A 55,822-nucleotide genomic window follows, 5' to 3' on the forward strand; every position below is an offset into this window, starting at 1 on the left:
AGACAACCGTAACCAACCGTAGGAAACCCCAAGGTCGCGCAGAAGTTCGGGTGGCGCAAAACGCCAGGACCAGTAACCTTGCCATATGAGATCGATCTGGAAGGGCTCGATCGCATTCGGGCTGGTCAATGTCCCGGTCAAGGTCTACACCGCGACCGAGGACCACGATATTCGGTTCCATCAGGTCCACGCCAAGGACGGCGGCCGGATCAAATACGACCGTGTCTGCCAGGTGTGCGGCAATTCCGTCCAGTATTCCGACATCGACAAGGCCTACGTCTCCGCCGACGGCGACCAGGTCGTGCTCACCGACGCCGATTTCGCGAAACTCCCGGCGGCGGAGAAACACGAGATCCCGGTGCTGGAATTCGTGCCCTCCGAGCAGATCGATCCGGTGCTGTTCGACAAGAGTTACTACCTCGAACCGGATTCGGCCACGCCCAAGGCCTATCAGTTGCTGGCCGCCACGCTCGAACGCATCGACAAGACCGCGCTGGTGCACTTCACCCTGCGGCAGAAGACCAGGCTGGCGGCGCTGCGGGTGCGCGACGGCGTGCTCGTGCTGCAGACCCTGCTGTGGCCCGACGAGGTGCGCGCCGTCGACTTCCCCGCCCTCGACGACGCCCCCGCGCCGCGCCCGCAGGAATTGAAGATGGCCGAAACCCTGGTCGAGTCGATGTCGGGCGATTTCGATCCCACCGAATACACCGACGAATACCAGATCGAATTGCAGAAACTGCTCGACGAGGCGATCGCCAGCGGATCCGGCAAGGTCGAGACCGCCGCCTCGGCCGAACCCGCCGAACAACCCGATGCCGAGGTCGTCGATCTGGTCGCGGCGCTCCAGCGCAGCCTCGAGGCCAGCGGTCGCCGCGACGCCGACGCGGCGCCCGCGCCCGCGAAGAAGGCGGCGAAGAAAGCGCCGGCGAAGAAAGCGGCGCCGCGCAAAGCCGCGGCGAAGAAATCCACGGACAGCAAGACCGCGGCGCGCAAGGGCGCGTAGGGCAGACTGGCCCGCATGGACTCCTCGATCGCTGTCGTGCCGATGGGGCTGGGACATCTGCGGCAAGTCCTCGACCTCGGCCACCAGGTGTTCGACACGACCACCAAGCCCTACACCTCGTGGTCGCTCACGGCGGTCGCCGAGCATCTGGACGGCCCCGACAACGCCTGCTGGGTCGCCCTGGACTCCGATCGGGTCGTCGGCTTCGTGCTCGGCTCGATGGAATTCGAGCACCGCGACGACTGGGCGTATCTGGAATGGATCGCGGTCGCCCCCGACATGCAGGGGCACGGCATCGCGCGGCGGCTGGTGAACGTGTGCTCGGAGGCGCTGTTCGCGCGCGGCGCCCGCCATATCGTCACCGATGTCGAGGACCGCAACAGCGCCTCGGCCGCGCTGATGACCAGCACCGGCTTCGTGCCCGCCGCGACCGTCACCCTGCTCGTGCGCCCGAACCCCGACGAGGCGGGCGGCGAGCAGCCGCTGCCGCCGATGTCGGCCACCACCCGCCACGACCTCATCCGGCGCGGCCGCTTGTCGGTGGAGCACCCGCGTCGCTGAGCGGAGCGCCGTCGCTAGGACGGATCGGCGGGCACCACGCCCGCCGCGAGCGCGTCGCTGACCATCCGGGCGACGATGCGCGCGAGTTCGGGTGCGCGCGCGGGATCTTCGTCGAGCACGACGATCCAGGCGAACAGCGGACCGAGCAGTAGCGCCTGGGTGATCGCCGGATCGGGGCGCCGGGTCAGGTCACCGCGGGCGATCGCGCGGTCGAGCAGCTCGCCGATGACGGAGCGTTCCACCGCCAGGTAGGTGGTGGTGAAGCGCTCGGTCAGCGTGGCGTCGGCCCGGATATCGGCGAGCAGCCCCGTCATCACGTCGGAGCCGGAGCGACGGAGTTGCTCGCCGATCCGCTCGATCAGCGCGCCCAGGTCACCCTCGAGCGTGCCGGTGTCGGCGGGCGGGGCCTCGTCCAGGTCGTGCAACACGACCGCGAACGTCATCTCCTGCTTGGTGGCGAAGCGGCGGTAGATCGTCGCCTTGCTCACCCCGGCCCGCGCCGCCACCGCGTCGACGGTGAGCGCCGCGTACCCGGACTCCGCCAGTACCCCGGTCACCGCCGCCGCGATCGCGGTGTCGACCCGGCTCTCGCGGGGGCGTCCGCCCGCTGATTTCGACGTCCTCATGCTCGCAGCATACGAAACTCCGATTCTCGTATGCGGCGATCCCTCCTCGCGGAACCTCGCCGCCAGCTCACGCGGCATCGCCTGCGGATCGGCCGGGTCGTCGGTCTCGAGGATCCGGCCGCAGACGGCGCAGAACTCGCATCGTCCGCAAAGTAGTCGCACGTCCAGGAGTTGCCGAGGGTTTCGCTCGAGGCAACGCAAACCGTTGTTTCGGCGTACGAACGGCGGCTTGGATGACCGGGTTCATCCTCAGCGAGCAATTCGGGAGCATCAAGTGAAATTCCGGCGGGTACTGGCGATCCCGGTCCTGGTAGCAACCGCGGCCCTCACCCTCACGGCGTGCGGTTCGGACGACGCGGACTCCGGCACCGTGGTGCGCATCGGCACCACCGACAGGGACAAGGCCTGGGACGTCTTCGAGCAGAAGGCCAAGGAACAGGGCATCACCCTGAAGATCACCAGCTTCTCCGACTACAAGCAGCCCAATGCCGCGTTGTCGCAGAAGCAGATCGACGTCAACCTGTTCCAGCACCTGCAGTTCCTCGGGCAGTACAACGTCGCGAGTTCGGACACGCTGACCCCGATCGGCGCGACCTACATCGTGCCGCTGGGCCTGTACTCCAAGAAGCACAAGGCGCTGGCCGACATCCCGGCCGGCGGTCAGATCGCGATTCCCAACGATCCGACCAACCAGGCCCGCGCGCTGTTCGTGCTGCAGGCCGCCGGGCTGCTGAAGCTGACCGGCACCTCCGCGCAGCCGACCCCCGCCGACATCGACAAGGGTGCCTCCAAGGTCACGGTCACCCCGGTCGACGCCGCGCAGACGGCGCTGTCACTGGCCTCGGTCGACGGTTCGGTGATCAACAACACCTTCCTGGACCGCGCCGGGATCGATCCGCATTCGGCGCTCTACAAGGACGATCCGAAGAACCCGGCCGCCGAGCCGTACATCAACGTGATCGTGACGCGGGCCGAAGACAAGACCGACCCGACCTACCTGAAGCTGGTCGAGATCTGGAAGGACCCGGCCGTGGCCGCCGCGCACGCGGAGGTCACCAAGAACACCGCGGTCGCCGTGACCCGCCCGGGCCCCGAGCTCGAGCAGATCCTCGACCGGGTGCAGCAGGGCATCCGCGCGAACAAGTGAGCGCACCCGACGCCGCGGTCGAATTCCGTGCGGTCAGCAAGGTCTTCGGCAGCGGCGCCGAGCGGCACGTCGCGCTCGACGACATCGATCTGCGGATCGAAGCGGGCGAGATCTTCGGGGTGATCGGCTATTCCGGGGCGGGCAAGTCGACCCTGGTCCGGCTGATCAATGCCCTGGAGAAGCCCACCTCGGGCACGATCACCGTCTCCGGCGCCCCGATCACCGGGGTGCCGGAGTCGGCGGTGCGCATCCTGCGCCGCGATATCGGCATGGTGTTCCAGCAGTTCAATCTGTTCCGCTCGCGCACGGCCGCGGGCAATATCGAATATCCGCTCAAGGTGGCGGGCTGGAAGCGCGCCGAACGCAAGGCGCGCGTCGCCGAGCTGCTCGACTTCGTCGGTCTCACCGAGAAGGCGCGCGCCTACCCCGACCAGCTCTCCGGCGGGCAGAAGCAGCGCGTCGGCATCGCCAGGGCACTGGCGACCTCGCCGTCGCTGCTGCTCGCCGACGAGGCGACCTCGGCGCTGGACCCGGAGACCACCGCCGAGGTGCTGCGGCTGCTGAAGAAGATCAACGCCGAGCTCGGGGTGACCATCGTGGTGATCACCCACGAGATGGACGTGATCCGCGCGGTCGCCGACCGGGTGGCGGTGCTGGCCGAGGGCCGGATCGTCGAATTGTCGCCCACCTTCGACGTCTTCGCGGCGCCGCGGGCCGCGCCGACCCGGTCGTTCGTGGCCACCGTGCTGCACAACCGGCCCGACGCGGCCGAACTCGCGCGCCTGCGGGACCTGCACGGCGGCAGGCTGGTCACCGTCGACATCGACGACGACAGCGGGATCGGCGCCGCGCTGGCCGCCGCGACCGCCGCCGACGTGCGCTTCGAAATCGTCTACGGCGGGGTGAGCACGTTGCAGGACAAGACGTTCGGCAGCATCACGCTGGCGCTGCACGGCCCCGACGACGCGCTCGACCGCGTGGTCGCCGACCTGGAGCGGAAGGCGAGCTGATGGAGACCAACTGGGAGAAGCTGCGGCCCACGCTGTTCGAGGCGATCGGGACCACCGTCTATCTGGTCGGCGTGACCTTCGTCGTGGCCGGGGTGATCGGGCTGGCGCTCGGCACCGCGCTCTACACCACCCGCCGGGGCGGGCTGCTGGCGAACGCGCCGGTCTACCTGGTGCTCAATGTGCTGGTGAACGTGGTGCGCCCGATTCCGTTCATCATCCTGCTGGCGGCGCTGGGTCCGGTCACTCTCGAGGTCGTCGGCACCACGATCGGGACCGAGGCGGCGCTGTTCGTGATGATCGTCGCGGCGTCGTTCGGCATCGCCCGGATCGTGGAACAGAATCTGGTGACGGTCGATCCGGGCGTGCTCGAGGCGGCGCGCGCCGTCGGGGCCGGTCCGCTGCGGATCATTCTCACGCTGCTGATTCCGGAAGCGCTCGGGCCGCTGATCCTCGGCTATACCTTCGTGGTCATCTCGATCGTGGACATCTCCGCCATGGCGGGCACGGTCGGCGGCGGCGGACTCGGCGATTTCGCGCTGGTCTACGGCTATCAGCAATTCGATTGGGAAGTCACGATCGTGGCGACGCTGATCATCATCGCCGGCGTGCAGGGTGTGCAGTTCTTCGGCAATTGGCTGGCTCGGAAGGTATTGCGGCGCTGAGAATTCCCGATGGCGAAAAAGCGGGGTGCGGACCGGATCGGTCCGCACCCCGCTTGCTCTCGTTCGTCAGACGTTCGCCGTGCAGGCGGACAGGATGACGCTCGCCGCACGCGGCGAGGCCGAACCCGGGTCGGGGAACGGCGGCGCGCTGATTCCCAGCACGTCGACCGCCGAGCGCTCGGCCGCGGCCAGGGAGTGATCCCAGGACCAGCCGAAGCGGTAGTCGGCGCCCTGCGCGACGGCACCGCAGGCATTGCGGAACTCGACGACGATCTGGCAGTCCCAGACGCCGCACTCGGCCAGCGCGGCCTGGCTCGCGGCCGCCCAGCTGCCGTAGTTGACCGCCGAGGCGACCACGGCCTCCTTCGACGACAACGCCAGCGCGCCGTAGAGATCACCGGCGGCGGCCTGGAAGCCACCGTCGCGCGAGACGGCGGTGTAGCCGGGCGCCTCGGCGATCGCCACGCCGCTCTCGGCCGCGGCGGCCGAGCCGGCGTTCACGACGGTGAACGCGGCCACCGCGGACATGGCGGCCACACCCAGGGCATATTTGCCCACAACAGACATCAGTGAATCTCCCCATCGAAAAATCGGCTTCGCGGTCGAAGCCGAACCAATCATGAACCGCCACACGGGCCATCGAGAAATAGCTTTCCCGAATTGCCCGCCCGGCCGGGTTCCGCGAATTCCGCCGCGCGCCGGCATGAGCACGACGCCAACCGAATTCGCCTACCGTGACGCCCGAATCCTCCCGGTCCGTCCGTCCGCCACAGACTAACAACCCCCACCGACAACCGGGGATCGCCGGCGGCTAGGCCGCCGCGGCGAGCACCTCGCGAGCGCGCATCAGGGCGAAACCGAGCAGGTTCAGGCCGCGCCAGCGCGCCGGGTCGGTGGCGCGCGCGTCGTCGGCGGCCAGGCCGATCCCCCAGATCCGGTCCACCGGGCTGGCTTCGACGAGCACCCGCGCACCGGTGCCGAGCAGGTAGCCGCGCAGGGTGTCGTCCTGGCCGAACTTGGCCACGCTGCCCGCGACGACGATCTCGAATCGCGCACGCTCCCAGACGGTGTCGTCGAAGGCGCTGATCTGCCTGCCCAGCTTCTTGGCCACGCTCGGATGGTTCGCGTCGAGCACGCGAGCCGCCGTGCGCTCGTCGTCGAACAGCAGCGCCTTGCGCCACATCATGTAGTGCTCCGCGCTGCGGAACGCGGTGCCGTCGACGACGAATTCCGCGGGCCACCACTGGCTCAGGCAGCTCGCGCCGACAGCGCCGTCGGCGCGCGGGGTATGCCCCCAGAACGCCAGGTATTTCGGTGCCGCGCCCTGCTCGATCGCGTGACACAGCTGCTCGACGGTCTCGACGGTCATATCCCCTCCCAGGTTTTGGTCCACTGAACCATATACCGGGGAGGGGACACCGCGCCAACGGTTTCCGGATCAGGCCAGGCGGGCTTCCACGGTCGGCCCGGAGTGGAAGCTGCGGGCGATCATGGCTGAGCGCAGCTGCCACAGCCCCGAGCCCTGCGCCGGATCCAGACCGGTGAGCTGCGCGATGCGGCGCAGGCGGTAGTCGACGGTGTTGGTGTGGATGTGCAGCAGGCGGGCCGTGCGCCTGCGGTTCATATTGTTGGCGATGTGCACCCGCAGGGTCTCGAAGAGCTCGGGGTGGCTGTCCAGCGGTGCGAGCAGCTCGCCGAGGCGGGCGCGGCCGGGGCCGGGACGGGTGAGCTGGTACTCCAGGGCCAGATCGCCGAAGCGGTACAGGCCGGGCTCGCAGTCGAGCCGTTCGACCATGTCCAGCAGTTCGTGCGCGCGCTCGGCGGCCGAGGGGATCTCCGCGGTGGTCGCCGGGACCAGCGCGCCGGTCACGTCGACATCGGCCGCGCGCGACAGCGCCGCGATCAGGGCGTCCAGGGTGCTGGAGTCCATCAGCTCGGCCGGGATGAGCAGGGTTCCACCGTCCACCGACAGCAGCGACAGCACCTGGTCGCCGCCGTGGTGCGCGAGCGCGGCCTGCACCCGGCGCAGCGCGCGGCGAGCCACCACCGCCCGGTTCACCCGCGGATCGGCGGTCTCGGGGCGACGCCGGATCGACAGCGCCAGTACCGAATACGCCTCGGCGACGGCGATTCCGCACTCGCGCGCCATGGTGACCGTCGGCTGCCCGGCCAGCAGCGCCGAGGTGAGCGTGTGCACGGCCGTGTGATGCTCGCCCGCGACGTCGCGATGCTCCCGGATGTAGGCGCGGGTCACGGTGGTGCACAGCTGATCCGAGATCGCCACCGCCCGGCGGAAGCCGTCGAGCAGGCTCGCCCGGTCGTCGTCGGCGACCGCGTCGAAGACGGCGTCGAAGCTGATCCGCACACCCTCGTGGAAGGCGTGCAGGATGGCGTCGATCGGCACGCCCTCGCGCGCCCAGCCCGCCGCGGCGACCGAGAGCCGGTTCAGCCGCTCGGTCTCGTCGCGACCGTCGAGCATCCCGCCGACGATCTCCAGGCACAGGCGGGTGACCGCGGTGACGTCACCGGAGATCGCGTCGCCGGGTAGCGTCCGGCAGGTGGCCACGGTGTCGACGAAGTGGCTCACCAGCGTGCCCGTCAGCGTCCGGACATCGCGCAGCGGCTGCCACATCGGGGCTCCATCCACGGGGATCGTCATCATCGTCGACTCCTTCCACACCGCGTCGGCGCGGCCGGCGGTGGTTCAGCTGCCGTAGTGCCCGGCCCCGGTGATGGCCTACACTCCGGTTTCTCCATGATCATGACTCTAGGATGAGCAACTGCTCACCTTCTACTCCTCTTTCGACCGAGGTCTCCGAATGCCACCGCACGCCGACAAGCAGCGCAAACGCCCCAAGCAGGACCGGGCGAAGGAAACCCGCGCCCGCATTCTCGCGGTGTCCGCTCATCTTTTCGGCAGCCGCGGAATCGGCAACACCTCGACCAATCGGATCGCCGCCGAGGCGGGCATGAGCATCGGCACCCTGTACCGGTATTTCACCGACCGCGACGAGATCGTCAAGGAACTCACCGACAGCCTGTTCCTGCAGGTCGAGGACCGCTACAGCCGCCTGCTCACCGGCTCCGCCGACAAGACCCCGCGCGACGCCGTCGCCGAGGTGATCCGGATCGCGGTCGAGATCCTGATCGCCAACGGGCCGCTGGTGCGCGCCCTCGTCGCCGATCTGCACTTCTACGGCAGCGGCATCCCGGAATTCGAGCCGCGGCTGCGGATGATCATGAAGCTGTACCTGATCCAGATGCTCGGCCCGACCGAGAACCTCGACATCGACACCATGGCCTTCGTCGTCCTCAACGCCGGCTTCGCCACCGCGCTGCGCTCAGTCGAGATGGAGAACGACGGCCTCGATCGCGAGGTCGTCATCGACCACACCGCCGACATGATCGGCGCCTGGATCGCCTCGCTCACCCCGCCGGAGCCCGCCTAGGCCCACCCGACCCCGAAGGGCCCGGATCCGTGCGGATCCGGGCCCTTCGGCGTGCGGTGATCAGCGGGCGTTGGCCGTGCAGATCGTCTTGACCACGTGGGCCCCGCTGAGCGCGGCCGAACCCGTGTTCGCGAGCAGCGCCTTCGGCTCCAGCTCGCCCAGGCTGGCGTAGGCCTCGGTCTCCGCCTCACGGCTGGTGGCACCCGTGCCGATGCCGATCGCGCCCCCGTCACCCTCGACGATGACACCGCACCCGTTGGCCCAGGCGGCCCAGATGTGGCAGTCGGCGGCGTCGCAGGCGGCGAGCGCCTCGTCGGCGGCGGCCTCGGCGGTCGGCTTGTTCACGCTGTAGGCGAAGGCCCAGTCCGCGTCGCTGAACGAGATGGCGGCGTGCAGGCTCTCCGCGTTCGCCGCACCGGCGCCGAGGACCGAACCGGCCGCAAGGCCGAGCGCCGCGACGGCGAGACCGGCCTTACCCAAGAAACTCATCGAACAATTCTCCTCTGGAATCTGTCCCGGAAGTCCGGAACCTCCGGATTATTGCCGAACAACGGCGTACATCCAATAGCAGGGAGGAAAATCACAGCGCGACAAAGGAACACATCACCACGGCCCGACGAGGAATTCCAGCAGCGCCAGCCCGACGGCGCCCAGAAACGCGACGAACAATCCGGCCGCGCCGGCGATCAGATAATTGCGCCGGGTCGGTGCCGGATTCCCCCACGTCGTGAGCAGACCACCCAGCGCACCGGCCGGCGCGAGCACCACCGCACCGCCGAGCACCAGATAGAAGATGCTGCCGACCGCCGCCGTCGGGGCGCCGCCTATTCCGCTGGTATAGCCGACGAGCGGCACCGGAAATCGATAGACGGCGGCCGTCGTCGCGGCCGCCACCGGCGCGAGAACGACCGCGGCGAGACCGCCGACGAGCGCGTGCCTGCCGCGTTCGGCGGCACTGCTCCTGCTCGACTCGGCCATTCCTCCATAATCCTCGTCGCGGCCGCACCCGCAACCGGATATCGGCGCCCGGCGGCGAATCCAGCGGGCCTACGGGAACCGAAAAGGCCCGGATTCCCATGGAATCCGGGCCTTTTCGCGCAATTTCTAGACCGTGAAGCCGAGGGCGCGCAGCTGTTCGCGACCGTCCTCGGTGATCTTGTCCGGGCCCCACGGGGGCATCCAGACCCAGTTGATCTTCAGGTCCTCGACCAGGCCGCTGCGCACCAGGGCGTTGCGGGACTGGTCCTCGATGACGTCGGTCAGCGGACAGGCCGCCGAGGTCAGCGTCATGTCGAGGGTGGCGATATTGTCGTCGTCGACGGACATGCCGTAGACCAGGCCGAGGTCGACGACATTGATGCCGAGCTCGGGGTCGACCACGTCGCGCATGGCCTCCTCGAGATTCTCGAGGTGCTCGACCTGTTCGGGCGTCAGCTCCACCTCGGGAGCGGCGGCCTCGGTGGCTTCGACAGCCGGTGTCTCACTCATCACGCTTCCCCATTTCCCATGGCAGGCTTGACTTCTTCGGCCGAGGCGATCCGCACGACGGCGTCCTTGAACGCCATCCACCCCAGCAGTGCGCACTTCACCCGCGCCGGGTACTTGGCGACGCCGGCCAGGGCGATGCCGTCGCCGATCACGTCCTCGTCACCCTCGACGGTGCCGCGGCTGGAGATCATCTCGCTGTAGGACTCGACCACCTTCAGCGCCTGCTGCACCGGCAGCCCGATCACCTGATCGGTGAGGATCGAGGTGGCGGCCTGGCTGATCGAGCAGCCCTGCCCGTCGTAGGACACGTCGGCGACCTCGCCCGCGTCGTCGATGTGCACGCGCAGGGTTACCTCGTCACCACAGGTCGGGTTCACGTGGTGCACTTCGGCACCGAACGGTTCCCGCAGCCCGCGGTGGTGCGGGTGCTTGTAGTGGTCCAGGATCACTTCCTGGTACATCTGCTCCATGCGCATGACTTATGCAACTCCGAAGAAGCTCTGAGCCTTCCGCACGGCCTGCACCAGCGCGTCCACCTCGTCGAGGGTGTTGTACACGGCGAACGACGCGCGCGCCGTCGCCGCGACACCGAACTTGCGGTGCAGCGGCCAGGCGCAGTGGTGCCCGACCCGGATGGCGACACCCTGGTCGTCGAGGATCTGGCCCACGTCGTGGGCGTGGATGCCGTCGACCACGAACGCCACCGCGCCACCGCGGTCCACGTTCTCGGTCGGCCCGATGATCCGCACGCCCTCGATCCCGCGCAGGCCGTCGAGCGCGGCGCCGGTGAGCGCGTGCTCGTGGGCGGCGATCGCGTCCATGCCGAGGTCTTCCAGGTAGCGGACCGCGGCGGCCAGCCCGACGACCTGCGAGGTCATCGGCGTGCCCGCCTCGAAGCGCTGCGGCGGCGGCGCGTAGGTGGTCTGCTCCATGGTGACGGTCTCGATCATCGACCCGCCGGTGATGTACGGCGGGGTCTCCTCGAGCAGCGACCGTCGGCCGTACAGTCCGCCCACGCCCATCGGGCCGAGCATCTTGTGGCCGGAGAACGCGGCGAAGTCCACGCCGAGCTCCCGGAAGTTCACCGCCATGTGCGGCACCGACTGGCAGGCGTCGAGCACGACGAGCGCGCCGACTTCCTTCGCCCGGCGCACCAATTCAGCCACCGGGGCGACCGCGCCGGTCACATTGGACTGGTGGGTGAACGCGAGCACCTTGGTCGCGGGCGACAGTTCGAGCGAATCCAGGTCGATCCGGCCGTCGTCGGTGATGCCGTACCACTTGAGCGTGGCACCGGTGCGACGCGCGAGTTCCTGCCACGGCACGAGATTCGCGTGGTGCTCGAGCTCGGTGATCACGATCTCGTCGCCGGGACCCACCCTGTGCGGGAACCGGTCGTCGCCGAAGGCGTTGGCCACCAGGTTCAGCGACTCGGTCGCGTTCTTGGTGAACACGATCTCCCCGGCGTCGGCGCCGACGAAACGGGCGATGGCGACGCGGGCGTCCTCGTAGGAGTCGGTCGCCTCCTCCGCCAGCTGGTGCGCACCGCGGTGCACGGCCGAGTTACGGGTGAGCAGGAAGTCGCGCTCGGCGTCCAGCACCTGCAGCGGACGCTGCGAGGTCGCCCCGGAATCCAGGTACACCAACGGTTTCCCGTCCCGAACCGTACGGTTCAGGATCGGGAAGTCGGCCCGGATCCGGGCCACGTCGAGGGCCGGCACCGTCGCGGTCATCTCAGGCTCCAGCGGTCGCGGAGGTGAAGCGCACGTAGCCGTTCGCGTCGAGTTCCTCGGCCAGCTCGGAGCCACCCTCGGCGACGATCTTGCCGTTGACGAACACGTGCACGAAGTCGGGCTGGATGTAGCGCAGGATGCGGGTGTAGTGCGTGATCAGCAGCACGCCGCCGTTCTCGCGCTCCTTGTAGCGGTTGACGCCCTCGGAGACGATGCGCAGCGCGTCGACGTCGAGGCCGGAGTCGGTCTCGTCGAGGATCGCGATCTTCGGCTTGAGCAGACCCAGCTGCAGGACCTCGTGACGCTTCTTCTCGCCACCGGAGAAGCCCTCGTTGACGCTGCGGTCGGCGAAGGCGGCGTCGATCTCGAGCTCCTTCATCGACTCCTTCACCTCCTTGACCCAGGTGCGCAGCTTGGGGGCCTCGCCACGCACGGCGGTGGCGGCGGTGCGCAGGAAGTTCGACATCGAGACACCGGGGACCTCGACCGGGTACTGCATGGCCAGGAACAGGCCGGCGCGAGCGCGCTCGTCGACCGACATCTCCAGCACGTCCTCACCGTCGAGGGTGATGGTGCCCTGGGTGACGGTGTACTTCGGGTGACCCGCGATCACGTAGGACAGCGTCGACTTGCCCGAGCCGTTGGGGCCCATGATGGCGTGCGTCTCGCCCGAGCGCACGGTCAGGTTCACACCGTTGAGGATCTTCTTGGACTCACCCTCGGGGGTGGTGATCTCGGCGTGCAGGTCCTTGATTTCCAAGGTGGTCATCGAATTCGAATTCCTTCGTGGGAGGTAAGAGTGGGTCAGATACCGACAGTGGCGAGCTCGGCCTCGATGGCCGCCTCCAGCCGCTCCCGGACCTCGGGGACCGCGATCTTCTGGATGATCTCGTGGAAGAAGCCGCGCACCACCAGGCGGCGGGCGACGTCCTCCGGAATGCCGCGAGCGCGCAGGTAGAACAGCTGCTCGTCGTCGAAACGGCCGGTGGCACTGGCGTGTCCGGCACCGGCGATCTCGCCGGTCTCGATCTCCAGGTTCGGCACCGAGTCGGCGCGCGCGCCGTCGGTGAGCACGAGGTTGCGGTTGGCCTCGTAGGTGTCGGTGCCCTCGGCGGCCGCGCGGATCAGCACGTCGCCGACCCACACGGTGCGGGCATCGCCCTTGGCCGAGGCCGGATCGCCCTGCAGCGCACCCTTGTACAGCACGTTGGACTTGCAGTTGGGCTCGGAGTGATCGACCAGCAGCCGCTGCTCGAAGTGCTCACCCGCGTCGGCGAAGTACAGGCCGAACAGCTCGGCCTCGCCGCCGGGACCGGCGTAGCGCACGGTGCCGGTGAGCCGGACCAGGTCGCCGCCGAGGGTGGCCGCGAAGTGGCGCACGGTGGCGTCGCGCCCCAGCTTCAGGTGATGCGCGGTGGCGTGCACGGCGTCTTCGTTCCATTCCTGGACGGCGACGACGGTCAGCTTGGCGCTGTCACCCAGCACGAATTCGACGTTCTCGGCGTAGGTTCCGCTGCCCCGCTGGTCCAGGACCACGGTGGCGACGGCGAAATTGTCCAGGCGGATCTGCAGGTGACCGTAGGCGGTCTTGCCCTCGCCCGGACCGGTGACGGTCACGGTGACCGGCTCGGCCACTTCGGTTTCCGCGCCGATCGACACCACGGTCGCCGACTCGAAGCCCGAGTAGGCCTGGGCGGCGACACGGTCGGCGGGGGTGCCGGCCTGGCCGAGGCGGGCGTCGGTGCGGTCGACGGTCTCGACCGTGACCCCGGCGACCGGGGTGACCTCGACCGTGGCCTGTCCGTCGCGCACCGCGGTGCCGTCGTGCAGGCCGCGCAGCCGGCGCAGCGGGGTGAACCGCCACGCCTCGTCACGGCCCGACGGCACCTCGAACTGGTCCACGTCGAATGAGGTGAAGACCTCGCCCTTGTTGACCGCGGCGCCCGCGCCCGGATTCTGGGTCGGCGTCTCGAGCGACGACATCAGCCAACGGCCCCTTCCATCTGCAGCTCGATGAGCCGGTTCAGTTCCAACGCGTATTCCATCGGCAGTTCCTTGGCGATGGGCTCGACGAAGCCGCGCACCACCATCGCCATCGCCTCGTCCTCGGTCAGACCGCGGCTCATCAGGTAGAACAGCTGGTCCTCGGAGACCTTGGAGACGGTCGCCTCGTGGCCCATGGTCACGTCGTCCTCGCGGATGTCGACGTAGGGGTAGGTGTCGGAGCGGCTGATCGTGTCGACCAGCAGCGCGTCACACTTCACGGTCGACTTGGAACCGTGGGCGCCCTTGTTGATCTGGACCAGGCCGCGGTACGACGCGCGACCGCCGCCACGCGCCACCGACTTCGACACGATGGTCGAGGAGGTGTGCGGGGCCAGGTGCAGCATCTTGGCACCGGTGTCCTGGTGCTGGCCGACACCGGCGAACGCGACCGAGAGCACCTCGCCGTGGGCGTGCTCGCCGGTCATCCAGACCGCCGGGTACTTCATGGTGACCTTGGAGCCGATGTTGCCGTCGACCCACTCCATGGTGGCGCCCGCCTCGGCCTTGGCCCGCTTGGTGACCAGGTTGTAGACGTTGTTCGACCAGTTCTGGATGGTCGTGTAGCGGCAGCGGCCGCCCTTCTTCACGATGATCTCGACGACCGCGGAGTGCAGCGAGTCGGACTTGTAGATCGGGGCGGTGCAACCCTCGACGTAGTGGACGTAGGCGTCCTCGTCGACGATGATCAGCGTCCGCTCGAACTGGCCCATGTTCTCGGTGTTGATCCGGAAGTAGGCCTGCAGCGGGATGTCGACGTGCACGCCCGGCGGCACGTAGATGAACGAGCCGCCCGACCACACGGCGGTGTTGAGCGCGGAGAACTTGTTGTCACCGGCGGGGATCACCGAGCCGAAGTACTCCTGGAAGATCTCCGGGTGCTCCTTGAGCGCGGTGTCGGTGTCGAGGAAGATGACGCCCTGCTTCTCCAGGTCCTCGCGGATGGAGTGGTAGACGACCTCGGACTCGTACTGCGCGGCGACACCGGAGACCAGCCGCTGCTTCTCCGCCTCGGGGATGCCCAGCTTGTCGTAGGTGTTCTTGATGTCCTCGGGCAGGTCTTCCCAGCTCTCGGCCTGCTTCTCCGACGAACGCACGAAGTACTTGATGTTGTCGAAGTCGATGCCGTCGAGGTTGGAACCCCAGTTCGGCATGGGCTTGCGATCGAAGATGCGCAGCGCCTTGAGGCGGATGTCGAGCATCCACTCCGGCTCGCTCTTCTTGGCCGAGATGTCGCGAACGACAGCCTCCGACAGGCCGCGTTGCGCACTGGCACCGGCCACATCCGAATCGGCCCAGCCGTAACCGTAGTTGCCCAGCGAGGCGATGGTCTCGTCCTGGGTCAGCGGTTGCACCTGGTCGGTGGTCGTCGTCATTCGGCACTCCTTCCGGAGTCGTTCGTTCGTCCCGCCGCGGGCTGTGCGGCGGATGGGGTGGAAGCTGTTTTCGGGAGCGCGACCAGCGGTACGTGGGTGGTGCAGGCGCAATCGCCGTTGGCGATGGTCGCAAGTCGCTGAACGTGGGTCCCCAGCAGGTCCCGGAAAGCGTCCAGTTCGGCGTCGCACAACTGCGGGAACTCCTCGGCCACGTGGGCCACCGGGCAGTGATGCTGGCAGATCTGCACACCGGCGCCGACCTGGCGGGTGGTGGCGGCGAAACCGGCGTCGGCGAACGCTTCCGCGATCTCCTCGACCTTGGCCTCGATGACGGGAGCCGTGTGCTCGGCGACCGGCTCGATGCCGTCGACGATGACCCGAACCCGCTTGCGCGCGAACTCGGCGATGGCCGCCTCGCCGCCGATCTCGCCGAGCTGGCGGATCGCCGCGCCGGCCAGATCGTCGTAGGCATGGCCGAGATTGCCCCGCCCCGCCGCCGTCAGCTGGTACTGCTTGGCCGGGCGGCCGCGGCCCTTCTGCTGCCACGGCGCCGACCGGCTCGCCCGCGCCTGGCCGGCGTCGATGAGCGCGTCCAGATGCCTGCGCACGCCCGCGGGCGCGAGCCCGAGCGCGGTGCCGATCGCGGTCGCGGTGATCGGGCCGTCCTCGAGCAGCAACTGGACGATCGCCGCCCTGGTGTGCCCTTCGTGCACGGTCGCCGCTGGACCGGCGGACGACCGGGCGCCGGTCGTCTTACGACCGGTCCCGTCCACGTCTGTCCGCAAACCCACGGTTTTCACAACACCAGTGTGGCGGAATTACTTCCCTAAATCTAATAAGGGTCCCCTGACAAAGGGTGCCCTGACCTGCGACGAAGATCGCCTGGCACCGCGACCGCCCGGCAAAACCCCAGGTGCGGACGCCGCGGCCGCGACGGCGGCCGCCGTCGGGGTGACCCATCGCACACGACCGGGGGCCGCCGTCCGGCCCGCGGAATTACGCAACACCGGTGTTGCGGCCCCGGCGGACGTCGCCGCGCGGTCGGCCCGCCCCGGTCCACGGGCCGTGGCACGATGACGAGGTGTCCAACCCGCCCGCACCGACGTGTGTCCGCCATCCCGACCGCCCCACCGGCCTCGCGTGCACCCGGTGCGGCAGGCCCGCCTGCCCCGAGTGCCTGCGGCCCGCCGCCGTCGGCCAGCACTGCGTGGACTGCGTGCGCCAGGGTCGGAGCGAGGTGCGCCAGGTGCGCACCGTGGGCGGCGCGACCGCGGGCGCGGCCGCCGTTCCGTACGTCACCTACGCGTTGATCGCGGTCAACGTCCTGGTCTATCTCGTCACGGCCGCCCAGGCGGGCAGCGCGATGGACAACTACCGCGGCTCGGCGCTGTTCCGGGAGTTCGTGCTGGTCCCGCTGCTGGTCGCCGACGGCGAGTGGTGGCGGCTGATCGGCTCGGGCTTCCTGCACTACGGCGCGATCCACCTGCTGGTCAACATGTTCGCGCTCTACGTCGTCGGCCGGGATCTGGAGCGGGTGCTCGGCCGGGTGCGGTTCGCGTGCGTGTACCTGATCTCGCTGCTCGGCGGGTCCGCCGCGGTGATGGCCCTGTCCGACACCGTCGTCGCCACCGCGGGCGCCTCCGGCGCGGTGTACGGCCTGTTCGGCGCGGTCACCGTGACGCTGATCCGGCTGCGGCAGAGCCCGACGCCGATGCTGGTCGTCATCGGCGTCAACGTGCTGATCAGCTTCTCGCTGCCCGGCATCTCGCTGTGGGGTCACCTCGGCGGGCTGGCCGCCGGCACGCTCGCGGCGCTGGGCATCCTGTTCGTCCCGGAATGGCTGTCGGCGCGCACGCCCGAGGCCGCGCGCCGGATCGGCTGGGCGTCGCTGGGCGCGGTCGCGGTGGCGTGCCTGGCCGTCATCGTCGGGGCCACGCTGATGGTGCGCGCCGACATCCCTGGCCCACCGCCCCAGGTGTCGGCCCCCACCGCCGAGGCGCCGCAACCGCGCTAGCCGCCGTGATCGGCGCTGGTCGAGGACGCGGCACCGACCGGAGCACCACCGGTCGCGGCGCGCCGCACTAGGCTCGCTCTCCGTGGCGGTACTGGAGGGCGCGGCGCGCAAGACACTGGCGTTCGGGAGGCGAGCTCTCGGGCTCGACGTGCCGACCCCTGATCACACCGTCGCGGTGCTGCACCGCGACGAGAACGAGGTCCCCGGCCTCGACCGGCGCGAGCGCGCGCAGCTGGACCGCATCCGGCTGATGGGCGCGACCGGCGCGGTCCTGATGGCGATCGCGGCGCTGGGCATCGGCGCGCAGCCGGTCCACCAGAACCCCGTCTCGGGCATGCGGGTCCTCGGCATCTTCGCCAGGGCGCACACCGGTTCGCTGGCGATGTGCATGTTCGGCACCGTGCTGGTGATCGGCGCGTGGCTGCTGCTCGGCCGGTTCGCGGTCGGCGGTCTGGCCGGGTCGCCGGTGCACCGGCTGACCCGGTCACAGCTGGACCGCACGCTGCTGCTGTGGATCATCCCGCTCAGCGTGGCACCACCGATGTTCAGCAACGACGTCTATTCCTATCTGGCGCAGAGCGAGATCGCCGCGCGCGGTATCGACCCGTATCTGGAGGGTCCGGTCGCCGGGCTCGGCATCGACAATGTCCTCACCAACAACGTGCCGACCATCTGGCGCGACACCCCCGCGCCGTACGGCCCGCTGTTCCTCTGGATCGGCCGCGGCATCGCGGAGCTGACCGGGGACAACATCATCGCCGGGGTGTGGGTGCACCGGTTGCTCGCGCTCGCGGGCGTGGCGCTGATCGTGTGGGCGCTGCCGCGGCTGTCGGTGCGCTGCGGTGTCGCGCCGGTGAGCGCGCTGTGGCTCGGCGCGGCCAACCCGCTGGTGCTGTTCCACCTGGTCGGCGGCGTGCACAACGACGCGCTGATGCTCGGCCTGATGCTCGCGGGTGTGGAGCTGATGCTGCGGGCGATCTACGGCAACGGCGGCACCCCCGATCTGCTGAACGGCACCGGTCTCGCGCCGTTCGACGCGCGCGCCTACGGGCTGCTGATCGGTGGCGCGGTGGTGATCACCCTGTCGTCGTCGATCAAGTTCACCTCGATCATCGCGCTCGGCTTCGTCGGGATGGCGCTGGCCCGCCGCTGGGGCGGCGACCTCAAGGCGGTGGTGAAGGCCGCGCTGCTGCTCGGCGTGATCGCCGGGGTGACAACGCTGTTCGTGAGCTCGGTGAGCGGTCTCGGCTTCGGCTGGATCTTCACGCTCAACACCGCCAGCGCCGTGCGCAGCTGGATGTCGCTGCCGACCGTCATCGGCATCATCACCGGATTCGGCGGTGTCCTGCTCGGGCTCGGCGACCACACGACCGCGCTGCTGTCGATCACCCGACCGATCGCGGCGGCGGTCGCGGCCTACATCACCGTGCGCATGCTGGTCGCCACCGGCACCGGCCGGCTGCATCCGGTCGGCGCGCTCGGTGTCGCGCTCGGCGCGATCGTGCTGCTGTTCCCGGTGGTCCAGCCCTGGTACCTGCTGTGGGCGATCGTGCCGCTGGCCGCCTGGGCCACCCAGCCGGTGTTCCGCGTGCCCGCCGTCGCGTTCTCCGCGGTCGTCTCGATGCTGGTGATGCCACGGGGGGCGGAGTTCCAGGTCTTCCAGATCATCGGCGCCGCACTGGCCGCCGCGGTCTGCTTCGCGTTGTTCTTCGCACTCACCCGTCACTCCCTGCCCTGGCGGGCTCAGCCGGGGGTGTCGGCTCCGTCACAGGAGGGCACGGCTTACCGTGTGACATCGTGAGAAGTCGCTCCGGACCCGCTGTTGGCGTCGACGGCGTGGTCAAGCGCTACGGCGAGACGACCGCGGTCGACGGCCTGCGGTTCGAGGTCGAGCAGGCCCAGGTGTTCGCGTTGCTCGGCCCCAACGGCGCTGGCAAGACCACCACGGTGGAGATGTGCGAGGGCTTCGTGCGCCCCGACGCGGGCACGGTCCGCGTCCTCGGCCTCGACCCGATCGCCGACTCCGAGCAGCTGCGCCCCCGCATCGGCGTGATGCTCCAAGGCGGCGGCGCCTATCCGGGCGCGCGAGCCGGTGAGATGCTCGATCTGGTCGCCGCCTACTCGGCCGACCCGATCGATCCCGACTGGCTGCTGTCCACCCTCGGCCTGCAGGACAACCGCCGGACGCCGTATCGCCGCCTGTCCGGCGGCCAGCAGCAGCGGCTCGCGCTGGCCTGCGCGCTGGTCGGCAGGCCGGAGATCGTGTTCCTCGACGAGCCGACCGCCGGGCTCGACGCCCAGGCCCGGCTGATCGTGTGGGAGCTGATCGACGCCCTGCGCCGCGACGGCGTGAGCGTGGTGCTGACCACGCACATGATGGACGAGGCCGAGCAGCTCGCCGACCAGCTGGTGATCATCGATCACGGGGAGATCGTCGCGCAGGGCACGCCCGCCGAGGTCACCGCGCACGGCGCCGCGGGCCAGCTGCGCTTCTGCGCCCCACCGAAGCTCGATATCGCGCTGCTGAAATCGGCGCTGCCGGAAGGTTTCTCACCACGGGAGACGACGCCGGGCACCTATCTGGTCGAGGGCGAGATCAACCCGCAGGTGCTGGCGACCGTCACCGCCTGGTGCGCCAGGATGGACGTGCTCGCCACCGACATCCGCATCGATCAGCGCCGCCTCGAGGATGTCTTCCTCGAACTGACCGGACGGGACCTGCGCGGATGACCGAGACCACCAGCCGGTTCCTGCCCGGCACCTTCGCTCCCGACCCGCGCCCCGCCACCCGGCGGACGATGCTGATCGCGCAGACCGGCCTCGAACTGAAGCTGCTGCTGCGCAACGGCGAACAGCTGCTGCTCACCATGTTCATCCCGATCACCCTGCTGATCGGTCTGACCCTGCTGCCGTTCGGCGAGCTCGGCGAGCACCGGGTGGACAAGGTGGTGCCGATGGTCATGATGACCGCGGTGATGTCGACCGCGTTCACCGGCCAGGCCATCGCCGTCGGCTTCGACCGCCGCTACGGCGCGCTCAAGCGGCTCGGCGCGACCCCGCTGCCCCGCTGGGGCGTGATCGCGGGCAAGTGCGCGGCGGTGCTGATCGTGGTCGTACTGCAGGCGATCCTGCTCGGCGCGATCGGCGCCGCCCTGGGCTGGCGGCCCGGGATCGGCGGCCTCGCGCTCGGCGCGCTGGTGATCGCCCTCGGTACCGCGACGTTCGCGGCGATGGGCCTGCTGCTGGGCGGGACGCTCAAGGCCGAGGTCGTGCTGGCACTGGCCAATATCCTCTGGTTCATCATGCTCGGCGTCGCCAGCCTGGTGCTCGTCGGCGACTCGCTGCCCGCTGCGCTCACCGTGCTGGTCCGGCTGGTGCCCTCCGGCGCGCTGGCGTTCGCCCTGGAATCGGCGCTGACGGGCGCGGTCGACTGGTTCGCGGTCGCGGTGCTCGCGGTGTGGGGCGTGCTGTGCGGCTGGCTCGCGACCCGCCTGTTCCGGTTCAGCTGAGTGATCAACGACGCACTGTAGTAGCCCTGGTATCGGTCGGGATTTCGCGGCCAGTACCATCGTGACGTGCTGTATCGCGCCTTCGTTGGCCTCGTCGACCGGCTGCCGCTCCCCTCGCTGCGGGTGCAGCGGCTCATCGCGCTCGCGGTGATCCTCAGCCAGGCCGGAATCTCGGTGACCGGCGCCGTCGTGCGCGTCACCGCGTCGGGCCTCGGCTGCCCGACCTGGCCGCAGTGCTTCCCCGGCAGCTTCACCCCGGTGGGTGTCTCGGAGGTGCCGGTCCTGCATCAGACCGTCGAGTTCGGCAACCGGATGCTCACCTTCGCGGTGACGCTGTGCGCCGCGCTGATCGTGCTCGCCGTGGTCCGCGCCCGGCGCAGGCGCGAGGTCCTCGTCTACGCGTGGCTGATGCCCGGCGGCACCGTCGTGCAGGCGATCATCGGCGGGATCACCGTGCGGACCGGCCTGCTGTGGTGGACGGTGGCCGTGCACCTGCTGGCCTCGATGGTGATGGTGTGGCTGGCGGTCGTGCTGTACGCCAAGATCGGCCAGCCCGACGACGGCATCGACACCGTCCAGGTACCCGCTCCCCTGCGCTGGCTCACCGCGCTCAGCGGCGTCGCGCTGGCCGGGGTGCTGATCGCGGGCACGCTGGTCACCGCCGCGGGCCCGCACGCGGGCGACAAGAGCATCGACCGGCCGGTGGCCCGGCTCGAGGTCGAGATCGTCACGCTGGTGCACCTGCACTCGCAGCTGCTGGTCGGCTATCTGGCGCTGCTGATCGGCCTGGCCTTCGGCCTGTTCGCCGTCGGCATCACCCCCGCGATCCGCGTCCGCCTGTACGTGCTGCTCGGGCTGGTGCTGTCGCAGTCGCTCGTCGGCATCGTCCAGTACTTCACCGACGTCCCCGCCGCGCTGGTCGCCATCCATGTCGGTGGCGCGGCCGCGTGCACGGCGGCCACCGCCGCGCTGTGGGCCTCGCTGCGGGTCCGCGAGCAGGTGTGCGTGCCCGCGCCGGTGTCGTCGGCCGCCGCGCACTGAGTTCCCGAAACGACGACAGCCCGCGATCCGAGGATCGCGGGCTGTCGGGCGTTCGGGCCGGGATCAGGCGCCGGCGAAGAGCTTCCAGTTGCGCGCCTTCGGGAACTTGGTCTGGTGGGCGACCCAGCCCGCCATCTTCTTCCAGTGCGACTTGGTCGGCGTCACGACGGAGACCAGCTCGCGGTTCCACTCGTCGGTCTCGGTGAGCCCGTCGACCCGCTCGACCAGGGCCTTCGCGGTCGCCAGGTCGGCCACCACGCGGTCGCCGAGGATGCCGTCGGCACCGACCAGCGTGATGCGCACACCCTGCTCACCGATGTACTGCAGCACGGCCGTGCCCGAACCGCCGTGCTCGGCGACGAACTTGGCGACGGACTTCTCGACCTCGGCAGGCACCTTCACGGCGACGGGGGCGGCGGTGGTAGCACTCATGGGCCATGAGTTTACCGGCCGGTAGTCGCGAGTCCACCCCCGAGTGGCGTCGAACACGGGGTGTACAAAGGAGACTCATGCGCGCCATTCAGGTTTCCGAGCACGGTGGTCCCGAGGTCCTGCGGTACGTCGAGGTGGCCGATCCGCAGATCGGGCCCGGTCAGCTGCTGGTCGACACCCAGGGCGTCGGCGTCAACTACATCGATATCTACTTCCGCACCGGCCAGTACCCGCAGGCGACTCCGTATATTCCGGGCTCCGAGGGCACCGGTGTCGTCGCGGCGGTCGGCGCCGAGGTGACCGAGTTCGCCGTGGGCGACCGGGTCGCCTGGGCGGCGGCGCCGGGCAGCTACGCGGACAGGGTCGCCGTCGACGCGGCGGTGGCGGTGCGGGTGCCCGACGCCGTCGACCCGACCGTGGCGGCCGCCGCCCTGCTCCAGGGCATGACCGCGCACTACCTGATCGAATCGGTGTTCCGGCCCGAGCCGGGCGACCCGGTGCTGATCCACGCGGGCGCGGGCGGCGTCGGCCTGCTGCTCACCCAGATGGCCGCCGCCAAGGGCGCGCGGGTGATCACCACCGTCTCCACCGACGACAAGGAGAAGCTGTCCCGCGAGGCGGGCGCGTCGGAGGTCCTGCGCTACGGCGACGACCTGGCCGCGCGGGTCCGCGAGCTCACCGACGGCGAGGGTGTCGCGGTGGTCTATGACGGTGTCGGCGCGAGCACGTTCGAAGCGAGCCTGGCCGCGCTGCGCGTGCGCGGCACCCTCGCCCTGTTCGGCGCCGCCAGCGGCGCGGTCCCGCCGTTCGACCCGCAGCGCCTCAACCCCGCCGGCTCGCTCTGGCTGACCCGCCCGTCGCTGGGCGCCTACACCCGCACCCGCACCGAATTCCTGTGGCGCGCGACGGATGTCTTCGACGCCATCGCGGCGGGCACGCTGACCTTCCGGATCGGCGCGACCTACCCGCTCGCCGACGCGGCCCAGGCCCACCGGGATCTCGCCGCGCGCAAGACCACCGGCTCCCTCGTTCTGCTCCCCTAGGGCCGCCGGCTCACCTCGGGCTCCCGGCAGATCCATGGCCCACCGCCGCATCCGCCGGGACCCGCACACCCCGGCGGGGCGCGAGGTCAGTAGTCGCGACCGGTGAGTCCCCGGTAGACGAAGCGCGTGATCGACTCGATCGCTTCCTCGTCGCCGATCATCACCGAGCCGTCCGCCACCATCCGCAGCATCCCGTCGACCGCTGCGAACATCATCGCCAGACTGGCGTCCACGGTCCCGGGCAGCCGGAGCCCGCGCTCGGGGAAGTCGGCGATATGGTCGGCGATGTCGGCACGCTGCGCCGCCCCGAATCCCGCGATGACGCGGGCGAATTCGGGGCTCACCTGTGCCGCCTGCTCGATCGCCCGCAGCACCGCGGCGTGCTCGCGCGCGAAGGTCCAGTAGCCGCGCACGTGATAGCGGATCGCCGCCGGATCGGTGAAGTCCCCGTTGTGCTCGGGATCGGCCGCGCGCTCGTCGCCCGCCGCCGCGATATCGGCCAGCAGCGCCTGCAGCAGCTCCTCTTTGCTCGCGAAGTGGTTGTAGAACGACCCGGCCGCCCGGCCCGCGGTGGCGGTGATGTCGGTGATCTTCGCGTTGAGGTAGCCGTGTTCGGCGAACACCTGCCGGGCCGCGTCCTTGAGCGCCTGCTCGGTCTCCGCGGATTTCTCGCGCCTGCCTGCCATCCGAGGCCACCTCCTTGACAAGCACCGTACCAACGCTGAAACTGAATTCATATTCACTGAATATGGATTCAGTTCTTGTTGCAGGAGGCAGTTCTCATGACAGACCAGGTACTCGTCGCCGGTGCGGGCCCGACCGGGCTCACCCTCGCCATCGATCTCGCGCGGCGCGGCGTCGCCGTCCGGGTCGTCGACCGGGCGGCGTCGGCCTTCCAGGGCTCGCGCGGTGACGGCATCCAGCCGCGCACGCTCGAGGTGTTCGACGATCTCGGCGTCCTCGACGCGGTGCTGGCCGCCGGGCGCGACCTCCCGGTCATGCGCGCCTATTTCGGGGGCGAGTTCGCCGGTGAGCGGCGGATGGCCGAGCCGGTCGCGCCGACCCCCGATGTGCCGTACCCGAACGCGTGGGTGCTCGGCCAGTCCGACACCGAGGCGATCCTGCGGGACCGGCTGGCCGAGCTGGGCGGACAGGTCGAATTCGGTACGGCGCTGGTCGAATTCACGCAGGACGCCACCGGCGTGACGGTGATCCTGGAACGCGACGGCCACCGGGAGACGGTGCGCACGCGCTATCTGGTTGGTGCCGACGGCGGGGCGAGCACGGTCCGCAAGCGCCTGGGTATCGCGTTCGAGGGCAGCACCGACGATTCGATCAGGATGCTGCTCGGCGATGTCCGCGTCGACGCCCTCGACCACGAGTTCGGCTACTGGTTCGCCGCGGCGGCCGACCAGCCGATGACCGGATTCGCCCTGTCACCGCTGCCCGGCGGGCGCCGCTTCCAGTTCGCCGCCCCGCTCGCGCAGGACCAGGCCGCCGACCTGGCCACCCTCCAGGAACTCGCCGACCGGCACGCGCCCGCGCTGGAGCTCGAGCTGACGGACCTGTCCTGGGTCACGGTGTGGCGCCCCAACATTCGCCTCGCCGCGCGATTCCGCGACGGTCGGGTGCTGCTCGCGGGCGACGCCGCCCACGTCCACCCGCCGACCGGCGGCCAGGGCCTCAATACCGGCGTCCAGGACGCCTACAACCTCGGCTGGAAGCTGGCCGCGGCCCTCGCGGGCGACCCGGCCCCGCTCGACACCTACGAACCGGAACGCCGCACCGTCGCCGCCCAGGTCCTCGGCCTGAGCACCGCGCTCCTCGACAAGCTCGTCGACGGCGACGAGGACGCGATGCGCCGCGGCCCCGAGACCCGCCAGCTCGGCATCTCCTACCGCTCCCCCGCCGAGCAAGGTCCGCTCGTCGCGGGCGACCGCGCGCCGGACGCCCCGCTCGTGGATGCCGCCGGTCGTCGTGTCCGGCTCTTCGACCTCTTCCGCGGCCCGCACGCCACCCTGCTGCGTTTCGCGCCGACGCCGTCGCCGACACCCGACACCGATCGCCCGCTGTCCGGACGCTCCGCGAAGGACGCGTCCGTCGGCGATCCCGCGATCCACACGGTCGAGATCCGCCGCGCCGACGACCCGCACCACCCCGCGGCCACCACCCTGGTCGACACCGACGGACACGCCTTCACCGCCTACGCGGCCACCCCCGGCACCCAGATCCTGATCCGCCCGGACGGCCATCTGGCCCGCCGCTGGTGAACGGAACCGATGCCGGACACAACGGCGGCCGGGCAGTGTCTGCCCGGCCGCCGTTCGTGCGCGGGATCTACAGCCCGATGAAGGAGCCCACCGTGTTCCAGCCGAGCACCGAGTCCACGGCCAGCCCGCAGAACACCACGGCCAGGTAGTTGTTCGACTGCAGGAACAGCCGCAGCGGCTTCACCGACTCACCGCGCCGCACCCCGGCGTAGAGCTGGTGGGCCATCAGCAGGAACCAGGCGCCCGCGACCAGCGCGACCGCGGTGTAGATGACACCGGTCGCCGGGACCAGGGCGAGCGTGGCCAGCACGGTCAGCCAGGTGTAGATGACGATCTGCTTGGTGACGACCTGCTCGGTCGCGACCACCGGCAGCATCGGCACGCCTGCCGCGCGGTAGTCCTCCTTGTAGCGCATGGCCAGCGCCCAGGTGTGCGGCGGCGTCCAGAAGAAGATGACGGCGAACAGCACGATCGCGGGCCAGCCGATGGTGCCGGTGACCGCGGACCAGCCGACCAGGGCTGGCATGCAGCCCGCGGCGCCGCCCCAGACCACGTTCTGCGAGGTCCGGCGCTTGAGGCCCTTGGTGTAGACGAAGACGTAGAACAGGATCGTCGCGACGACCAGCACGCCGCTGAGCAGGTTGGCCTGCCACCACAGCCACGCGAACGAGATCGCGCCGAGGGCGACACCGAAGACGAGCGCGTGCCTGGTCGGCACGGCGTCGCGGGCCAGCGGGCGCCGCGCGGTCCGCTTCATCACCTTGTCGATGTCGGCGTCGGCGACACAGTTGAGGGTGTTGGCGCTGGCCGCGCCCATCCAGCCACCGAACAGGGTGACCAGGATCAGCCGGATGTCGACGGTGCCGCGATCGGCGAGCAGCATGGTCGGGATGGTGGCGACCAGCAACAGTTCGATGACGCGCGGCTTGGTGAGCGCGATGTAGGCGAGCGGCTTGCGCAGTACCTTGGAGACCAGGCCGTCGCCGGAGAGGCGATCGGCGAGCGCCGTCGAGGAATTGTGCGCACCGCTACTACCCGGCTGGGGATCGATCCGCACTGTTTCTCCTCGCACGCTGTGCTTCGCATCCGGCATTGGAACGAGCAGCGCGCGGCTGCGGCGCGGCCACTACTACAGACGATGGTAGACCCACGCCGATGCCGCTCCGCGCCAGGCCCCTGCCACCGTGGGCGCGGTCACCGCGCCGCTCGCGGCCCTCGCCCGGCCGCACGCGGTGGTGAACCGGCATCGACATGCAGGTGAACGGCACCGCGGACACGCCACCGTCCGGCGCGCCGATCGATGCCGCCCACACCGGGAGACGACGCCCGGGTCGGCACTAGACTCACAACCAGGGTTCGCGCCGGTCCCACCGAGCACCACCACTAGGGTATGGATGTACATCGGTACGCACCCCCGGCCGCGTGCGATCCGCATCAGACACCCATCGCCGCTGCCATGTATCGCCGTCGACGAAACCTAGGTCAGGAGAACCACGGTCGTGTCAGTCACAGACGACATTCGCGCCCTCACTCAGCGGAACTACCCCAGCGACTGGACGGACCTCGACACCAAGGCCGTCGATACCGCCCGCGTGCTCGCCGCCGACGCCGTGCAGAAGGCGGGCAACGGGCACCCCGGCACCGCGATGAGTCTCGCGCCGGTCGCCTACACCCTCTTCCAGCGCACCATGCGCCACGACCCGGCCGAGCCGCGCTGGGTCGGCCGCGACCGGTTCGTGCTCTCCTGTGGGCATTCCAGCCTCACCCTGTACGTGCAGCTGTACCTGGCCGGTTTCGGCCTGGAGCTGACCGACCTCGAGGACCTGCGCCAGTGGGGCTCGCTGACCCCGGGCCACCCCGAGTTCCGGCACACCGACGGCGTCGAGATCACCACCGGCCCGCTGGGCCAGGGTCTGGCCTCCGCGGTCGGCATGGCGATGGCCGCCCGCCGCGAGCGCGGCCTGTTCGATCCCGAGGCCGCGCCGGGCACCAGCCCGTTCGACCACTTCATCTACACCATCGCCTCCGACGGCGACCTGCAGGAGGGCGTCACCGCCGAGGCGTCCTCGATCGCGGGCACCCAGCAGCTGGGCAACCTCGTGGTGATCTACGACGACAACGAGATCTCCATCGAGGACGACACCGACATCGCCTTCACCGAGGACGTCGCCAAGCGCTACGAGGCCTACGGCTGGCACGTGCAGATCGTCGAGGGCGGCGAGGACGTCGTGGCGATCGAGGCGGCCATCGCGGCGGCCAAGGCCGAGACCGCCAAGCCGTCGATCATCATCCTGCGCACCATCATCGGCTTCCCCGCGCCGAACAAGATGAACACCGGCGGCGTGCACGGCGCGGCGCTGGGCGCCGACGAGGTCGCCGCGGTGAAGAAGGCGCTGGGCTTCGACCCGGAGAAGTCCTTCGACGTCGACCCGGCCGTCATCGAGCACACCCGCGGGGCGCTCGGCCGCGGTGCCGAGGCGAAGGCGAAGTGGCAGCAGGGTTTCGACGCGTGGGCCGAGGCCAACCCGTCGAACAAGGCGCTGTTCGACCGCCTGCAGACCCGCACCCTGCCCAAGGGCTGGGTCGAGGCGCTGCCCGCCTTCGAGACCGATCCCAAGGGCATGGCCACCCGCAAGGCGTCGGGCAAGTTCCTGGCCGCGGTCGCCGACGAGCTGCCGGAGCTGTGGGGCGGTTCGGCCGACCTGGCCGAGTCCAACAACACCACCATGCCCAACCAGCCGAGCTTCGGCCCGGAGTCGATCTCCACCGGCATGTGGAAGGCGCAGCCCTACGGCCGCACTCTGCACTTCGGCATCCGTGAGCACGCGATGGGCTCGATCCTCAACGGCATCGCGCTGCACGGCCCGACCCGTCCGTACGGCGGCACCTTCCTGGTGTTCTCCGACTACATGCGCCCGGCCGTGCGCCTGGCCGCGCTGATGCGGGTGCCCGCCATCTACGTCTGGACCCACGACTCCATCGGTCTCGGCGAGGACGGCCCGACCCACCAGCCGATCGAGCACCTGGCCGCGCTGCGCGCGATCCCCGGCCTCAACGTGGTCCGCCCCGGCGACGCCAACGAGACCGTGCACGCCTGGCGCACCATCCTCGAGCGCGACTCCGACGAGCACACCTCGCATTTCCACACCTACGACGCCCCGCACCAGGACGGCCCGTCCGCGCTGGCGCTGACCCGCCAGGACATCCCGACGCTCGAGGGCACCAGCTACGAGGGTGTCAAGAAGGGTGGCTACATCCTGGCCGAGGCCTCCACCGGCACTCCGCAGGTCATCCTGATCGGCACCGGTTCCGAGCTCCAGCTCGCCGTCGCCGCGCGCACTACGCTGGAGGAGCAGGGCATCCCGACCCGCGTGGTCTCGATGCCGTGCGTGGAATGGTTCGACGCGCAGGAGCAGGGCTACCGCGACGAGGTGCTGCCGCCTTCGGTGCGCGCCCGGGTGGCCGTCGAGGCCGGTATCGCGATGCCGTGGCACCGGTTCGTCGGTGACGCGGGTGAGGTCGTCGGGATCGAGCACTTCGGCGCCTCGGCCAACTTCAAGAAGCTGTACTCCGAGTTCGGTATCACCGCCGATGCCGTCGTCGCCGCCGCGCTGCGTTCGACCGACAAGGTGAAGGGGTAAAACCAATGGCACAGAACGAGAATCTCGCCGCGCTCTCGGCCGCGGGCGTCTCGGTGTGGCTCGACGACCTGTCCCGTGAGCGGATCGAGTCCGGCAATCTTGCCGACCTGATCGCGACCAGGAGCATCGTCGGCGTCACCACGAATCCGAGCATCTTCCAGGCGGCGCTGAGCCAGGGCCACGAGTACGACGGTCAGCTGAAGGAACTCGCCGCCCAGGGCGCCGACGCCGACGCCGCGATCCGCACCATGACCACCGACGACGTGCGCGCCGCCTGCGACGTGCTCGCCCCGGTGTTCGAGGCCAGCAACGGCGTCGACGGCCGGGTGTCGATCGAGGTCGACCCGCGCTTCGCCTTCGACGCGGACAAGACCGTCGCCCAGGCCATCGAGCTGTGGAAGATCGTCGACCGCAAGAACCTGTTCATCAAGATCCCGGCCACCGAGGCGGGCCTGCCCGCCATCACCTCGGTGATCGGCGAGGGCATCAGCGTCAACGTGACGCTGATCTTCTCGGTGCCGCGCTACCGCGCGGTGATGGGCGCATACCTCGACGGTCTGCGCAACGCCAAGATCGGCGGCCACGACCTGGCCAAGATCCATTCCGTCGCTTCGTTCTTCGTCTCCCGCGTGGACACCGAGATCGACAAGCGGCTGGAGGCGATCGGCACCCCCGAGGCGCTCGCGCTGCGCGGCAAGGCCGGCGTCGCGAACGCCCGGCTCGCCTACGCCGAGTACCAGGACGTGTTCGACGGTGGCGCGCACACCTCCACCTACAACCACCTGGCCGCGCAGGGCGCCAACCGCCAGCGGCCGCTGTGGGCCTCGACCGGCGTGAAGAACCCGGACTACCCGGACACCCTCTACGTCACCGAGCTCGTCGGCCCGAACACCGTGAACACGTTGCCGGAGAAGACGTTGCAGGCCTTCGCCGATCACGGCGAGGTGCGCGGCGACACGCTCAGCGGGCTGGGTGTCGAGGCTGCGCAGGTCTTCGCCGACCTGAGCGCGGTCGGCATCGACCTCGACGACGTGTTCGAGCTGCTCGAGCGCGAGGGCGTCGACAAGTTCGAACAGGCGTGGAACGAACTGCTGGAAGCCACCACCGGCGAACTGAACTCCGCGGCGGCGGGGGGCAACTGACCCGATGGCCGGCACAGCATCGAGCGATCGGGCGGCGGGGCTGTGGCATAACCCGCTGCGCGACGAACGAGATAAACGGGTTCCCTTCATCGCGGGACCCTGCTGCATGGTGATCTTCGGTGTCACCGGAGATCTGTCCCGCAAGAAGCTGATGCCGGCCATCTACGACCTCGCGAACCAGGGCCTGTTGCCGCCCGGGTTCGCCCTGGTCGGCTTCGCCCGGCGCGACTACGCCCACGAGGACTTCGCCGCCGTCGTCCTCGACGCCGTGAAACAGCACGCGCGCACCCCCTTCCGCCAGGAGGTCTGGGACCACCTGGCGGAGGGCGTGCGGTTCGTCCAGGGCAGTTTCGACGACGACGCCGCCTTCGCGACGCTCGCCGACACCCTGCGGACCCTGGACGCGACCCGCGGCACCGGCGGCAACTACGCCTTCTACCTGTCGATTCCGCCGAACATGTTCCCGGTGGTGCTCGACCAGCTCTCCGAGCACAAGCTCGCCCAGCCAACGAGTACCGACGCCGACGGCTACCTGCCGTGGCGCCGGGTGGTGATCGAGAAGCCCTTCGGGCACGACCTGGCCAGCGCGAAGGAACTCAACGCGCTGGTCAACCGGGTGTTCCCGGAGGAACAGGTCTTCCGCATCGATCACTATCTCGGTAAGGAGACGGTGCAGAACATCCTGGCGCTGCGCTTCGCCAACGAGCTGTTCGAGCCGATCTGGAACGCCAACTACGTCGACAGCGTGCAGATCACCATGGCCGAGGACATCGGCCTCGGCGGGCGCGCCGGGTACTACGACGGCATCGGCGCCGCCCGCGACGTCATCCAGAACCATCTGCTGCAGCTGCTGGCGCTCACCGCCATGGAGGAACCGACCTCCTTCGAGCCCCAGCAGCTGACCACCGAGAAGATCAAGGCGCTCTCGGCCACCAAACTCGTCGAGCCGCTGGACGAGACGACCGCGCGCGGTCAGTACACCGAGGGCTGGCAGGGCAGCGAGCACGTGGTGGGCCTGCACGAGGAAGAGGGCTTCGACCCGCAGTCGCGCACCGAGACCTACGCCGCGATCACCGCGCACGTGGAGAACCGCCGCTGGGCCGGTGTCCCGTTCTACCTGCGCACCGGCAAGCGCCTCGGCCGCCGGGTCACCGAGATCGCGGTCATCTTCAAGCGCGCGCCGCACCTGCCCTTCGATCAGACGATGACCGAGGAGCTCGGCCAGAACGCGCTGGTCATCCGGGTGCAGCCGGACGAGGGCATCACCCTGCGGTTCGGTTCCAAGGTGCCGGGCTCCGGCATGGAAGTGCGCGACGTGAACATGGACTTCAGCTACGGCGAGGCGTTCACCGAGTCCTCGCCCGAGGCCTACGAGCGGCTGATCCTGGACGTGCTGCTCGGCGTGCCCTCGCTGTTCCCGGTGAACGCGGAGGTCGAATTGTCCTGGCGCATCCTCGATCCGGTGCTGGCGCACTGGGCCGCCGACGGCAAGCCCGAACCCTACGAGGCGGGCACCTGGGGTCCGGCCTCGGCCGACGAGATGCTCGCGCGCAGCGGGCGGGAGTGGCGGCGCCCGTGATCGTCGACATGCCCGACACCACCACGGTCGACGTGGCCAAGAAGATGGTGCAGCTGCGCGAGACCAACGGCGTCATCACCCAGGGCCGGGTGCTCACCCTGGTGGTCTGCACCCTGGACTCCTCCGAGGCCGAGGACGCGATCGACGCCGCCAACGACGCCAGCCGCGAACACCCCTGCCGGGTGATCGTGCTGGCCCGCGGTGACCGCGACGCCGACACCCGCCTCGACGCCCAGATCCGGGTCGGCGGCGACGCCGGTGCGGCCGAGGTGATCGTGCTGCGGTTGCAGGGTCCGCTGGTGAATCACGAGAGCAGCGTCGTCACCCCGTTCCTGCTGCCCGACACCCCCGTGGTGGCGTGGTGGCCGCGGGGCGCGCCGGAGTTCCCGTCCATGGACTCCGTGGGCAAGCTGGCCAAGCGCCGGATCACCGACGCCACCTTCGCGCCCGATCCGCAGGCCGCGATCAAGAAGCGGCGCTACTCCTACGCGGTGGGCGACACCGATCTCGCGTGGAGCCGGATCACCTACTGGCGGGCACTGCTGGCGGCCGCGCTGGACGAGCCGCCGTTCGAGCCGGTCACCTCGGTGACCGTGTCGGGCCTGGCCAGTGAGCCCGCGCTGGACACGCTGGCGGGCTGGCTGGCCGCGCGGCTGAACTGTCCCGTCGTCCGCCGGACGGGCGAGCTGAAGGTCGAGCTGCACCGCCGCACGGATTCGATCGCCATCAGCAGGCCGCAACTGGGAAGAACCGCAACGCTGACCCGCACCGGCGAGCCCGACCAGCGCATCGCGCTGGCGCGCCGGGAAACTCGCGACTGCCTCGCCGAGGAACTGCGCCGGCTCGACGCCGACGAGATCTACGCCGAGGCACTCGCCGGAATCGAGAAGGTGACCTATGAGTGAGCACATCGACGTGCACGACGAACTCGGCGCCGAATTCCCCGCCAACACCGTCGAAGTCCACGACGATCCCGACGGTCTCGCCGATGCCGCGGCCGAACGCTTCGTCGAGGTGATCGTCGCCGCGCAGGCCGAGCGCGGTACCGCCTCGGTGGTGCTCACCGGCGGCAGCGACGGCATCCGGCTGCTGGAGCGGGTCCGGCGCGACCCGGGCGACATCGACTGGTCGACCCTCTACGTCTACTGGGGCGACGAGCGTTTCGTGCCCGACGGCGACCCGGACCGCAACGAGCTGCAAGCCAGGCAGGCGCTGCTCGATTTCGTTCCGCTGAACCCCGCGCACGTATTCCCGATCGCGCCGTCGGACGGCACCTACGGCTCCCCGGAGGCCGCGGCCGCCGCGTACGCGCAGATCGTGCACACCGAGCTCGACGAGCGCGGCGAGTTCGACCTGACCGTGCTCGGCATGGGGCCCGAGGGACACATCAACTCGCTGTTCCCGCATTCCCCGGCGATCCGGGAGACCACGGATTACGTTGTCGCGGTTCATGACTGCCCGAAGCCGCCGCCCACCCGGGTGTCGCTGACACTGCCCGCCGTGCACCGTTCCCGCCACGTCATGCTGGTGGTCAGCGGCGTCGGCAAGGCCGCCGCGGTCACCGCCGCCGTCAACGGGGCCGCCCCCGACGACGTGCCCTCCGCGGGCGCGGTCGGCATCGAATCGACCACCTGGGTCGTCGACGAAGCCGCCGCCGCGGACCTGCTCCTCGACGAGGAGTAATCGCGTCATCGAAAGGGCCGGGTCCGGCGGGACCCGGCCCTTTCGTGTGGACACCCTGTCGGCCTGCGGCGCCGCATCGATATCGTCGGAGGTGTTCGACCGGCCGAAAGGGTGACCACCAGCATGATCCAGACCGAGACGGTGACGATTCCGGCCCATGTGCACGGCTATCCGCGGGTGGCGTTCGGCGGGTACGTCGCAGGCCTGCTGGCGCGCCGCTCCGGCGCCGACACGGTGCGCGTCGATTTCCGCCGCGCGGTCCCGATCGAGACTCCGATCGCGCTGCCCGCGGGCGCACCGGGCCACGCGACCCTGACCGACGCGAACGGTACCGTCCTCGCCACCGCCGCGCCCGCCGACCTCGGCATCACCGCACCGCCCGGCCCGTCCTGGTCCGCCGCCAAGCGGGCGGCCGACGCCGCCCTGGCCAGCCCGCACCGCCCGGTCACCGACTGCTTCGGCTGCGGCGTCGAGTGCTCCCCCGGCCACGGCCTGCGCCTGTTCCCCTGGCCGGTGCCGGACCGGCCGATGGTCGCCGCCGCCTGGACCCCCGATCTGAGCCTGGCCGACGACACCGGCGAACTCCCACCGGAGATCGTCTGGTCCGCCCTCGACTGCCCCGGCGGCATCGCCGCCTGGACGTTCCAGAAGATGGCCCGCGGCGCGGTCACCGCGGCGCTCACCGCCACCCGCTTCCGTCCGGTCCCCGCCGGCGCGGAGTACATCGCCCACGCCTGGCCGATCCGCGCCGAGGGCCGCAAATTCACGGTGGGGGTCGCCCTCGCCACCCGCGACGGCGACCTCTGCGCGCTCGCGGAGGCGCTGTGGGTCGTCCCCCGCGAGCAGACACCACCGGCCGAGTAGCGCCCGCCTCCCAGGCACGCGCGCCGACCGGGCAGGCATCGCGGTCGCGGGGCCGATCGCGACATCCACCGAGTGTCCGGGCCGGAACGGCCGAGTTCGGCGGCCGGAGCGCCTAGCATCGGAGTCCTGGCAAGGCCGGCGAACGGACGTCGACTCGACTCGAGCGAGGAGTGGTGACGATGCGCGATCTGCGAGGAGTGGGTGCGGCCGACGGAGCGCGGCCATGAGCGGGGCGGTCGATCTCGACGCGGCCTTCCGGACGGCGCTCACCGAACTGACGGCCCCGCCGCGCACCGACGGGCCACCCGCGATCGACGCGGCCGTCGGGCTGGAGATCTTCGAATCCCAGGTGACCAGCAGGCATCTCGATCTGACCGCCCGGCGGCTCGGCGCGGCCCGGCAGGGGTACTACAGCATCGGTTCCTCGGGGCACGAGGGAAACGCGGCGGTGGCGGCGGCCCTGCGGGTCGACGATCCGGCTCTGCTGCACTACCGGTCCGGGGCCTTCTTCGTGCAGCGATGCCGTCGGGTGACCGGCCTCGACCCGATCCGGGACGTGCTGCTCGGCGTCGTCGCGGCGGCCGCCGATCCCATCTCCGGCGGCAGGCACAAGGTGTTCGGCAGCAAGCAGGCCGCGATCATCCCGCAGACCTCGACTATCGCCTCGCACCTGCCCCGCGCGGTCGGCCTGGCCTTCGCCCTGGATCGGGCCGCCCGCCAGGGGGTTCCGTGCCCGTGGCCCGCCGACGCGGTGGTGGTGTGCAGTTTCGGTGACGCCTCGGCCAACCACTCGACCGCGGCGGGGGCGATCAACGCCGCGGTGCACGCCTCACACCAGGGCGTGCCGATGCCGATCGTGTTCGTCTGCGAGGACAACGGGCTGGGCATCAGCGTGCCGACGCCGCCGGACTGGATCGAACGCGACTACGGGCCGCGGCCGGGTCTGACCTACCTCGCCACCGACGGCTGCGACCTGCCCGATGTCCTCGGCGCCGCCGACGACGCGGTGCATCTCGCCCGGACCTGGCGGGTGCCGGTCTTCCTGCACGTGCGCACGGTGCGGCTCGGTGGGCACGCGGGCTCCGATGTCGAGGGCGCCTATCGCGGCCCGGCCGAGATCGCCGCCGATCTGGCCCGCGATCCGCTGCTCGGCACCGCCCGCTACCTGCTGTCTGCGGGGATCGCCGACACCGCCGACCTGCTCGCCCGCTACGACCGGATCGGTGGCGCGGTGCGCGACACGGCGGAGAAGGTGGTGCGCGAACCCCGGCTGAGCTCGGCGGGCGCCGTCACCGCCCCGCTCGCGCCCGCCACCCCGGACGCGGTCCGCGCCGATGTCCTGCGCGACCACGTCGATACCACCGACCAGCCCCCGATGACCGTGGCCCAGGCGATCAACCACACCCTGGGCGACCTGCTCGCCCGCGACCGCGACGTGCTGGTCTTCGGCGAGGACGTCGGCCGCAAGGGCGGGGTCTACGGCGTCACCAAGGGGCTGCGCAAGCGGTTCGGCGCGCGCCGGGTCTTCGACACCCTGCTCGACGAACAGAGCATCCTCGGTACCGCGCTGGGCACCGCGCTCGCCGGCTTCGTGCCGATTCCGGAGATCCAGTACCTGGCCTACGTGCACAATGCCGCCGATCAGATCCGCGGCGAGGCGGCGACGCTGTCGTTCTTCTCCAACGGGCAGTACCGCAATCCGATGGTGGTGCGGATCGCCGGACTCGCGTATCAGAAGGGCTTCGGCGGTCACTTCCACAACGACGACTCCCTGGCGGCCCTGCGGGACATCCCCGGGGTCGTGCTGGCCGTGCCCGCCCGCGCCGACGACGCGGCGGCCATGCTGCGCACGTGTGTGTCCGCCGCCAGGGTCGACGGCCGCGTGTGCCTGTTCGTGGAACCGATCGCCCTGTACCACACCAGGGATCTGCACCCGGGCGACGAATCCTGGCTCGCCGCACCGACCTCCGACCATGTGCCGATCGGCCGCGCCCGCGTCTACGGCGAGGGCACCGACCTCACCCTGGTCACCTTCGGCAACGGGGTGCCGATGAGCCTGCGCACCGCCGACCGGCTCGCCACCCAGAACATCCGGGTCCGCGTCGTCGACCTGCGCTGGCTCAACCCGCTCCCGATCGCCGACCTGCTGCACCACGCCGAGGCGAGCGGACGGGTGCTCGTCGCCGACGAGACCCGCCGCGCCGGCGGGGTGTCGGAGTCGGTGTTCGCGGCACTCGTCGACGCGGGGTTCCAGGGCACGCTCGCCCGCGTCACCAGTGCGGACAGCTTCGTGCCGCTCGGCCCGGCCGCCGACACGGTGCTGCTCGGCGAGGAGGCCATCGAGGCGGCCGCGCAGCGGGTCGTGTGGTCGGTGGTCTAGCGACCTCGGCACAGACGAAACCCTGCCGTCACGCGAGGCGTGGCGGCAGGGTCGAGCACGGGAGTTCGGCCGAACTCAGGCGAACTTGATCTCCAGGCCGATGCCGAGGATCGCGATCAGCCAGACGAGGCCGACGAAGATGGTGATGCGGTCGAGGTTCTTCTCGACCACGGTGGAGCCGGACAGGCTCGACTGGACGCCGCCGCCGAACAGGCTGGACAAGCCGCCACCCTTGGCGCGGTGCAGCAGCACCAGCAGCACCAACAGGACGCTGGTGATCACAAGGAGGATATCGAGGAACAGCGACATGGCGCCCATCCTATGGGGTCGACGGGCGGCAGGTCTAACCAGGCTCGACCGCGACCAGGTGGGACACCGTTTCCGCCCCGGCCGACCAGCCCGCGACCATCAGCTCGATCTCCTGATCGCGAGCGGTCAACCGGACCTGGTGCTGGTGCATGTGCTCGGCCCACGACCGCACCACGAACGCCTCGACGAACCGGTCGACGGTGCCGACGTCGCGGTAGAGCCGCCACTCCATCGCCCCGGTCCGCTGCCGGGACCGTCCGACCAGCGCCATCGACTCGGTGAACACCGCTTCGTCCTCGGGCGGTACGTCGTAGCCGCGCATCACCAGGACCGGGCCGTCCTCCGGGTCGGGCTCGACGACGAGCTGCGGTTCCGGCCAGAATGCCGCCGGGGACAGGTCGATGTCCTCCACGTTGTGCCGGATCGGCCACCACACCGTGCTCACCGCGCAGCAAGCCAGCAGGACCGCCGCGATCAGCAGTGCCGTCACCGCGCCGTACGCGCCCGCGACCAGACCCCACAGCAGCGAGCCGATGGCCTGCCCGCCCATGAAGACCAGCATGTACACCGACAGCCCGCGCGCCCGCACCCACGCGGGCAGCAGCAGCTGCATCGTCGAGTTCAAGGTCGACATCGCCAGCAGCCAGGCGAGACCGGCGCCGACCAGCAGGATCAGCACCAGCGGCACATTCGGCACCAGTGCGGTCGCCACCGCGCCGAGCCCGAACAGCGCCGCGGCCAAGGCGAGTCGCTGGGTCGGGGTGAACAGCACCCGCAACCGGGACAGGCCGAGTGCGCCGCACACCGCGCCCAGCCCGAGCGCGCCGAGCAGCAGGCCGTAGCCGTCGGAGGCCAGGCCGAGCCGGTCGTGCGCGATCACCGGCAGCAGCGACCACACCGCGCTCGCCGGCGCGATGAACAGGATCGCGCGGAACAGCACCCGCCGGATCGCGGGCGCCGCGCGGATGAACCGGGTGCCCGCCTGGAGCGCCGCGAGCGGGCGTTCGCTGGGCAGGGTGCGCGGCCGGGTCGGCCACTTCGACACCAGCAGCACCGCGACGATCCCGACGAACGACAGGGTGTTGAACCCAAAGACTACCGTCGGCCCGGCGATCGAGACGATCACACCCGCGACCGCGGGCCCCACCGCGCGGCCGATATTGATGCTCATACTGCCCAGCGCGGCCGCGGAGGTGATCTGGTCACGCGGCACCAGCTCGGGCTGGATCGCCTGCCACGCGGGCGCCGTGAGCGCCTGCCCGCAGCCGAGCAGGAACAGCAGGGTCAGCAGGACCGACGGGGTCGTGTGCCCGGTCGCGGTGAACACGGTGAGGGTGAGCGAGGCCAGCGCCATCCCGGTCTGCGCGCCGATCAGCAACCTGCGCCGGTCGACCAGATCGGCGAGCACCCCGGACGGGATGGACAGCAGCATCACCGGCAGGGCCAGCGCGGTCTGCACGAACGACACCAGCGCCGCGGCGTTCGGCGCGTCGACCAGAATCCACTGCGCGCCGACCGTCTGCATCCAGGTGCCCAGATTCGACACCAGCTGCGCGATCCACAGCGCCCGGTACACCGGCGACCGCAACGGCGCCCACGTCGACACCGGTCCCGCCGTCACGCTGCTCACCCGCCGAGCATATCCCCGGCGAACGGCCGGGAACGGGTCCGCAACGGCGCGCGACCCGGTGCGCTCGGGCAACGGATTCACCGCACCGCGAGCCGTACGATGGGCGACATGTCGGCAACACTGATCCGTCTCGCCGCGCTCTGTGTGCTCGCCACCGCCGCGGCCACGGCCTGTTCCTCCTCGGACGAACCGAAGGCACCCGACGACGCGGCGACCCCGATGGGCCACACCTACATCTCCACCGAGGTCGACGGCGACACCATCCCCGGCGGCGGTCCGATGACACTCACCTTCGCCGACGGCCGCATCTCGGCGAACTCGGGCTGCAACACCAGCAGCGGCACCGTCGACCTGAGCAACCACATCCTGCACACCTCCCCGCTGGCGGGCACCCTGATGGCGTGCACCGGTGACCGCGGCCGCGCGGACGCCTGGCAGAACACCTTCCTGGAGTCCGACCCCACCTGGCGCCTCGACGGCGACAAGCTGACGCTGACCGGCAAGACGGTCACCGTCCACCTCACCGACAAGAAGATCGTCACCCCGGACAAGCCGCTGCTCGGCACCACCTGGGTGGTCACCACGCTGCTGACCCCGCAGGGGCAGGTCCGCTCCACCACCCTCGACGAGGTGAGCCCGAACCTGACGATCGGCGAGGGCGGCACCGTCAGCGGGATGGCAGGCTGCAACCGGATGACCGGCACGGCGGGCATCGGCCCCGGCGACGCGGTGAACTTCGCCGTCGCCACCACCAAGATGATGTGCGCGCCGGAGGTCATGGAGGTCGAGAGCAGCGTGCTGACCGCCCTGGACGGCCGCACCACGGCCACCGTCGACGGCGACACCCTCACCCTGCGCAACGACAACGGCAGCGGCCTGGTCCTGCACGCGCAGTAACGCCGAACGACGAAGGGCCGGAAACCAGTGCGGTTTCCGGCCCTTCGTCGCTGTCTACCCGATCAGGGCAGCGGTCCACCCGCGGCGATCGCCGACAGGGTGGCGAACTCGTCCGCCTTGAGCGAAGCACCGCCGACCAGGGCGCCGTCGATGTCGGGCTGACCGACCAGCTCGCCGACGTTCTTGGCGTTGACCGAACCGCCGTAGAGCACACGGACACCCGCGGCGACCTCCGGCGAGGCCAGCTCGGCCAGCTCGGCCCGGATCGCGCCACAGACTTCCTGCGCGTCCGCCGCCGAGGCGACCTTGCCCGTGCCGATCGCCCAGACCGGCTCGTAGGCGATGACGACCTGCGAGATCTGCTCGGCCGTCAGGCCCTTCAGCGAACCACGCAGCTGCTCGAGGTTGTACTCGACGTGCGTGCCCGCCTCGCGGACGCCCAGACCCTCACCGATGCAGACGATCGGGGTGATCTCGTTCTTCAGCGCCTGCTTGGCCTTGGCCAGCACGGTGGCGTCGTCCTCGTTGTGGTACTGACGACGCTCCGAGTGCCCGACCACCGCGAAGGTGCAGCCCAGCTTGGCCAGCATCGACCCGCTGACCTCGCCGGTGTAGGCACCGGAATCGTGCACCGACACGTCCTGCGCACCATAGGTGAGCAGGAGCTTGTCGCCCTCGACCACCGACTGCACGCTGCGCAGGTCGGTGAACGGCGGGATCACCGACACGTCGACCTTGGCGAAGTACTTCTCCGGCAGCGCGAAGGCCACCTTCTGCACCAGTGCGATGGCCTCGAGGTGGTTGAGGTTCATCTTCCAGTTGCCCGCGATGAGCGGTTTCCGTGCCATCGCTCAGCCCTCCAGCACCGAAATACCGGGCAGCTCTTTGCCTTCCAGGTATTCCAGGGACGCGCCACCACCGGTGGAGATGTGCGAGAAACCGTCGTCGGGCAGGCCGAGCGTGCGCACGGCGGCCGCCGAGTCGCCGCCGCCGACCACGGTGAACGCACCCTTGCCGGTCGCGGTCACGATGGCCTCGGCCACCCCGCGGGTGCCCGCGGCGAACTTCTCGAACTCGAACACGCCCATCGGGCCGTTCCAGAACACCGTCTTCGCCTCGGTCAGCAGCGCGGCGAACCGCGACACCGACTCGGGGCCGATGTCCAGGCCCATCCAGCCGTCGGGGATTTCGGTCGAGGCGACCGTCTTCGCGTCGGCGTCGGCGGCGAACTTGTCGGCCGCGACGATGTCGACCGGCAGGTGCAGCACGTCGCCGAAGCGCTCGAGCAGATCCTTGCAGGTGTCGATCATCTCTTCCTGCAGCAGCGAGGTGCCCACCGAAAGGCCCTGTGCGGCAAGGAAGGTGAAGCACATGCCGCCGCCGATCACCAGGGTGTCGACCTTGGGGGCCAGCGCCTCGATGACCGCGAGCTTGTCGGAGACCTTGGAGCCGCCGAGCACCACCGCGTACGGGCGGGCCGGGTCCTGGGTGAGCTTCTGGAGCACCTCGACCTCGGCCGCCACCAGCGTGCCCGCGTAGTGCGGCAGCTGCTGGGCGACGTCGTAGACCGAGGCCTGCTTGCGGTGCACCACGCCGAAACCGTCGGAGACGAACGCGCCGTCGTCACCGACCAGCTCGACGTAGGCCGCCGCCAGCTTCGCCCGCTCGGCGTCGTCCTTGCTGGTCTCGCGCGCGTCGAAACGCACGTTCTCCAGCAGCAGCACGTCGCCGTCGGTGAGGCCTTCGGACCGCGAGAGGGCGTCGTAGCCCACCACGTCACCGGCCAGCTGGACATTGCGGCCCAGCAGCTCGGCCAGCTTCACGGCCACCGGTGCCAGCGAGTACTTGGCGTCCGGCTCGCCCTTGGGACGGCCCAGGTGGGCCATCACGACCACCTTGGCGCCGGCCTCGACCAGCGCCTGGATGGTCGGCACCGAGGCGATGATGCGGCCCGGGTCGGTGATCTGACCGTTGTCGTCGAGGGGGACGTTCAGGTCGGAGCGCACGAGCACGCCCCGGCCTTCGACGCCCTCGGCCAGGAGATCCTGCAGTGTCTGAACAGTCATCGCGGTCAGAGCGACTTGCCGACGAGGCCGATGAGGTCGGCGAGGCGGTTGGAGTAGCCCCACTCGTTGTCGTACCAGGACACGACCTTGACCTCGTTGCCGATGACCTTGGTCAGCGGGGCGTCGTAGATCGAGGAGTGCGGGTCGGTGACGATGTCGCTCGACACGATCGGGTCCACGTTGTACTTGAGGATGCCCTGCAGCGGGCCCTCGGCGGCGGCCTTCATCGCGGCGTTGATCTCGTCGATGGTGGCCGGCTTCGCGAGGGTCGCGGTGAGGTCGGTGACCGAGCCCGTCGGGACCGGAACGCGCAGCGCGTAGCCGTCCAGCTTGCCCTGCAGCTCGGGGAGCACCAGGCCGATGGCCTTGGCGGCGCCGGTGCCGGTGGGCACGATGTTCAGGGCCGCGGCGCGGGCGCGACGCAGGTCCTTGTGCGGCGCGTCCTGCAGGTTCTGGTCCTGGGTGTACGCGTGGATGGTGGTCATCAGGCCCTGGACGATGCCGAACTCGTCGTTGAGGACCTTGGCGATCGGGCCGAGGCAGTTGGTGGTGCACGAGGCGTTGGAGATGATGTTCTGGCTGCCGTCGTACTTGTCGTCGTTGACGCCCATCACGATGGTGATGTCCTCGCCGGAGGCCGGCGCGGAGATGATGACCTTCTTGGCGCCCGCGGACAGGTGGCCCTTGGCCTTGGCGGCGTCGGTGAAGATGCCGGTGGACTCCACGACGATGTCGACGCCCAGGTCGCCCCACGGCAGCGCCGACGGGCCTTCCTTGATCGCCAGCGCCTTGATGCGCTGCTCGCCCACGACGATGACGTCACCGTCGACGGAGACCTCCTGCGGCAGCCGACCCAGGATCGAGTCGTACTTCAGCAGGGTCGCCAGGGTGTTGATGTCGGTGAGGTCGTTGACCGCGACGATCTCGATATCGGTCTTGCCGACAGCCTTCAGCGCCTCCACCGCACGGAAGAAGTTACGTCCGATACGACCGAAGCCGTTGATACCTACCCGGACAGTCACGTTATCGCTCCTCAGCTTTCAAGCGGATTCATTCCGACGGGAACCACAGTAGTAGCCGTCACCTGCTTCACGACAGCCACCTGTGATTTGTGAGGTTCCCGGCCCCCTGCCTGCGGGAACCACAGAATAAAGGGCAGAGCGATCATGCATGACCGCTCTGCCCTAAACGTCGGATTCGCCACAGCGCGCGGCGAATGCCGCCCTACGCGTCGTCGAGCAGCTCCGCCGTCACCGCCGACTCGGTGTCGGGAATGCCCAGGTCCTTGGCCCGCCGGTCGGCCATCGACAGCAGGCGCCGGATCCGGCCCGCCACCGCGTCTTTCGTCATCGGCGGCTCGGCCAGCTGACCCAGCTCCTCGAGCGAGGCCTGCCGGTGCTGGACCCGCAGCCTGCCCGCGGCGGCCAGATGGTCGGGCACGTCGTCGGCGAGGATCTCCAGCGCCCGCTCCACGCGCGCGGCCGCGGCCACGGCCGCCCTGGCCGAACGCCGCAGGTTGGCGTCGTCGAAATTGGCGAGCCGGTTCGCGGTGGCCCGCACCTCGCGGCGCATGCGGCGCTCTTCCCAGGTGAGCCGGGTGTCCTGCGCGCCCATCCGGGTGAGCAGGGCACCGATCGCCTCGCCGTCGCGCACCACGACCCGGTCGGTGCCACGCACCTCACGGGCCTTGGCGGTGATCCCGAGGCGCCGGGCCGCACCGACCAGCGCCAGCGCGGCCTCCGGCCCGGGGCAGCTCACCTCGAGCGCCGAGGACCGGCCCGGCTCGGTCAGCGAACCGTGCGCGAGAAACGCTCCGCGCCAGGCCGCTTCGGCATCGCCGATACTGCCGCCGACCACCTGGGCGGGCAGGCCGCGGACCGGGCGTCCGCGCACGTCGAGCAAACCGGTCTGGCGGGCCAGCGCCTCGCCCTCCTTCGACACCCGCACCACGTAGCGGGAGGTCTTGCGCAACCCACCCGCACCGAGCACGTGCACGTCGGAGCCGTACCCGTAGAGCTCGAAGATCTCCCGGCGCAGTCGTCGCGCGATGGAACCCATGTCCACCTCGGCCTCGACGATCACCCGGCCCCCGACGATGTGCAGACCACCCGCAAATCGCAGCAGGGCCGACAATTCCGCCTTACGCGAGCTGACCTGCGACACCACGAGCCTGCTCAGCTCGTCCTTCACCTCGGCTGTCATCGCCACGAGACGCGCTCCTTTCCCACCGACCCGGAACGCACATCCGATCCCGTGTGCCGTCCCTCGACTCGAAGCCCTGCCAGTTGCGGCCGCGGCGCCCGGATCAGCTGATCCAGTGCGGCGGCAAGTTTTCCGGGATGATGCCGATCCGTTCCCGGCTCGGCGACATCGCTGAACGTTACCCGTGCACGCAACTGTTCGGCGGCTCTTGCCACATGTTCCCGTTGCCGCCCCTCGGGCACCGACGCCGAGTCGACGAGCACGTCGTCGACCGCGAAATCCGGTGCGTGCTGGGACAATACATGCAGATGACGTTCGGCGGAAAAGCCGGCCGTCTCCCCCGGCTCGGCGGCCAGGTTCAACACGAGCACCTTGCGCGCCCTGGTGTGCACCAGCGCGTCGTGCAGTTGCGGCACCAGCACATGCGGGATGACGCTGGTGAACCACGAACCCGGGCCCAGCACAACGACATCCGCGTGCTCGATGGCCGAGGTGGCCTCGGGGCTGGCAGGCGGATCGGACGGAATCAGCCGCACCCGCCGGACCTTACCCGGCGTGGTCGCCACCGCAACCTGACCGCGCACACTGCGCCCGATCCGCGGATCCGACTCCAGGCCCGACACTTCGGCCTCGATGTCGAGCGGGACCGGCGACATCGGCAGCACCCGGCCGGTGATCCGCAGCAGTCTGCCCACCTCGTCGAGCGCGGCCACCGGATCACCGAGGACATCGGTGAGGCCGGCCAGGATCAGATTGCCCACCGAGTGACCGGCCAGTGCCCCGGTGCCACCGAAGCGGTGCTGCACCGTGGTGGTCCACACGCCGTCGGCGTCCTCCGACAGCGCGGCCAGCGCCATCCGCAGGTCACCCGGAGGCAGCATGCCCAGCTCACCGCGCAACCGGCCCGAGGACCCGCCGTCGTCGGCGACCGTCACGACCGCGGTGATCCGCCTGGTCAGCCTGCGTACCGCGGTCAGGGTCGCGTAGAGCCCGTGTCCGCCGCCCAGCGCGACGACGGCTGGGTCGGCTTCCCATCCACTCATTCGCGCCCCAGATCCCGGTGCACGACGCGGACGACGTCCACGGCCGCGTGCCCGGTATCGGCGCCGATGCGCTCACCGAGCGCCTCGGCGATCGCGACGCTGCGATGTTTGCCGCCGGTGCACCCCACTGCCACCGTCATGTATCGCTTCCCCTCTTGCCGGTATCCGGTCGTGGTCAGGTCGACGAGATGGTGGCAGGTCTGCAGGTAGTCCTGCGCGCCGGGCCTCGACAACACGTAGTCACTGACCACCGATTCCTGCCCCGTGTGTTCCCGCAGCTCGGGAATCCAGTGCGGGTTGGGCAGGAATCGAACGTCCAACACCATGTCGGCGTCGAGTGGAACACCGTACTTGAACCCGAACGACTGCACGGTCAGTTGCAGCGCGGCGGGCGCGCCCGCGCCGTAGACCTCCTCCAGTTTGCGGTGCAGCTGGTGGATCGACAGCTCGGTGGTGTCGATGACGACATCGGCGGCCGCCTTCACCGCCGCGAGCCGGACCCGCTCGGCGGTCAGGCCGGCCGAGAGCGTGCCGTCGGGGCTGTCGCTCTGCAGCGGGTGCCTGCGGCGGGCGAAACCGAAGCGCCGGATCAGCACGTCGTCGGAGGCCTCGAGGAACAGCACTCTTGTCCGGATGCCCGCCGAGCGCAGGTGCTCGGTGACGCCGGAGAGGTCACCGGTGAAGAAGCGGCTGCGCACGTCCATGACCAGCGCCAGGCGCCGGACCGGTGGTTCGGCCGCGGCGCCGAGCTCGATCATCCGCCCGATCAGTTCGGGCGGCAGGTTGTCGGTGACGTACCAGCCGAGATCCTCCAATACGCGCGCGGCGGTGCCGCGGCCCGCGCCGGACAAGCCGGTCACGATGACCACTTCTACTGGTTGCTGTGGATCGGGGACCGCCCCGGCCTGTCCGGGTACCGCCCCCGCATTGTTGTTCGATTCGACGCGTGTCATGTCCTACCGGATCCGTTTCTGGGTGCCTTTCGATCATCCCGCACCGGTTCGGGTATCGGGCGCAGACACACAACGTACGGCACTCGCAATGTTGCGTCCTGCGATCCGCCCCTCCCGCGCTACGGGCTGTTCAGTGCTTCCAGCACTGCTTTCGCCGTGGAGACGCCGATGCCGGGCACCGATGTGATCTCGTCGACAGTCGCGTCCTTGATCCTGGCCACCGAGCCGAAGTGGGTGACCAGCGCGGTGCGCCTCGCCTCGCCCAGCCCCTTCACCGAGTCCAGCGCCGATGCCGTCATCCGGCGCGAGCGCTTGCTGCGGTGGAAGGTGATCGCGAAGCGGTGCGCCTCGTCGCGCACGCGTTGCAGCAGGTAGAGCGCTTCGCTGTTGCGCGGCAGGATCACCGGGTCGGGTTCGCCCGGCACCCACACCTCTTCCAGCCGCTTGGCCAGGCCGATCACCGCGACATCGGTGATGCCGAGTTCGTCGAGCACCTCGGCGGCCGCGGCGACCTGCGGCGCGCCGCCGTCGACGACGTAGAGGTTGGGCGGATAGGCGAAGCGGCGCGGCTTGCCGGTGGTCGGGTCGACGCCGGGACGTGAGGTCGGCTCGTCGGCCTCGTCGGGCTCGACATCGACGACCTGCTGCCGGTCCTTGGCGAGCCGGGCGAACCGGCGGCGGGTCACCTCGGCGATGCTGCCGACGTCGTCGGAACGGCCGTCACCGGCCGCCTCCTTGATCGCGTAGTGCCGGTAGTCGGACTTGCGGGCCAGGCCGTCCTCGAAGACCACCAGCGAGGCGACCACATCGGTGCCCTGGACATGGCTGATGTCGACGCACTCGATCCGCAGCGGCGCGCTGTCCAGATCGAGGAAGTCCTGGATGTCCTGCAGGGCTTGGGATCTGGAGGTCAGATCGCCGGCGCGCTTGAGTTTGTGCTGGGCCAGGGCCTCGCCCGCGTTGCGCTGCACCGTCTCGGCCAGCGCCTTCTTGTCGCCGCGCTGCGGGATGCGCAGCGAGACCGCCGAGCCGCGCAGCCTGCTCAGCCAGTCCTGGATCTCCGCGGCGTCGGCGGGCAACTCGGGGACCAGCACCTCGCGCGGGACGACCACCACGTCCCGATCGGCGTTCTGCTCGGCCATCGCGGCCTGCTCGCCGTAGAACTGGGTGAGGAACTGCTCGACCAGCGCCGCGAGCTCGGTACCGGATTCGGCGACGTCGAGCGCGTCACCGGACTTGTCGACCACCCAGCCGCGCTGGCCGCGCACCCGCCCGTCGCGGACGTGGAAGATCTGGACGGCGGCTTCGAGTTCGTCTGTGGCGAAGGCGATCACGTCGGCGTCGGTGCCGCTGCCGAGCACGACCGCCTGCTTCTCCAGCGCCCGGCGCAGTGCCTGGACGTCGTCGCGCAGGCGGGCGGCGGTCTCGAAGTCGAGATCGTCGGCGGCCTCGTGCATGCGCCGTTCCAGCGCGCGCACCATCCTGTCGGTCCGGCCGGAGAGGAAGTCGCAGAAGTCGTCGACGATCTGGCGATGCTCGTCCGCGGTGACCCGGCCGACGCACGGCGCCGAGCACTTGTCGATGTAGCCGAGCAGGCAGGGCCGCCCGATCTGGTTGTGCCGCTTGAAGACTCCGTTGGAGCAGGTGCGCGCGGGGAACACCCGCAGCAGCAGGTCGAGGGTCTCGCGGATCGCCCAGGCGTGCGCGTAGGGACCGAAGTAGCGGACGCCCTTCTTGCGCGCGCCGCGATAGACGAACAGCCGCGGGTACTCCTCGTTCAGCGTCACCGCCAGCACCGGGTAGGTCTTGTCGTCGCGGTAGCGGACGTTGAACCGCGGATCGAATTCCTTGATCCAGTTGTATTCGAGCTGCAGCGCCTCGACCTCGGTGGACACCACGGTCCACTCGACGCTCGCGGCCGTGGTCACCATCTGCCTGGTCCGCGGGTGCAGCGAGTACACGTCGGCGAAGTACGAGTTCAACCGGCTGCGCAGGCTCTTGGCCTTGCCGACGTAGACGACCCGCCCGTGCGCGTCCCGGAACTTGTACACACCGGGTTCGACGGGAATTGTGCCCGGCGCCGGCCGGTACGTCGCGGGATCTGCCACCCATCCAGCCTAGCGAGCGCGTCCGACAGACCCACACCGCCGACCGGGTGCCACGGCGGTGCGCCGAGCCGGGAAACCCACCTGTGTAGCGTGGTCGGCGTGACGAACGCGCCCACCGCCCCCGCCCCCGCCGACGACGACCTGTTCGACGAGGCGACCCCGGCGGGCGTGATGCCGGGCAGCGTGCGCGGTGCCAGGTTGATCGCCGCCGTCGCGGCGCTGGTCGGCGTCGTGCTGATCGTGATCACGGTCGCGCTCGGGACGAACGGCTCGCTCGCCACCCTGCTGGCGGGCTACCTGCCGACCTTCGCCCTGGTGCCACTGATCGTGCTGTTCGGGCGGGGCGGCGAGCTGATCAGGAAGGCCGCGGTCGGCGTCGCCGGAATCGCGGGCCTGGTCTCGTGCACCGGGATCCTCACCGGACTGCCCCCTGGCGCGGTCGGCATCGTCGCCAACGGGGCGATCGTCGCCCTGCTGCTGCGCCCCACCGCTCTCGCCTGGTTCACCCGCGAGCGCTGAGCCCGCTCCGCGTCGTTCAGGCGTCGAGCCGGACGCCGTGCGCGCCGAGCGCCTCGATCAGGGCGCGTGGGCGCTCGGCCGTCGGCAGCGGCTCGACGAGGGCGAACCGGGCGCCGAGCGCGGCGGCGCCGCCGTCGGCCTCGGCACTGTCGCCGATCATCAGCACCCGTTCCGGCTCGACGCCGAGGCGGTCGGTGGCGTCGCGGAAGATCGCGGCGTCCGGCTTGACGGCGCCGATCTCGTAGGACAGGGTCATCGCGCCGACCAGGCCGTCCCAGCCGTGTTTCGCGAAGGCGGGGCGGATGTCGAAGGCGATATTGCTGACGATGCCGATCGGAATGCCCTGGGCGGACAGGGCTTCCAGCACGGTGCCGGTGTCGGGGTACGGGGTCCAGGCCAGCGGGTCGATGAGGCGGTCGTAGAGGCGCGCGGCGTGGGTGCCGGGAACGCCGGTGCCGCGCAGCACCTCGAGGTAGGCGTGCCGGTGCAGGGCCGGGTCGAGATCGCGGTGGTCCCAGGCGTGCTGGCCCGCCGCGTCGAAGGTCATGAACTGCTCGACGGGGGCCGTCATCCGGCGCAGCACTTCGGCTTTCGCCGCGACGTCGAACGGGGTGCCGTCGTCGCCGACCAGTTCGTCGGCCCAGGTCCGGTCGTCCTCCAGCCGGAAGACCGTGCCGGAGAAGTCGAACAGCACCGCGTCGATATCCATGTCGCCAGGGTAGCGAGGCCGCGGCCGGTCGCCGGGGGAAAACTGGTTCGTCTACCGAACATTCGCGCGGCCGTCACCGAGAAATAATCGGCGGGGCCGGGCCGCGCGGGGTTACGCTGCCAGGATGACGCCAAGGCGACAGACGTGGATCGGGGCCGCGGCGGCCGGAGTCCTCACGGTGGGTCTGCTGACGGGCTGCTCGTCCGGCGACACCGCGGCGGCCGAGTGCACCAGCACGCCGAACGGCACGCCCGTCTCGGCCGCTCCGGCGACGAACGCCCCGACCTCGCAGAACCTCAGCACCAACCCGGAGATCGCGTCGGGCTACCGCGCGGACATGACCGCGGTGCGCACCCGCACCTACGCGGTCTCCACCGCGAACCCGCTGGCCACCGAGGCCGCGTGCCGGGTGCTCCGGGCCGGCGGCACGGCCGCCGACGCGCTGGTCACCGCGCAGGCGGTGCTCGGGCTGGTCGAACCGCAGGCCTCCGGCATCGGCGGCGGCGCCTTCCTGGTGCACTACGACGCGAAGTCGCGCACCGTCGAGACCTACGACGGCCGCGAGACCGCACCCGCCGCGGCGACCGAGAACTACCTGCGCTGGGTCAGCGACACCGACCGCACCGAACCCGCTCCGAACACCCGCGCCAGCGGTCGCTCCATCGGGGTGCCCGGCGTGCTGCGGCTGCTCGAACTCGCCCATCGCGAGCACGGGCTGACCGCGTGGAAGGAACTGTTCGATCCCGCGATCGGCCTGGCCGACAGCGGCTTCGAGATCAGTCCCCGGCTGGCGGGCCAGATCGCCGAGTCGGCCAAGGATCTGGCGGCCGACGAGGGTGCCCGCGGGTATTTCCTCGAAGCCGACGGCTCCCCCAAGAAGTCCGGCACGGTGCTGACCAATCCGGCCCTGTCGAAGACGCTGTCGGCGATCGCGGGCGACGGCGCGCAGGCGTTCTACAGCGGCGCCATCGCGCAGGACATCGTCGAGGCGGCGGGCAGCACGGCGGGCGGGCGCACGCCCAGCCTGCTGACCACCAGCGATCTGGCCGGCTACCAGGCCAAGAAGCGCACCGCGCTGTGCACCGGCTACCGCAAGTTCGAGCTGTGCGGCATGCCCGCGCCGTCCTCGGGCGGCAGCACGGTGGCCGCGACGCTCGGCATCCTGGCCAACTTCGACATCCCGTCGCTGCGTCCGCAGGACATCGACGCCAACGGCGGGCGGCCCGACGCCCAGGCCGTGCACCTGATCTCCGAGGCCGAGCGGCTCGCCTACGCCGATCGCAACAAGTACGTCGCCGACCCGGATTTCGTTCCGCTGCCCGGCAATTCGGTGCTGTCGCTGGTGCACCCGCAGTACCTGAAGCAGCGGTCGACGCTGATCGACCCGCAGCGCAGCATGGGCACCGCCAAGCCGGGCGATCTCGGTCCGGTCCCGCTGGGCAACGGCCCGCAGCCGCCCGAGCACGGCACCAGCCACATCTCCGTCGTCGACAAGTACGGCAACGCCGCCGCCATGACCACCACGGTCGAGTCGGCCTTCGGGTCGTTCCACTTCGTCGACGGCTTCGTGCTCAACAACCAGCTCACCGACTTCGCCGCCGACCCACTCGACCCGGACGGCACGCCGGTCGCCAATCGGCTGCAGCCGGGCAAGCGCCCGCGCAGCTCCATGGCGCCCACCCTGGTCTTCGACCGCGACGACGCGGGCAACCGCGGCGACCTCGCCCTCGTCACCGGCTCCCCCGGCGGCTCGGTGATCATCCAGTTCGTGGTGAAGACCCTGATCAACACCCTGGACTGGGGCCTGGACCCACAGCAGGCGGTCTCCGGCGTCTCCTTCGGCGCCGGCAACACCCCGGTCACCGGCGTCGGCGGCGAACACCCCGACATCGACGCCACCGACAACGGCGACCACGATCCCCTCGTCCAGCGCCTGCGCCAGATGGGCCACCAGGTCTCGGTGGCCCCGCAATCGAGCGGCCTGAGCGCCCTGCAACGCGACGGCAAGGACGGCTGGATCGGCGGCGCCGACCCCCGCCGCGAAGGCGCCGTCCTCGGCGACACCCGCTAGCGTTCCAGTCCCATCGGATACAGTTCGACCTCGGCCACCCGCAGCGGTTCGGTCACCCGGAATCCGAACCGCTGGTAGAACGGCACATTCGACGCCCGGGTCGCCACCAGGAACGCGGGTGCGGCGACGGCGTCGAGGCGCCGCCGGATCAGCTCGGCCGCGTGCCCGCGGCCCTGCCGGTCCGGGCGAGTGCCGATGGTCGCGAGATACAGGTGCGGCTCGTGCGGCCGGGTGCTGTCGATGCCGCGCAGCGCGGGCAGTGCCCTGGGCAGGCTCCGGCCGAGGGCGCGCAGCAGCGTGATCCGCTTGGCGAGCGCCGACTCGACGCCGGGTGTCTCCCACATGGCGACGGCCGCGACGGCCCGTCCTCGTCGTGGGCGAGGTCGACCGCGCCCTGCCGCTGCCGAGAGGCCAGCCGCGATTCCCACAGCAGCGGCAACGCCTTCCGGCGCCGTGCCGGGTCCGGCCAGACGTAGCTCATCAACGGATCGTCGGCGAAGGCGGCGGCCAGGACCTGCGCGGGCGTCATGCTCGCGAGACTACCGAGACCGGTCAGTCCGGGGTGGACGTGTACTTGGCGCCGAGGTCGCGGAGGCGTTCGATGGCGTCGGCGGCGTGGGCCTTGTCGTTGGAGCGGATCGCCAGCATGGGGACGTAGTCGTCGTCGGCGAGTTCGAGGCGGGCCCAGGACTTGCGGTCGGGGAAGGACGCGCCGCGGATGTAGGACCAGGGGTACTCGTGGTCGCCGAGGATGTTGCGGACCGAGACGCCCGCGGCGCCGGCGCGCACCCGGGGGCGGGTCAGCAGCAGGACCGCGCCCGCGCCGAGGACGCCGATCAGGATCATCGCGATCTGGTCGGCGAACCGGAAGTTCACGCCGGTCGAGCCGGTGCGCAGCAGCAGGCCGCCGAAGGTGAAGAACACCAGGATGACGATCGCGACGGCCACCGCGGTCCGGATCGCCCGGCGCGGACGCACCTCGAACTCCCAGGCTTGCCCGGGTTCGGGGGCACTCGCGCCGCGTCGCCAGGTCCGCACCACCGGCACGGTCACGCCGATCGCAGCGCGCGCAGCGTGAGCGCGGCGTCGAGGGCGGCGGCGCAGGCCTGCTCGCCCTTGTCCTCCGCCGAGCCGGGCAGCCCGGCGCGGTCGCGCGCCTGCTCCTCGTCGTTCGTGGTCAGCACGCCGTTGGTGACGGGGGTGGCCGCGTCCAGCGAGACCCGGGTCAGACCCGCCGTCACCGCGTCACAGACGTACTCGAAATGCGGTGTGCCACCACGGATCACGACACCGAGCGCGACAACGGCGTCGTGCGTGCGGGCCAGTTCCTGGGCCACCACCGGCAGTTCCATCGCACCGGCGCAGCGCACCACGGTCACCTGCTCGACGCCGGCTTCCTTCGCGACCCGCTGCGCGTTGGCGACGAGGGTGTCGCAGATCTCGGTGTGCCAGCGCGAGGCGACGATGCCGAGTTTGACGTCTTTGGCCTGGGCCAGCGCGAAGGACGGGACACCCGTGCCGCTCATCGTTGCCGCCTTTCGGGAGTATGCGTGGTGATCACTGCGCGGTCTCGCCCAGATCCAGGTCGTCCAGGCCGATCAGATCGTGGCCCATCCGGTCCCGCTTGGTCCGCAGGTAGTGCAGGTTCTCGGCGTTGGCCCGCAGCGGCATCGGCACCCGCTCGGTGATCCGCAGGCCGTAGCCGTCGAGCCCGACGCGCTTGGCCGGGTTGTTGGTGAGCAGGCGCATCGACCGGATGCCCAGGTCGACCAGGATCTGCGCGCCGGTGCCGTAGTCGCGCGCGTCGGCGGGCAGGCCGAGGTCGAGGTTGGCGTCGACGGTGTCGCGACCGGTGTCCTGCAGCTGGTAGGCCTGCAGCTTGTGCATCAGGCCGATGCCGCGACCCTCGTGCCCGCGCATGTAGAGGACCACGCCGCGGCCCTCGGCGTCGACCATCTCGAGCGCGGCGTCCAGCTGCGGACCGCAGTCGCAGCGCAACGAACCGAAGACGTCGCCGGTCAGGCACTCGGAGTGCACCCGCACCAGCACGTCCTCGCCGTCGCCGATGTCGCCGCGCACCAGCGCGACGTGCTCGGCGTCGTCGAAGATGCTCTGGTAGCCGACCGCCTTGAAGTCACCGTGCGCGGTCGGGATCCGGGCCTCGGCCACCCGCACGACGTGCTTCTCGTGCTTGCGCCGCCAGGCGATCATGTCGGCGATCGAGATCATCGCCAGGTCGTGCTCGTCGGCGAAGACCCGCAGCTCGTCGGTGCGGGCCATGTGGCCGTCATCCTTCTGGCTGACGATCTCGCAGATCACGCCCGCCGGGCGCAGACCGGCCATCCGGGCCAGATCGACCGCCGCCTCGGTGTGGCCGGGGCGGCGCAGCACGCCGCCGTCCTTGGCGCGCAACGGCACCACGTGACCGGGCCGGGTGAACTCGTCGGCCTTGGCCTGGGCGCTGGCCAGCAGCCGCATGGTGACCGCGCGGTCGGCGCCGGAGATGCCGGTGGTGATGCCCTCGCGCGCGTCGACCGAGACGGTGTAGGCGGTGCCGTGCTTGTCCTGGTTCATCGCGTAGGCGGGCGGCAGGCCGAGCCGGTCGCAGTCGTCGCCGGTCAGCGGCACGCAGATGTAGCCGGAGGTGTAGCGGATCATGAACGCGACCAGCTCCGGGGTGGCCTTCTCGGCCGCGAAGATGAGATCGCCCTCGTTCTCACGGTCCTCGTCGTCCACGACGACGACAGCCTTACCGGCCGCGATATCGGCGACCGCGCGCTCGATGCTGTCCAACCTGGTCACGTCTGCTTGCTCCGTAATCTTGGCGGCCGGGGCCGCGTGTTCCTCGGCCGCACGGCCTCGATTCGCATCGGATACCACATTACGGCGTGCGATCGGGGGTTCCGATGACCGCATGCCGCCTGGTGGTCATCCGCGTTGGGCGAGTCGCTCCACATACTTGGCGATCACGTCGACCTCGAGATTCACCGTGGTGCCGACCGGGGCGGTGCCCAGCACGGTCAGCGCCAGCGTGGTCGGGATCAGCGACACCTCGAACCAGTCGCGCGTGCCGTCGGCGGCGGGCTCGTCGGCGATGCCGAGGCCGGAGACCGTGAGGGAGACGCCGTCCACGGTGATCGAGCCCTTCTCCACCACATAGCGCGCGATCGCGTCGGGCAGCGAGATCCGCACGACCTCCCAGTTCTCGGACGGGGTCCGCGAGAGCACGGTGCCGGTGCCGTCGACGTGGCCCTGCACGAGGTGACCGCCGAGGCGGCTGTTGAGCGCCGCGGCCCGCTCGAGGTTGACCCGGGAGCCGGTGACCAGGGCACCGATGCTCGACCGGTTCAGCGTCTCCGCCATGACGTCCACGGTGAAGCTGTCGCCGTCGACCACGTCGACCACGGTCAGGCAGACACCGTTGACGGCGATCGAATCGCCGTGACCGGCATCGGAAGTCACCAGCTTGCCGCGGATCGTCAACCGGGCGGCGTCGGCCAGCTGTTCGGTGGCGACGATCTCGCCCAGCTCTTCGACGATCCCTGTGAACATGCCTGCACTCCCTTGTCGCGTCATCCGTACCCGTTGGGCCCAACAGCAGGTGCGTGGCCGCTATTCCCGGCGGTACCCGCTCGCGCACAGCCTAGTGGCGGGGCGAGTGAGCCTCGACGGGTCGGGGTCGAATCGGACCGCGAGCATGATCGAACCGACGGAAACGAGCACCACCGCATCGAACGGTCGGCAAACAGACATCGACATGACGCAACCCCACCGTTAATCATTCCGGTGGTAATCGTTCAATCGAATTTTCGGCGAACCGGTCGCGCCCATTCACCCGACGGCTCTAACCTGGCTTTACCCCGGAATTCCGAACTCGAAACACGGTGATTCGAATGCTTGCGCCGATGATGCCATTGACGCAATATTGTTACGTCACCGATTCTCGCCGTTCAACTGATGATCATGGGCAGGTCGGTGGCGCATCCGACCTGCGGCGAGACCGTGGGGAGTTCGACCCAGGGATAGTCCACCACTCCAGGAAGTCAGACAACACTGTGGGTCACAACAGGTTCGAAAGATGTGGGGGTGCCGCGTGAGCACATTGGTCGATTCCACGCTGGAAATTCGGTGCGTCCGTTATCGGCGCGAACTCCATCTGCCCGCGACGATCGATCCGGATTCCCGTCGCATTCTGCTCCAGATCGGCGCGCATTACGGCGCGGTCACCATGCCGGGTGATCTCGGCGAGCGCGTGCAGGCCCGGTTGCGTGGCGCCGCGATCGCGGGCCCGGTCGTCGACCATCCGCGGGCCAGGCGCTGGACGTTCCTGACCGGCCCGTGCCGCCCCGATACCCTCACCACCACCGCGTCCGCCGAGCTGTTCCGCCTCTACGCGACCGTCGCCTGCACCGGCAGCCAAATCGTGCTGCCCTCGCCCGACGACGAGCGCACCGGCTACCGCACCTGGGTGCAGGCACCGGAGGCCGCCGACAACCGGCCCCCGCTGCACGCCGTGATCGACGCCGCGCGCGCCCTCGGCACGCGCAAACTCCGCTCCCTGTAACCGAATTCGCGTTCTACAGCCAGGCCGACGTCGCCATGCTGCGCAGTGTCTGCAC

56 protein-coding genes (1 of these 56 cut by a window edge) are annotated in these 55,822 nt (G+C 70.1%); 24 read left to right on the plus strand and 32 right to left on the minus strand.

What is annotated here, in order from left to right; genetic code table 11:
* Nucleotides 1–85: 85 nt before the first annotated feature.
* Entirely contained in the window at nt 86–1,003 is a 918-nt protein-coding gene (locus AB0L91_RS00005; RefSeq protein ID WP_355275987.1) for a Ku protein, read from the plus strand.
* Between the two features lie 15 nt (nt 1,004–1,018).
* Nucleotides 1,019–1,564 (plus strand): GNAT family N-acetyltransferase, encoded by a 546-nt coding sequence (locus AB0L91_RS00010; RefSeq protein ID WP_365006675.1) that lies wholly within the window; start codon nt 1,019–1,021, stop codon nt 1,562–1,564.
* A 14-nt stretch (nt 1,565–1,578) separates the two neighbouring features.
* On the opposite strand, the gene AB0L91_RS00015 is transcribed toward AB0L91_RS00010, so the two are convergent.
* Nucleotides 1,579–2,190, minus strand: a complete 612-nt coding sequence (locus tag AB0L91_RS00015; RefSeq protein WP_365006677.1) for a TetR/AcrR family transcriptional regulator — start codon at nt 2,188–2,190, stop codon at nt 1,579–1,581.
* 307 nt (nt 2,191–2,497) lie between these two features.
* On the opposite strand from AB0L91_RS00015, the gene AB0L91_RS00020 reads away from it, so the two are divergent.
* From AB0L91_RS00020 to AB0L91_RS00030, 3 genes are read left to right on the plus strand one after another with little or no spacing between them, the layout of a single operon-like run.
* Nucleotides 2,498–3,337, plus strand: a complete 840-nt coding sequence (locus tag AB0L91_RS00020) for a MetQ/NlpA family ABC transporter substrate-binding protein (RefSeq protein ID WP_357345730.1) — start codon at nt 2,498–2,500, stop codon at nt 3,335–3,337.
* Nucleotides 3,334–4,347: a methionine ABC transporter ATP-binding protein gene (locus AB0L91_RS00025; RefSeq protein WP_365006679.1), complete on the plus strand. Its 1,014-nt coding sequence runs from the start codon at nt 3,334–3,336 to the stop codon at nt 4,345–4,347. Before AB0L91_RS00020 ends, AB0L91_RS00025 begins: the two co-directional genes overlap by 4 nt.
* A complete protein-coding gene (locus AB0L91_RS00030) occupies nt 4,347–5,009 on the plus strand; it encodes a methionine ABC transporter permease (protein ID WP_365006681.1) in 663 nt (220 codons plus the stop codon). The genes AB0L91_RS00025 and AB0L91_RS00030 overlap by 1 nt, the downstream gene beginning before the upstream one ends.
* A gap of 66 nt (nt 5,010–5,075) precedes the next feature.
* Here AB0L91_RS00030 and AB0L91_RS00035 read toward each other — a convergent pair whose 3' ends face one another.
* From AB0L91_RS00035 to AB0L91_RS00045, 3 genes are all read right to left on the minus strand, one after another.
* Nucleotides 5,076–5,576: a DUF4189 domain-containing protein gene (locus tag AB0L91_RS00035; protein ID WP_357345193.1), complete on the minus strand. Its 501-nt coding sequence runs from the start codon at nt 5,574–5,576 to the stop codon at nt 5,076–5,078.
* A gap of 244 nt (nt 5,577–5,820) precedes the next feature.
* Nucleotides 5,821–6,378, minus strand: coding sequence for an NADAR family protein (locus AB0L91_RS00040; protein WP_365006683.1), 558 nt, complete (start codon nt 6,376–6,378; stop codon nt 5,821–5,823).
* A 69-nt stretch (nt 6,379–6,447) separates the two neighbouring features.
* A complete protein-coding gene (locus tag AB0L91_RS00045) occupies nt 6,448–7,671 on the minus strand; it encodes a helix-turn-helix domain-containing protein (RefSeq protein ID WP_365006685.1) in 1,224 nt (407 codons plus the stop codon).
* Nucleotides 7,672–7,828: 157 nt separating this feature from the next.
* On the opposite strand from AB0L91_RS00045, the gene AB0L91_RS00050 reads away from it, so the two are divergent.
* On the plus strand, nt 7,829–8,458 hold the full coding sequence (locus AB0L91_RS00050) for a TetR/AcrR family transcriptional regulator (RefSeq protein ID WP_365006687.1): 630 nt from the start codon (nt 7,829–7,831) through the stop codon (nt 8,456–8,458).
* 60 nt (nt 8,459–8,518) lie between these two features.
* On the opposite strand, the gene AB0L91_RS00055 is transcribed toward AB0L91_RS00050, so the two are convergent.
* The 9 genes from AB0L91_RS00055 to AB0L91_RS00095 all read right to left on the minus strand — a co-directional run bounded on the left by AB0L91_RS00055 (nt 8,519) and on the right by AB0L91_RS00095 (nt 15,889).
* Entirely contained in the window at nt 8,519–8,947 is a 429-nt protein-coding gene (locus AB0L91_RS00055) for a DUF4189 domain-containing protein (RefSeq protein ID WP_357345186.1), read from the minus strand.
* A gap of 114 nt (nt 8,948–9,061) precedes the next feature.
* Nucleotides 9,062–9,436 (minus strand): hypothetical protein, encoded by a 375-nt coding sequence (locus AB0L91_RS00060; RefSeq protein ID WP_365006690.1) that lies wholly within the window; start codon nt 9,434–9,436, stop codon nt 9,062–9,064.
* 126 nt (nt 9,437–9,562) lie between these two features.
* Entirely contained in the window at nt 9,563–9,946 is a 384-nt protein-coding gene (locus tag AB0L91_RS00065; protein WP_355281263.1) for a metal-sulfur cluster assembly factor, read from the minus strand.
* The gene (gene sufU, locus AB0L91_RS00070; RefSeq protein WP_355281265.1) at nt 9,946–10,422 is read right to left on the minus strand and encodes a Fe-S cluster assembly sulfur transfer protein SufU; all 477 of its coding nucleotides are present in this window, start codon (nt 10,420–10,422) and stop codon (nt 9,946–9,948) included. The genes AB0L91_RS00065 and sufU overlap by 1 nt, the downstream gene beginning before the upstream one ends.
* 3 nt (nt 10,423–10,425) lie before the next feature.
* Nucleotides 10,426–11,679: a cysteine desulfurase gene (locus AB0L91_RS00075; protein ID WP_355281267.1), complete on the minus strand. Its 1,254-nt coding sequence runs from the start codon at nt 11,677–11,679 to the stop codon at nt 10,426–10,428.
* 1 nt (nt 11,680) lies between these two features.
* A complete protein-coding gene (gene sufC / locus AB0L91_RS00080) occupies nt 11,681–12,448 on the minus strand; it encodes a Fe-S cluster assembly ATPase SufC (RefSeq protein WP_355281269.1) in 768 nt (255 codons plus the stop codon).
* Between the two features lie 35 nt (nt 12,449–12,483).
* Nucleotides 12,484–13,662: a Fe-S cluster assembly protein SufD gene (gene sufD, locus AB0L91_RS00085; RefSeq protein WP_355281270.1), complete on the minus strand. Its 1,179-nt coding sequence runs from the start codon at nt 13,660–13,662 to the stop codon at nt 12,484–12,486.
* Nucleotides 13,662–15,098: a Fe-S cluster assembly protein SufB gene (gene sufB, locus AB0L91_RS00090; protein ID WP_218718234.1), complete on the minus strand. Its 1,437-nt coding sequence runs from the start codon at nt 15,096–15,098 to the stop codon at nt 13,662–13,664. Before sufB ends, sufD begins: the two co-directional genes overlap by 1 nt.
* Entirely contained in the window at nt 15,095–15,889 is a 795-nt protein-coding gene (locus AB0L91_RS00095) for a metalloregulator ArsR/SmtB family transcription factor (protein ID WP_365006694.1), read from the minus strand. Before AB0L91_RS00095 ends, sufB begins: the two co-directional genes overlap by 4 nt.
* 290 nt (nt 15,890–16,179) lie before the next feature.
* Between AB0L91_RS00095 and AB0L91_RS00100 the strand changes: the two genes are divergently transcribed.
* The 5 genes from AB0L91_RS00100 to AB0L91_RS00120 all read left to right on the plus strand — a co-directional run bounded on the left by AB0L91_RS00100 (nt 16,180) and on the right by AB0L91_RS00120 (nt 21,662).
* Nucleotides 16,180–17,112 (plus strand): rhomboid family intramembrane serine protease, encoded by a 933-nt coding sequence (locus tag AB0L91_RS00100; RefSeq protein WP_365006697.1) that lies wholly within the window; start codon nt 16,180–16,182, stop codon nt 17,110–17,112.
* A gap of 82 nt (nt 17,113–17,194) precedes the next feature.
* Entirely contained in the window at nt 17,195–18,913 is a 1,719-nt protein-coding gene (gene mptB, locus AB0L91_RS00105) for a polyprenol phosphomannose-dependent alpha 1,6 mannosyltransferase MptB (protein ID WP_357345178.1), read from the plus strand.
* Nucleotides 18,910–19,842: an ABC transporter ATP-binding protein gene (locus tag AB0L91_RS00110; RefSeq protein ID WP_355281274.1), complete on the plus strand. Its 933-nt coding sequence runs from the start codon at nt 18,910–18,912 to the stop codon at nt 19,840–19,842. Before mptB ends, AB0L91_RS00110 begins: the two co-directional genes overlap by 4 nt.
* Nucleotides 19,839–20,621 carry an ABC transporter permease gene (locus tag AB0L91_RS00115; protein ID WP_365006700.1) on the plus strand — a complete coding sequence of 261 codons (783 nt, stop codon included), beginning with the start codon at nt 19,839–19,841 and terminating at the stop codon, nt 20,619–20,621. The genes AB0L91_RS00110 and AB0L91_RS00115 overlap by 4 nt, the downstream gene beginning before the upstream one ends.
* Before the next feature lie 66 nt (nt 20,622–20,687).
* Nucleotides 20,688–21,662, plus strand: coding sequence for a heme A synthase (locus AB0L91_RS00120; RefSeq protein ID WP_365006702.1), 975 nt, complete (start codon nt 20,688–20,690; stop codon nt 21,660–21,662).
* Nucleotides 21,663–21,725: 63 nt separating this feature from the next.
* Here AB0L91_RS00120 and AB0L91_RS00125 read toward each other — a convergent pair whose 3' ends face one another.
* Entirely contained in the window at nt 21,726–22,094 is a 369-nt protein-coding gene (locus tag AB0L91_RS00125) for a hypothetical protein (protein ID WP_365006704.1), read from the minus strand.
* Nucleotides 22,095–22,171: 77 nt separating this feature from the next.
* Here AB0L91_RS00125 and AB0L91_RS00130 point away from each other — a divergent pair, with 77 nt between their 5' ends.
* Complete coding sequence (locus AB0L91_RS00130; protein WP_365006706.1) at nt 22,172–23,137, plus strand: quinone oxidoreductase; 966 nt, start codon at nt 22,172–22,174, stop codon at nt 23,135–23,137.
* Nucleotides 23,138–23,223: 86 nt separating this feature from the next.
* Here the strand turns inward: AB0L91_RS00130 and AB0L91_RS00135 are convergent, their stop codons facing one another.
* The gene (locus AB0L91_RS00135) at nt 23,224–23,823 is read right to left on the minus strand and encodes a TetR/AcrR family transcriptional regulator (protein WP_365006707.1); all 600 of its coding nucleotides are present in this window, start codon (nt 23,821–23,823) and stop codon (nt 23,224–23,226) included.
* Nucleotides 23,824–23,919: 96 nt separating this feature from the next.
* Here AB0L91_RS00135 and AB0L91_RS00140 point away from each other — a divergent pair, with 96 nt between their 5' ends.
* Nucleotides 23,920–25,407, plus strand: a complete 1,488-nt coding sequence (locus tag AB0L91_RS00140) for an FAD-dependent monooxygenase (RefSeq protein ID WP_365006709.1) — start codon at nt 23,920–23,922, stop codon at nt 25,405–25,407.
* Between the two features lie 67 nt (nt 25,408–25,474).
* Here AB0L91_RS00140 and AB0L91_RS00145 read toward each other — a convergent pair whose 3' ends face one another.
* Entirely contained in the window at nt 25,475–26,383 is a 909-nt protein-coding gene (locus AB0L91_RS00145; RefSeq protein WP_355281516.1) for a heme o synthase, read from the minus strand.
* Nucleotides 26,384–26,906: 523 nt separating this feature from the next.
* Between AB0L91_RS00145 and tkt the strand changes: the two genes are divergently transcribed.
* The 7 genes from tkt to AB0L91_RS00180 all read left to right on the plus strand — a co-directional run bounded on the left by tkt (nt 26,907) and on the right by AB0L91_RS00180 (nt 36,696).
* Nucleotides 26,907–29,048 (plus strand): transketolase, encoded by a 2,142-nt coding sequence (tkt, locus tag AB0L91_RS00150; protein WP_365006711.1) that lies wholly within the window; start codon nt 26,907–26,909, stop codon nt 29,046–29,048.
* A 5-nt stretch (nt 29,049–29,053) separates the two neighbouring features.
* Complete coding sequence (tal, locus tag AB0L91_RS00155) at nt 29,054–30,190, plus strand: transaldolase (RefSeq protein ID WP_365006713.1); 1,137 nt, start codon at nt 29,054–29,056, stop codon at nt 30,188–30,190.
* 4 nt (nt 30,191–30,194) lie between these two features.
* Complete coding sequence (gene zwf, locus AB0L91_RS00160) at nt 30,195–31,769, plus strand: glucose-6-phosphate dehydrogenase (RefSeq protein ID WP_357345160.1); 1,575 nt, start codon at nt 30,195–30,197, stop codon at nt 31,767–31,769.
* Entirely contained in the window at nt 31,766–32,674 is a 909-nt protein-coding gene (gene opcA / locus AB0L91_RS00165; protein ID WP_355281291.1) for a glucose-6-phosphate dehydrogenase assembly protein OpcA, read from the plus strand. Before zwf ends, opcA begins: the two co-directional genes overlap by 4 nt.
* The gene (gene pgl / locus AB0L91_RS00170; RefSeq protein ID WP_365006716.1) at nt 32,667–33,452 is read left to right on the plus strand and encodes a 6-phosphogluconolactonase; all 786 of its coding nucleotides are present in this window, start codon (nt 32,667–32,669) and stop codon (nt 33,450–33,452) included. The genes opcA and pgl overlap by 8 nt, the downstream gene beginning before the upstream one ends.
* Nucleotides 33,453–33,575: 123 nt before the next feature.
* On the plus strand, nt 33,576–34,316 hold the full coding sequence (locus AB0L91_RS00175; protein WP_365006718.1) for a PaaI family thioesterase: 741 nt from the start codon (nt 33,576–33,578) through the stop codon (nt 34,314–34,316).
* 223 nt (nt 34,317–34,539) lie between these two features.
* The gene (locus AB0L91_RS00180; RefSeq protein ID WP_357345155.1) at nt 34,540–36,696 is read left to right on the plus strand and encodes a thiamine pyrophosphate-dependent enzyme; all 2,157 of its coding nucleotides are present in this window, start codon (nt 34,540–34,542) and stop codon (nt 36,694–36,696) included.
* Nucleotides 36,697–36,771: 75 nt separating this feature from the next.
* On the opposite strand, the gene secG is transcribed toward AB0L91_RS00180, so the two are convergent.
* Nucleotides 36,772–37,005: a preprotein translocase subunit SecG gene (secG, locus tag AB0L91_RS00185; RefSeq protein WP_218718250.1), complete on the minus strand. Its 234-nt coding sequence runs from the start codon at nt 37,003–37,005 to the stop codon at nt 36,772–36,774.
* A gap of 34 nt (nt 37,006–37,039) precedes the next feature.
* Nucleotides 37,040–38,635 carry an MFS transporter gene (locus tag AB0L91_RS00190; protein ID WP_365006721.1) on the minus strand — a complete coding sequence of 532 codons (1,596 nt, stop codon included), beginning with the start codon at nt 38,633–38,635 and terminating at the stop codon, nt 37,040–37,042.
* Nucleotides 38,636–38,743: 108 nt separating this feature from the next.
* Here AB0L91_RS00190 and AB0L91_RS00195 point away from each other — a divergent pair, with 108 nt between their 5' ends.
* Nucleotides 38,744–39,532, plus strand: a complete 789-nt coding sequence (locus AB0L91_RS00195; protein WP_357345150.1) for an META domain-containing protein — start codon at nt 38,744–38,746, stop codon at nt 39,530–39,532.
* A gap of 62 nt (nt 39,533–39,594) precedes the next feature.
* On the opposite strand, the gene tpiA is transcribed toward AB0L91_RS00195, so the two are convergent.
* The 7 genes from tpiA to uvrC all read right to left on the minus strand — a co-directional run bounded on the left by tpiA (nt 39,595) and on the right by uvrC (nt 47,904).
* Nucleotides 39,595–40,380, minus strand: coding sequence for a triose-phosphate isomerase (tpiA, locus tag AB0L91_RS00200; RefSeq protein WP_357345148.1), 786 nt, complete (start codon nt 40,378–40,380; stop codon nt 39,595–39,597).
* A gap of 3 nt (nt 40,381–40,383) precedes the next feature.
* Complete coding sequence (locus AB0L91_RS00205) at nt 40,384–41,598, minus strand: phosphoglycerate kinase (protein WP_357345146.1); 1,215 nt, start codon at nt 41,596–41,598, stop codon at nt 40,384–40,386.
* Between the two features lie 5 nt (nt 41,599–41,603).
* A complete protein-coding gene (gene gap / locus AB0L91_RS00210; RefSeq protein ID WP_355281305.1) occupies nt 41,604–42,620 on the minus strand; it encodes a type I glyceraldehyde-3-phosphate dehydrogenase in 1,017 nt (338 codons plus the stop codon).
* Between the two features lie 202 nt (nt 42,621–42,822).
* Nucleotides 42,823–43,806, minus strand: a complete 984-nt coding sequence (gene whiA / locus AB0L91_RS00215) for a DNA-binding protein WhiA (protein WP_019047780.1) — start codon at nt 43,804–43,806, stop codon at nt 42,823–42,825.
* Entirely contained in the window at nt 43,797–44,843 is a 1,047-nt protein-coding gene (gene yvcK / locus AB0L91_RS00220; protein WP_357345143.1) for a uridine diphosphate-N-acetylglucosamine-binding protein YvcK, read from the minus strand. Before yvcK ends, whiA begins: the two co-directional genes overlap by 10 nt.
* Nucleotides 44,840–45,796, minus strand: coding sequence for an RNase adapter RapZ (gene rapZ / locus AB0L91_RS00225; protein WP_357345141.1), 957 nt, complete (start codon nt 45,794–45,796; stop codon nt 44,840–44,842). The genes yvcK and rapZ overlap by 4 nt, the downstream gene beginning before the upstream one ends.
* Before the next feature lie 119 nt (nt 45,797–45,915).
* On the minus strand, nt 45,916–47,904 hold the full coding sequence (uvrC, locus tag AB0L91_RS00230; RefSeq protein WP_365006722.1) for an excinuclease ABC subunit UvrC: 1,989 nt from the start codon (nt 47,902–47,904) through the stop codon (nt 45,916–45,918).
* A 99-nt stretch (nt 47,905–48,003) separates the two neighbouring features.
* On the opposite strand from uvrC, the gene AB0L91_RS00235 reads away from it, so the two are divergent.
* Complete coding sequence (locus tag AB0L91_RS00235; protein WP_355281311.1) at nt 48,004–48,423, plus strand: hypothetical protein; 420 nt, start codon at nt 48,004–48,006, stop codon at nt 48,421–48,423.
* A 16-nt stretch (nt 48,424–48,439) separates the two neighbouring features.
* Here AB0L91_RS00235 and AB0L91_RS00240 read toward each other — a convergent pair whose 3' ends face one another.
* Complete coding sequence (locus tag AB0L91_RS00240; RefSeq protein ID WP_365006723.1) at nt 48,440–49,132, minus strand: HAD-IA family hydrolase; 693 nt, start codon at nt 49,130–49,132, stop codon at nt 48,440–48,442.
* Between the two features lie 124 nt (nt 49,133–49,256).
* Here AB0L91_RS00240 and AB0L91_RS00245 point away from each other — a divergent pair, with 124 nt between their 5' ends.
* Nucleotides 49,257–51,203 carry a gamma-glutamyltransferase family protein gene (locus tag AB0L91_RS00245; protein WP_365006724.1) on the plus strand — a complete coding sequence of 649 codons (1,947 nt, stop codon included), beginning with the start codon at nt 49,257–49,259 and terminating at the stop codon, nt 51,201–51,203.
* On the opposite strand, the gene AB0L91_RS00250 is transcribed toward AB0L91_RS00245, so the two are convergent.
* From AB0L91_RS00250 to AB0L91_RS00270, 5 genes are all read right to left on the minus strand, one after another.
* Nucleotides 51,200–51,547 carry a GNAT family N-acetyltransferase gene (locus tag AB0L91_RS00250; RefSeq protein WP_365006725.1) on the minus strand — a complete coding sequence of 116 codons (348 nt, stop codon included), beginning with the start codon at nt 51,545–51,547 and terminating at the stop codon, nt 51,200–51,202. The two genes, AB0L91_RS00245 and AB0L91_RS00250, sit on opposite strands and share 4 nt — an antisense overlap.
* Nucleotides 51,548–51,755: 208 nt before the next feature.
* Complete coding sequence (locus tag AB0L91_RS00255; RefSeq protein WP_365011115.1) at nt 51,756–52,250, minus strand: PH domain-containing protein; 495 nt, start codon at nt 52,248–52,250, stop codon at nt 51,756–51,758.
* A gap of 2 nt (nt 52,251–52,252) precedes the next feature.
* Complete coding sequence (gene ribH, locus AB0L91_RS00260) at nt 52,253–52,729, minus strand: 6,7-dimethyl-8-ribityllumazine synthase (protein WP_355281318.1); 477 nt, start codon at nt 52,727–52,729, stop codon at nt 52,253–52,255.
* Nucleotides 52,730–52,760: 31 nt separating this feature from the next.
* Entirely contained in the window at nt 52,761–54,005 is a 1,245-nt protein-coding gene (locus AB0L91_RS00265; protein ID WP_355281319.1) for a bifunctional 3,4-dihydroxy-2-butanone-4-phosphate synthase/GTP cyclohydrolase II, read from the minus strand.
* Nucleotides 54,006–54,131: 126 nt separating this feature from the next.
* A complete protein-coding gene (locus AB0L91_RS00270) occupies nt 54,132–54,755 on the minus strand; it encodes a riboflavin synthase (RefSeq protein ID WP_355281321.1) in 624 nt (207 codons plus the stop codon).
* 541 nt (nt 54,756–55,296) lie between these two features.
* On the opposite strand from AB0L91_RS00270, the gene AB0L91_RS00275 reads away from it, so the two are divergent.
* Nucleotides 55,297–55,767 carry a hypothetical protein gene (locus AB0L91_RS00275; protein ID WP_357345129.1) on the plus strand — a complete coding sequence of 157 codons (471 nt, stop codon included), beginning with the start codon at nt 55,297–55,299 and terminating at the stop codon, nt 55,765–55,767.
* Between the two features lie 13 nt (nt 55,768–55,780).
* Here the strand turns inward: AB0L91_RS00275 and rpe are convergent, their stop codons facing one another.
* Nucleotides 55,781–55,822, minus strand: partial view of a ribulose-phosphate 3-epimerase gene (rpe, locus tag AB0L91_RS00280; protein WP_355281522.1) — the end only. Its footprint extends 612 nt past the window's final position; the window shows 42 of its 654 coding nt (coding positions 613–654); the start codon falls outside the window, past its right edge; it ends in the stop codon at nt 55,781–55,783.

The organism is Nocardia sp. NPDC051833 (genome assembly GCF_040681225.1).
Lineage (GTDB): Bacteria > Actinomycetota > Actinomycetes > Mycobacteriales > Mycobacteriaceae > Nocardia.

Bases quoted from the DNA above. Each gene is read 5' to 3' on its own strand.
- zwf (WP_357345160.1), top strand. From the start codon at position 30,195: ATGGCCGGCACAGCATCGAGCGATCGGGCGGCGGGGCTGTGGCATAAC.
- AB0L91_RS00270 (WP_355281321.1), bottom strand. From the start codon at position 54,755: ATGTTCACAGGGATCGTCGAAGAGCTGGGCGAGATCGTCGCCACCGAA.
- AB0L91_RS00175 (WP_365006718.1), top strand. From the start codon at position 33,576: ATGATCCAGACCGAGACGGTGACGATTCCGGCCCATGTGCACGGCTAT.
- AB0L91_RS00240 (WP_365006723.1), bottom strand. From the start codon at position 49,132: ATGGATATCGACGCGGTGCTGTTCGACTTCTCCGGCACGGTCTTCCGG.
- yvcK (WP_357345143.1), bottom strand. From the start codon at position 44,843: ATGAGTGGATGGGAAGCCGACCCAGCCGTCGTCGCGCTGGGCGGCGGA.
- AB0L91_RS00040 (WP_365006683.1), bottom strand. From the start codon at position 6,378: ATGACCGTCGAGACCGTCGAGCAGCTGTGTCACGCGATCGAGCAGGGC.
- secG (WP_218718250.1), bottom strand. From the start codon at position 37,005: ATGTCGCTGTTCCTCGATATCCTCCTTGTGATCACCAGCGTCCTGTTG.
- AB0L91_RS00005 (WP_355275987.1), top strand. From the start codon at position 86: ATGAGATCGATCTGGAAGGGCTCGATCGCATTCGGGCTGGTCAATGTC.
- sufB (WP_218718234.1), bottom strand. From the start codon at position 15,098: ATGACGACGACCACCGACCAGGTGCAACCGCTGACCCAGGACGAGACC.
- tpiA (WP_357345148.1), bottom strand. From the start codon at position 40,380: ATGGCACGGAAACCGCTCATCGCGGGCAACTGGAAGATGAACCTCAAC.
- AB0L91_RS00140 (WP_365006709.1), top strand. From the start codon at position 23,920: ATGACAGACCAGGTACTCGTCGCCGGTGCGGGCCCGACCGGGCTCACC.
- rapZ (WP_357345141.1), bottom strand. From the start codon at position 45,796: ATGACACGCGTCGAATCGAACAACAATGCGGGGGCGGTACCCGGACAG.
- AB0L91_RS00130 (WP_365006706.1), top strand. From the start codon at position 22,172: ATGCGCGCCATTCAGGTTTCCGAGCACGGTGGTCCCGAGGTCCTGCGG.
- pgl (WP_365006716.1), top strand. From the start codon at position 32,667: ATGAGTGAGCACATCGACGTGCACGACGAACTCGGCGCCGAATTCCCC.
- AB0L91_RS00075 (WP_355281267.1), bottom strand. From the start codon at position 11,679: ATGACCGCGACGGTGCCGGCCCTCGACGTGGCCCGGATCCGGGCCGAC.
- AB0L91_RS00055 (WP_357345186.1), bottom strand. From the start codon at position 8,947: ATGAGTTTCTTGGGTAAGGCCGGTCTCGCCGTCGCGGCGCTCGGCCTT.
- AB0L91_RS00125 (WP_365006704.1), bottom strand. From the start codon at position 22,094: ATGAGTGCTACCACCGCCGCCCCCGTCGCCGTGAAGGTGCCTGCCGAG.
- AB0L91_RS00030 (WP_365006681.1), top strand. From the start codon at position 4,347: ATGGAGACCAACTGGGAGAAGCTGCGGCCCACGCTGTTCGAGGCGATC.
- AB0L91_RS00065 (WP_355281263.1), bottom strand. From the start codon at position 9,946: ATGAGTGAGACACCGGCTGTCGAAGCCACCGAGGCCGCCGCTCCCGAG.
- AB0L91_RS00205 (WP_357345146.1), bottom strand. From the start codon at position 41,598: ATGACTGTTCAGACACTGCAGGATCTCCTGGCCGAGGGCGTCGAAGGC.
- sufC (WP_355281269.1), bottom strand. From the start codon at position 12,448: ATGACCACCTTGGAAATCAAGGACCTGCACGCCGAGATCACCACCCCC.
- sufU (WP_355281265.1), bottom strand. From the start codon at position 10,422: ATGCGCATGGAGCAGATGTACCAGGAAGTGATCCTGGACCACTACAAG.
- tal (WP_365006713.1), top strand. From the start codon at position 29,054: ATGGCACAGAACGAGAATCTCGCCGCGCTCTCGGCCGCGGGCGTCTCG.
- AB0L91_RS00135 (WP_365006707.1), bottom strand. From the start codon at position 23,823: ATGGCAGGCAGGCGCGAGAAATCCGCGGAGACCGAGCAGGCGCTCAAG.
- AB0L91_RS00060 (WP_365006690.1), bottom strand. From the start codon at position 9,436: ATGGCCGAGTCGAGCAGGAGCAGTGCCGCCGAACGCGGCAGGCACGCG.
- ribH (WP_355281318.1), bottom strand. From the start codon at position 52,729: ATGAGCGGCACGGGTGTCCCGTCCTTCGCGCTGGCCCAGGCCAAAGAC.
- sufD (WP_355281270.1), bottom strand. From the start codon at position 13,662: ATGTCGTCGCTCGAGACGCCGACCCAGAATCCGGGCGCGGGCGCCGCG.
- AB0L91_RS00195 (WP_357345150.1), top strand. From the start codon at position 38,744: ATGTCGGCAACACTGATCCGTCTCGCCGCGCTCTGTGTGCTCGCCACC.
- AB0L91_RS00180 (WP_357345155.1), top strand. From the start codon at position 34,540: ATGAGCGGGGCGGTCGATCTCGACGCGGCCTTCCGGACGGCGCTCACC.
- AB0L91_RS00015 (WP_365006677.1), bottom strand. From the start codon at position 2,190: ATGAGGACGTCGAAATCAGCGGGCGGACGCCCCCGCGAGAGCCGGGTC.
- AB0L91_RS00050 (WP_365006687.1), top strand. From the start codon at position 7,829: ATGCCACCGCACGCCGACAAGCAGCGCAAACGCCCCAAGCAGGACCGG.
- AB0L91_RS00250 (WP_365006725.1), bottom strand. From the start codon at position 51,547: ATGTGGGAGACACCCGGCGTCGAGTCGGCGCTCGCCAAGCGGATCACG.
- AB0L91_RS00245 (WP_365006724.1), top strand. From the start codon at position 49,257: ATGACGCCAAGGCGACAGACGTGGATCGGGGCCGCGGCGGCCGGAGTC.
- AB0L91_RS00115 (WP_365006700.1), top strand. From the start codon at position 19,839: ATGACCGAGACCACCAGCCGGTTCCTGCCCGGCACCTTCGCTCCCGAC.
- AB0L91_RS00045 (WP_365006685.1), bottom strand. From the start codon at position 7,671: ATGATGACGATCCCCGTGGATGGAGCCCCGATGTGGCAGCCGCTGCGC.
- AB0L91_RS00035 (WP_357345193.1), bottom strand. From the start codon at position 5,576: ATGTCTGTTGTGGGCAAATATGCCCTGGGTGTGGCCGCCATGTCCGCG.
- AB0L91_RS00010 (WP_365006675.1), top strand. From the start codon at position 1,019: ATGGACTCCTCGATCGCTGTCGTGCCGATGGGGCTGGGACATCTGCGG.